Annotated in this window: 46 protein-coding genes and 4 pseudogenes (1 of these 50 running past the window's edge); 24 read left to right on the top strand and 26 right to left on the bottom strand. The window is 64.2% G+C overall.

The features are described 5' to 3' along the window. Positions 1 to 1,231, top strand: a 1,231-nt coding sequence (locus tag RL72_RS08775; RefSeq protein WP_045250459.1) for a rhamnulokinase, incomplete at its 5' end; no start/stop codon positions are given. 389 nt (positions 1,232 to 1,620) lie between these two features. Here RL72_RS08775 and RL72_RS19805 read toward each other — a convergent pair. The 11 genes from RL72_RS19805 to RL72_RS08820 form a co-directional block, all read right to left on the bottom strand. After that, complete coding sequence (locus RL72_RS19805) at positions 1,621 to 2,127, bottom strand: hypothetical protein (RefSeq protein ID WP_156156747.1); 507 nt, start codon at positions 2,125 to 2,127, stop codon at positions 1,621 to 1,623. 108 nt (positions 2,128 to 2,235) lie between these two features. After that, on the bottom strand, positions 2,236 to 2,658 hold the full coding sequence (locus RL72_RS08780; RefSeq protein ID WP_156156748.1) for a glycoside hydrolase family protein: 423 nt from the start codon (positions 2,656 to 2,658) through the stop codon (positions 2,236 to 2,238). Positions 2,659 to 2,799: 141 nt separating this feature from the next. Further along, a complete protein-coding gene (locus RL72_RS08785) occupies positions 2,800 to 5,067 on the bottom strand; it encodes an alpha-L-rhamnosidase (RefSeq protein ID WP_045250461.1) in 2,268 nt (755 codons plus the stop codon). A gap of 40 nt (positions 5,068 to 5,107) precedes the next feature. Next, positions 5,108 to 6,139: a hydroxyacid dehydrogenase gene (locus RL72_RS08790; RefSeq protein ID WP_052674280.1), complete on the bottom strand. Its 1,032-nt coding sequence runs from the start codon at positions 6,137 to 6,139 to the stop codon at positions 5,108 to 5,110. A 51-nt stretch (positions 6,140 to 6,190) separates the two neighbouring features. Next, positions 6,191 to 7,069 carry an AraC family transcriptional regulator gene (locus RL72_RS20630; RefSeq protein WP_082072276.1) on the bottom strand — a complete coding sequence of 293 codons (879 nt, stop codon included), beginning with the start codon at positions 7,067 to 7,069 and terminating at the stop codon, positions 6,191 to 6,193. A gap of 160 nt (positions 7,070 to 7,229) precedes the next feature. Further along, the gene (locus RL72_RS08795) at positions 7,230 to 9,113 is read right to left on the bottom strand and encodes a DUF2264 domain-containing protein (protein WP_082072277.1); all 1,884 of its coding nucleotides are present in this window, start codon (positions 9,111 to 9,113) and stop codon (positions 7,230 to 7,232) included. Then, a complete protein-coding gene (locus RL72_RS08800; protein WP_052674282.1) occupies positions 9,110 to 10,339 on the bottom strand; it encodes a glycoside hydrolase family 99-like domain-containing protein in 1,230 nt (409 codons plus the stop codon). Before RL72_RS08800 ends, RL72_RS08795 begins: the two co-directional genes overlap by 4 nt. Next, positions 10,339 to 11,121, bottom strand: a complete 783-nt coding sequence (locus tag RL72_RS08805) for a carbohydrate ABC transporter permease (RefSeq protein ID WP_052674283.1) — start codon at positions 11,119 to 11,121, stop codon at positions 10,339 to 10,341. The genes RL72_RS08800 and RL72_RS08805 overlap by 1 nt, the downstream gene beginning before the upstream one ends. A 56-nt stretch (positions 11,122 to 11,177) precedes the next feature. After that, the gene (locus RL72_RS08810; protein ID WP_211256039.1) at positions 11,178 to 11,987 is read right to left on the bottom strand and encodes a carbohydrate ABC transporter permease; all 810 of its coding nucleotides are present in this window, start codon (positions 11,985 to 11,987) and stop codon (positions 11,178 to 11,180) included. A gap of 155 nt (positions 11,988 to 12,142) precedes the next feature. Then, a complete protein-coding gene (locus RL72_RS08815) occupies positions 12,143 to 13,405 on the bottom strand; it encodes an ABC transporter substrate-binding protein (RefSeq protein WP_045250463.1) in 1,263 nt (420 codons plus the stop codon). A gap of 144 nt (positions 13,406 to 13,549) precedes the next feature. Then, on the bottom strand, positions 13,550 to 14,560 hold the full coding sequence (locus RL72_RS08820; RefSeq protein ID WP_052674284.1) for a LacI family DNA-binding transcriptional regulator: 1,011 nt from the start codon (positions 14,558 to 14,560) through the stop codon (positions 13,550 to 13,552). A gap of 620 nt (positions 14,561 to 15,180) precedes the next feature. On the opposite strand from RL72_RS08820, the gene RL72_RS08830 reads away from it, so the two are divergent. After that, positions 15,181 to 15,954 (top strand): sulfite exporter TauE/SafE family protein, encoded by a 774-nt coding sequence (locus RL72_RS08830; RefSeq protein ID WP_156156749.1) that lies wholly within the window; start codon positions 15,181 to 15,183, stop codon positions 15,952 to 15,954. Between the two features lie 534 nt (positions 15,955 to 16,488). Here RL72_RS08830 and RL72_RS08835 read toward each other — a convergent pair. The 3 genes from RL72_RS08835 to RL72_RS08840 all read right to left on the bottom strand — a co-directional run bounded on the left by RL72_RS08835 (position 16,489) and on the right by RL72_RS08840 (position 19,031). Beyond that, entirely contained in the window at positions 16,489 to 17,343 is an 855-nt protein-coding gene (locus RL72_RS08835; protein WP_045250466.1) for a PhzF family phenazine biosynthesis protein, read from the bottom strand. 279 nt (positions 17,344 to 17,622) lie between these two features. After that, a complete protein-coding gene (locus tag RL72_RS19485) occupies positions 17,623 to 18,288 on the bottom strand; it encodes an HAD family hydrolase (protein ID WP_082072279.1) in 666 nt (221 codons plus the stop codon). Then, on the bottom strand, positions 18,285 to 19,031 hold the full coding sequence (locus tag RL72_RS08840) for a GntR family transcriptional regulator (RefSeq protein WP_045250467.1): 747 nt from the start codon (positions 19,029 to 19,031) through the stop codon (positions 18,285 to 18,287). Before RL72_RS08840 ends, RL72_RS19485 begins: the two co-directional genes overlap by 4 nt. Before the next feature lie 141 nt (positions 19,032 to 19,172). On the opposite strand from RL72_RS08840, the gene RL72_RS08845 reads away from it, so the two are divergent. The 7 genes and pseudogenes from RL72_RS08845 to RL72_RS20555 all read left to right on the top strand — a co-directional run bounded on the left by RL72_RS08845 (position 19,173) and on the right by RL72_RS20555 (position 28,474). Then, positions 19,173 to 20,606 (top strand): APC family permease, encoded by a 1,434-nt coding sequence (locus RL72_RS08845; protein ID WP_211256040.1) that lies wholly within the window; start codon positions 19,173 to 19,175, stop codon positions 20,604 to 20,606. A 30-nt stretch (positions 20,607 to 20,636) separates the two neighbouring features. Then, complete coding sequence (locus RL72_RS08850) at positions 20,637 to 21,794, top strand: NAD(P)/FAD-dependent oxidoreductase (RefSeq protein ID WP_052674287.1); 1,158 nt, start codon at positions 20,637 to 20,639, stop codon at positions 21,792 to 21,794. Positions 21,795 to 21,857: 63 nt separating this feature from the next. Continuing rightward, positions 21,858 to 23,273: an FGGY family carbohydrate kinase gene (locus RL72_RS08855; RefSeq protein ID WP_045250469.1), complete on the top strand. Its 1,416-nt coding sequence runs from the start codon at positions 21,858 to 21,860 to the stop codon at positions 23,271 to 23,273. Positions 23,274 to 23,295: 22 nt separating this feature from the next. Further along, positions 23,296 to 23,673, top strand: coding sequence for a RidA family protein (locus RL72_RS08860; protein WP_045250470.1), 378 nt, complete (start codon positions 23,296 to 23,298; stop codon positions 23,671 to 23,673). Positions 23,674 to 23,839: 166 nt separating this feature from the next. Next, a pseudogene (locus tag RL72_RS08865) lies at positions 23,840 to 25,900 on the top strand (amino acid permease); the annotation flags it as partial. A 122-nt stretch (positions 25,901 to 26,022) separates the two neighbouring features. Beyond that, positions 26,023 to 26,904, top strand: coding sequence for a DMT family transporter (locus tag RL72_RS08870; protein ID WP_082072280.1), 882 nt, complete (start codon positions 26,023 to 26,025; stop codon positions 26,902 to 26,904). Positions 26,905 to 27,196: 292 nt separating this feature from the next. Then, complete coding sequence (locus RL72_RS20555) at positions 27,197 to 28,474, top strand: extracellular catalytic domain type 1 short-chain-length polyhydroxyalkanoate depolymerase (RefSeq protein ID WP_082072281.1); 1,278 nt, start codon at positions 27,197 to 27,199, stop codon at positions 28,472 to 28,474. Between the two features lie 64 nt (positions 28,475 to 28,538). Here the strand turns inward: RL72_RS20555 and RL72_RS19495 are convergent. Further along, a pseudogene (locus RL72_RS19495) lies at positions 28,539 to 29,351 on the bottom strand (aminotransferase class III-fold pyridoxal phosphate-dependent enzyme). 283 nt (positions 29,352 to 29,634) lie between these two features. Here RL72_RS19495 and RL72_RS08890 point away from each other — a divergent pair. Then, the gene (locus tag RL72_RS08890; protein WP_052674288.1) at positions 29,635 to 30,168 is read left to right on the top strand and encodes an ABC transporter permease; all 534 of its coding nucleotides are present in this window, start codon (positions 29,635 to 29,637) and stop codon (positions 30,166 to 30,168) included. After that, positions 30,138 to 30,296, top strand: a complete 159-nt coding sequence (locus RL72_RS19810; RefSeq protein WP_156156750.1) for a hypothetical protein — start codon at positions 30,138 to 30,140, stop codon at positions 30,294 to 30,296. The genes RL72_RS08890 and RL72_RS19810 overlap by 31 nt, the downstream gene beginning before the upstream one ends. 34 nt (positions 30,297 to 30,330) lie before the next feature. Here RL72_RS19810 and RL72_RS08895 read toward each other — a convergent pair whose 3' ends face one another. Continuing rightward, positions 30,331 to 31,125 (bottom strand): SDR family NAD(P)-dependent oxidoreductase, encoded by a 795-nt coding sequence (locus RL72_RS08895; RefSeq protein WP_211256042.1) that lies wholly within the window; start codon positions 31,123 to 31,125, stop codon positions 30,331 to 30,333. Positions 31,126 to 31,535: 410 nt separating this feature from the next. Here RL72_RS08895 and RL72_RS08900 point away from each other — a divergent pair, with 410 nt between their 5' ends. Next, positions 31,536 to 32,396, top strand: a complete 861-nt coding sequence (locus RL72_RS08900) for a helix-turn-helix transcriptional regulator (RefSeq protein ID WP_045250475.1) — start codon at positions 31,536 to 31,538, stop codon at positions 32,394 to 32,396. Positions 32,397 to 32,932: 536 nt separating this feature from the next. Here RL72_RS08900 and RL72_RS08905 read toward each other — a convergent pair. The 3 genes from RL72_RS08905 to RL72_RS08910 form a co-directional block, all read right to left on the bottom strand. After that, positions 32,933 to 33,406 (bottom strand): helix-turn-helix domain-containing protein, encoded by a 474-nt coding sequence (locus RL72_RS08905; RefSeq protein ID WP_045250476.1) that lies wholly within the window; start codon positions 33,404 to 33,406, stop codon positions 32,933 to 32,935. Continuing rightward, the gene (locus tag RL72_RS19815) at positions 33,358 to 33,894 is read right to left on the bottom strand and encodes a hypothetical protein (RefSeq protein ID WP_156156751.1); all 537 of its coding nucleotides are present in this window, start codon (positions 33,892 to 33,894) and stop codon (positions 33,358 to 33,360) included. The genes RL72_RS08905 and RL72_RS19815 overlap by 49 nt, the downstream gene beginning before the upstream one ends. Positions 33,895 to 33,983: 89 nt before the next feature. Beyond that, a complete protein-coding gene (locus RL72_RS08910) occupies positions 33,984 to 34,613 on the bottom strand; it encodes a LysE family translocator (protein WP_045250477.1) in 630 nt (209 codons plus the stop codon). Between the two features lie 105 nt (positions 34,614 to 34,718). On the opposite strand from RL72_RS08910, the pseudogene RL72_RS20610 reads away from it, so the two are divergent. The 9 genes and pseudogenes from RL72_RS20610 to istB all read left to right on the top strand — a co-directional run. After that, positions 34,719 to 34,847: pseudogene (locus RL72_RS20610) on the top strand (AsnC family transcriptional regulator); the annotation flags it as partial. 6 nt (positions 34,848 to 34,853) lie between these two features. Beyond that, positions 34,854 to 35,171 (top strand): Lrp/AsnC family transcriptional regulator, encoded by a 318-nt coding sequence (locus RL72_RS08915; RefSeq protein ID WP_346218189.1) that lies wholly within the window; start codon positions 34,854 to 34,856, stop codon positions 35,169 to 35,171. A gap of 167 nt (positions 35,172 to 35,338) precedes the next feature. Beyond that, positions 35,339 to 36,043 carry a hypothetical protein gene (locus tag RL72_RS08920; RefSeq protein ID WP_045250479.1) on the top strand — a complete coding sequence of 235 codons (705 nt, stop codon included), beginning with the start codon at positions 35,339 to 35,341 and terminating at the stop codon, positions 36,041 to 36,043. A 566-nt stretch (positions 36,044 to 36,609) separates the two neighbouring features. Then, complete coding sequence (locus RL72_RS08925; protein ID WP_156156752.1) at positions 36,610 to 38,982, top strand: DUF7933 domain-containing protein; 2,373 nt, start codon at positions 36,610 to 36,612, stop codon at positions 38,980 to 38,982. A gap of 70 nt (positions 38,983 to 39,052) precedes the next feature. Beyond that, positions 39,053 to 40,570: a SpaH/EbpB family LPXTG-anchored major pilin gene (locus tag RL72_RS08930; RefSeq protein ID WP_045250480.1), complete on the top strand. Its 1,518-nt coding sequence runs from the start codon at positions 39,053 to 39,055 to the stop codon at positions 40,568 to 40,570. A 187-nt stretch (positions 40,571 to 40,757) separates the two neighbouring features. Continuing rightward, complete coding sequence (locus RL72_RS08935; RefSeq protein WP_045250481.1) at positions 40,758 to 41,630, top strand: class C sortase; 873 nt, start codon at positions 40,758 to 40,760, stop codon at positions 41,628 to 41,630. Between the two features lie 44 nt (positions 41,631 to 41,674). Next, positions 41,675 to 42,334 carry a sortase family protein gene (locus RL72_RS19820; protein WP_156156753.1) on the top strand — a complete coding sequence of 220 codons (660 nt, stop codon included), beginning with the start codon at positions 41,675 to 41,677 and terminating at the stop codon, positions 42,332 to 42,334. Between the two features lie 48 nt (positions 42,335 to 42,382). Continuing rightward, positions 42,383 to 44,035: an IS21 family transposase gene (gene istA / locus RL72_RS08940; protein WP_045250482.1), complete on the top strand. Its 1,653-nt coding sequence runs from the start codon at positions 42,383 to 42,385 to the stop codon at positions 44,033 to 44,035. After that, positions 44,032 to 44,840, top strand: a pseudogene (gene istB / locus RL72_RS08945) (IS21-like element helper ATPase IstB). Before istA ends, istB begins: the two are co-directional and overlap by 4 nt. A 190-nt stretch (positions 44,841 to 45,030) precedes the next feature. Here istB and RL72_RS08950 read toward each other — a convergent pair. Genes RL72_RS08950 through RL72_RS08970 form a run of 5 tightly spaced genes read right to left on the bottom strand, consistent with a single transcriptional unit; the run spans position 45,031 to position 50,477 of the window. Then, positions 45,031 to 46,419 (bottom strand): MFS transporter, encoded by a 1,389-nt coding sequence (locus RL72_RS08950; protein WP_045250483.1) that lies wholly within the window; start codon positions 46,417 to 46,419, stop codon positions 45,031 to 45,033. Between the two features lie 4 nt (positions 46,420 to 46,423). Continuing rightward, positions 46,424 to 47,674: an esterase/lipase family protein gene (locus RL72_RS08955; protein ID WP_052674290.1), complete on the bottom strand. Its 1,251-nt coding sequence runs from the start codon at positions 47,672 to 47,674 to the stop codon at positions 46,424 to 46,426. Positions 47,675 to 47,677: 3 nt separating this feature from the next. Continuing rightward, positions 47,678 to 48,526, bottom strand: a complete 849-nt coding sequence (locus RL72_RS08960) for an alpha/beta fold hydrolase (RefSeq protein WP_045250484.1) — start codon at positions 48,524 to 48,526, stop codon at positions 47,678 to 47,680. 35 nt (positions 48,527 to 48,561) lie between these two features. Next, the gene (locus tag RL72_RS08965) at positions 48,562 to 49,374 is read right to left on the bottom strand and encodes an alpha/beta hydrolase (protein ID WP_052674291.1); all 813 of its coding nucleotides are present in this window, start codon (positions 49,372 to 49,374) and stop codon (positions 48,562 to 48,564) included. Continuing rightward, positions 49,371 to 50,477, bottom strand: coding sequence for an alcohol dehydrogenase catalytic domain-containing protein (locus tag RL72_RS08970; RefSeq protein WP_045250485.1), 1,107 nt, complete (start codon positions 50,475 to 50,477; stop codon positions 49,371 to 49,373). The genes RL72_RS08965 and RL72_RS08970 overlap by 4 nt, the downstream gene beginning before the upstream one ends. 122 nt (positions 50,478 to 50,599) lie before the next feature. On the opposite strand from RL72_RS08970, the gene RL72_RS08975 reads away from it, so the two are divergent. Continuing rightward, positions 50,600 to 52,261: a helix-turn-helix domain-containing protein gene (locus RL72_RS08975; RefSeq protein ID WP_045250486.1), complete on the top strand. Its 1,662-nt coding sequence runs from the start codon at positions 50,600 to 50,602 to the stop codon at positions 52,259 to 52,261. A gap of 724 nt (positions 52,262 to 52,985) precedes the next feature. On the opposite strand, the gene RL72_RS08980 is transcribed toward RL72_RS08975, so the two are convergent. Further along, positions 52,986 to 53,861, bottom strand: coding sequence for a sugar phosphate isomerase/epimerase family protein (locus tag RL72_RS08980; RefSeq protein ID WP_211256043.1), 876 nt, complete (start codon positions 53,859 to 53,861; stop codon positions 52,986 to 52,988). Next, positions 53,862 to 54,476, bottom strand: a complete 615-nt coding sequence (locus RL72_RS08985; RefSeq protein ID WP_045250487.1) for a TetR/AcrR family transcriptional regulator — start codon at positions 54,474 to 54,476, stop codon at positions 53,862 to 53,864. Positions 54,477 to 54,622: 146 nt separating this feature from the next. Between RL72_RS08985 and RL72_RS08990 the strand changes: the two genes are divergently transcribed. Together RL72_RS08990 and RL72_RS08995 are read left to right on the top strand one after the other, a co-directional pair. Then, a complete protein-coding gene (locus RL72_RS08990; RefSeq protein ID WP_045250488.1) occupies positions 54,623 to 55,960 on the top strand; it encodes an MFS transporter in 1,338 nt (445 codons plus the stop codon). Then, positions 55,957 to 57,671, top strand: partial view of an alpha-L-rhamnosidase gene (locus RL72_RS08995; RefSeq protein ID WP_045250489.1) — the 5' portion only. It continues 958 nt past the right edge of the window; the window shows 1,715 of its 2,673 coding nt (coding positions 1–1,715); its start codon is at positions 55,957 to 55,959; its stop codon lies off the right edge, out of view. Before RL72_RS08990 ends, RL72_RS08995 begins: the two co-directional genes overlap by 4 nt.

The following is a 57,671-nucleotide window of genomic DNA, read 5'->3' on the forward strand; positions in this document are numbered from 1 at the left end:
CGCCGAGGCCGTGCGCCGGGAACCCGCGATCGAGAGCATCGGCATCGACACGTGGGCCGTCGACTACGGCCTCCTCCGCGACGATGCGCTCCTCGCCGAGCCGTTCCACTACCGGGACGCGCGCACGGCCCGCGGCGTGGAGGCCGTGCATGCGCGGATCCCGTTCGGCGACCTGTACGCCCGCAACGGCCTGCAGTTCCTGGCTTTCACCTCGCTGTATCAGCTCGCCGCCGACGAGCGGGCCGCCGACGCCGACACCCTGCTGCTCGTGCCCGACCTGCTCGCGCATCGCCTCACCGGGGCGCGCGTCGCCGAGCGCACCAACGCCTCGACGACCGGGCTCCTCGGCGTGCGCGACCGGGAGTGGGATCAGGAGCTCGCCGAGCGGATCGGGATACGTCCCGCCCTGATGCCTCCGCTCATCGACCCCGGCGCGCGGATCGGACGGCTGCTCCCCGACGTCGCCGCACGGATCGGCGCGGATCTGACCGTCGTCGCCGTCGGCTCGCACGACACGGCCTCCGCAGTCGCCGCCGCCCCTCTCGCTTCCCGGTCCACGGCGTACATCTCCTGCGGCACCTGGGGTCTGGTCGGTCTCGAGCTCACCGAGCCGGTGCTCACGGAGGCCGCCCGCACAGCCGGGTTCACCCACGAGCTCGGCGTCGACGGGCGGATCCGATTCCTGCACAACGTGACGGGGCTGTGGCTGCTCAGCGAGACCGTGCGCGCCTGGGAGGGCGAGGACGGCACGCCGATCGACCTCTCGGAACTGCTCGACGCCGCCGCCACCGTCCCCCCGGACGTGCCGCTGTTCGACGCCAACGACCCGTCGCTGAGCAGCCCCGGCGACATGCCCGCGCGCATCGCGGCGGCCCTCCGGGCGACCGGGACCGAGCCGCCGTCCGCACGGGCGCCGTTCGTGCGCATGATCGTGGAGTCGATCGCGCAGGCGTTCGCGGATGCCGTGTCGACGGCGTCCGCACTCACCGGCATCGCGGTCGAGACGATCGACCTCATCGGCGGCGGATCCCTCAACCGGCTGCTCTGCCAGGCGACGGCCGACCGCACGGGCCTTCCGGTGCTGGCCGGCCCCGTCGAGGCCACCGCACTCGGGAACCTGCTCGTGCAGGCGCGAGCCGCGGGGGTGTTCGGCGACGATGCGACCCTCGAAGAGCTGCGGAGGCTCGTGCGCCGCACGCACCCGCCGACGCGCTGGGCGCCGCGCGGCTGACCGGGCGGCGGGCTCCGCGGCGCGCACGAGGTCACGCTCCGGCCGTCACCCGCACCACGGGATCAGGTCGCGATGCGCGCGATCCGTGCTTCGAGGCCGTGCCAGTCGGGCGCCGGTGCGTGCGCGGCGGGCGGCGCGGGCAGAAGCCGCACAGGAGTGTTCCGGTACGTCCCCGCGACGATCGGCGCGGGCGGGAGCAACGGGCGACCCGGAGCCTCGATGTTCGCCGGGGTCTCCGCCAGCGCGTCCGTGCGAGCCTCGCCGGAGCGGGCTCGGGTTCTTCCCGCAGCACCGGGATCCGGACTATGAGCCCTCCTCCGAGACCGGGGTCCTCGCCAGGCCGGCATCTACTACGCCCAGTCCGTGCGACACGCCTTAAGCAGGCGACTTCAGTCTTGAGTCGCCCCTTCGGGTACTCGGAGTGGCAGGTCGAGCCATGCCACTCCCACATCCCGTCGGCCATGGCTGATTGAGACTTTGCTCGATCCGTCGTAGTACACCGCGAGTCGCTCTCCGATACGGAGCACACTAGGAAGGCCAACAACCAAAGGAGACCACTCTGCGACTGTCGTATCGACCACGATCGCTTTGTTCGCGGGGGTGAAGGAAGAAAGGTCCGGCGCCCAGTAGACCCAGATGGCATCGGTGTACTCGCGCGAGTAGCCATGTGGTGCTGACATTTCGGGCGCTAGTTCGGCGATGTGATTGGTGAAGAGAAACCAGGTGCCCGTGGATTCCTCAAAGTATAGGGATGAGTTTTCGATCTGCTCCGTGAGCGGTAGCAAGGGATGTGGGTCGACGGTCCATGCATCGGAAAGGTCGTCTGTGCGAGCGGTCCCGAGTGTTCGCCACACGCGGCCGTCTACGGCGGTCGTGGCAGCGCTGAAGAGCATCACGTACCCCTCTTCAGTTTGAACCACCGCGCCCGGGCTGGCTGTGTCGTCGTACCATGTGCCGTCCGCCGCTAGGAAGGGCGTTATGTCGGGCCGCTTCCGCCAGGGGCCTCAAGCGGAAGCTCCCTCGGCTTTCATCGTCATGTACGGGAACGCAGGTGTACGGAAGCCATCGTCTAGTACGTTCGGTGTCCCCAAATAGAACATGTGCCAGTTCCGGCCGTCGAAGTAGGTGGTTCCGTAGCTTGCCGAGCCGCTGTCCTGGGCCCCGAGGTGGCCCAGATCCAGAACCGGGCCGTGCTTCGTCCAATGGACCCCGTCCGGGCTTGTTGCCAGGGCGGCGAGCCAGCCGTGGTCGCCCGCCGCGTCGTAGTGCATGAGGTATTGGTCTCCATCGGTGAAGACCCACACGTCTCGCGCTCCGAATCGGTCGCCATGCTTGCCGTCACCATGACGGAGAACCACCCCACCGTCGCGTGCTTGCATTCGTGCTGTCGGCGCGGGGGCGCGGCAGGTTTCGCTTGTCATCGACATAGGGCGCTCCTTGAAGTGTTCTTGGGTTGGTGTTCGCGGTCGGGGCGGCGACAGGATTCGAGCGGACAATATGGTCGACGGGATCACAGTCGTCAGACAGAGACGACGGGGACGGTTCACGGTTCTCCATAGGTACGAGAGTCAGCCCGGTTCAGCGAGGGACGACAAGCTTTGAGTGAACCGGTGCGTTCCGCCAGTGACATGGTGGGTCGTGCCGTTTGGAAGGACGATCTTTGCCAGGCCCCCGTCGGGGATCGTCGTGACCAGCGCAAAGCTGCCATCGTCTAGCGTCCATGAGACATCGATGTCGCCGGCTCGCGAAGTGTAGTGAGCGCTCGCCCAGGTGATTCCTGGTCCCGGCCTCGGCTGGATGAGAATGCGGCCGTAGCCTGGTTCCAACGGGCGGATCCCGCCGACGACCTGAAAGATCCAGTCTGCGACTGCACCGAGCGCGTAGTGGTTGAAACTGGTCATCTCACCTGGGTTGATCGTTCCGTCGGGAAGCATGGAGTCCCAGCGTTCCCAGACCGTGGTTGCGCCCATCGTGACCGGGTAGAGCCAGGACGGGCACTCGCGTTCAAGCAGCAGCCGATACGCCTCGTCAATATGCCCGGTCTCCGACAACGCCCATGTCACGAAAGGTGTGCCCGCGAACCCTGTTGTTACCCGGTACCGGCTCACTCGAACGAGTTCAGCTAGTCGTTCACCGGCTTGCGCGCGATCAGTCTCATCGAGCAGGCCGAAGTGAATCGCCAAGGCGTAGACGGTGGTGCAGTCGGATTGAATCCTCCCGTCCCTCAAATAGTGCTCTTGGAACGCGCGCCGCGTCGTCTGAGCGAGGTCCGTCCACTGAGAGGCGTCGTCCTCAAGTCCCAGGATTGTTGCCGCCTCTGCCGCGAAGGAGGCGGATCGATAGAGGCACGCCGTGGCCACGACATGGGGATCGGCCTTCGCCGCGGCCGCGTTCTCTGGGGGCGCATCCGGGTCGAGCCAATCCCCGAACTGAAACCCACGCTCCCACAGCCCATCGGGAGACAACATCCGCCGAACAGACTCCAAATGCAACACCATCGCCGGATAGTGCGCAGCTAGACGCTCCCGGTCTCCATATGCGCGCCACAGTGCCTCCGGCACCCAGACGGCCGCGTCGCCCCAGATGGCGGTCGGTCCGATCTCCGGAAACGAGAAGTCTCCGTCATAGTGCGCGTACTTGAGGGCATCAGGAACGACGACTGGCACGAACCTCCCTTCGGTGTGCTCAGCCTCCATCCGGAGGTCGCGCAGCCAGTCGTCGAGGAAATCAGCGACGTCATAGAAGAAGGCCGCGGAGGGCGCGAACGCTGCGATGTCGCCCGTCCACCCCAGCCGCTCGTCTCGTTGGGGGCAGTCGGTCGGCACGCTCAGGAAATTTCCCCGCTGCCCCCACACGACGTTCTCGACCAGGCGATTGATGAGCAGGTCCGAGCACTCAAAAGATCCCGTGCGGTGAAGCTCGGAATGCACCACCACTGCCTCGAGCTGGTCGGGGTCGAGCTCGCCCGGCCACCCCTGTATCTCGGCGTAACGGAAACCGTGGAAGGTGAACGTTGGCTCGAAGACATCGTCCTCACCCGACAGCACGAACACGTCGGTAGCCTGTGCAGCCCGCAGCGGTCGTGTTCCGAGCTCATCATTCTCGAGGACTTCAGCGTGGCGGATGATGACTCTCGTTCCCCGTGGACCGCGCACGCGCATGCGGACCCACCCGACGAGGTTCTGGCCAAAGTCCACGAGTACGTCGTCAGAAGGCGTCCAATTGACTCTCACCGGACGGATGCTCTCGTGCCGAACAACAGAAGGGCTGATCTGGGCGAAGAGTCGGGCGCGATCGACGTCGAGTATCTCAACCGGTAACTCCGTGCCGGCGCCGCGGAGCCGTGCGTCAATCGTCTGACCGTGGTATAGCGAGTTCCGCACTGTTTCAGATTCCCGCGCAGACCAGTCCTCCGAGGTTAGGACCGTCTGCAGGGATCCATCAGCGTATGTAATGCGGAGCGCCGCGCAGACCCCAATCCGGTCGCCGTAGTTGATGTTCGCCCCCTCGAACCCGAGGTTCCCCCGATACCAGCCGTTGCCGAGGTGCAGTTCGAACCGCATCGGACCAACGCCCTCCCGCACCAGGTCCGTGACATCCCAGGTCTGGTATGGGAGCCGCCACTCGTATGAGCTCCAGCCCGGATCCAGGACCGATGACGAGATCGGCTTCCCGTCGATCGTCGCCTCGTAGATTCCGAGAGCTGTGGCGATGAGCTCAGCGGCCTGGATCTCGTCCCGCGGGCGGTCCGGCATCACTTCACGAAAGAAGCGGATTGCGCAATCGCGCGGAGCGGGTGCGGTCAGGAAATCCGCGTCATCGAGAGGATTAGTCATCTGTGCATGTCCTTAGAGGTGAGGTCGTCTGATGGCTGGGTCAAGCACTTACCTCGTATTGCTGCCGCGTCAGTTCTCGCTCCAGCGGCTGGTCAGAACTGAGCCGCTCCAGTTCATCCAACGCCGCCGAGGCCATCCGCTGGGTCTCGGTTCCCAATGCCCCCGCGATGTGCGGGGTGATGAAGACGTTCGTCAGTCCGTAGAGGGGTGACGTGGGCGGCAGCGGTTCCGGCTCTGTGACGTCGAGAATGGCAGAGAGCCGCCCCGAAACGAGCTCGCCTTCCAGCGCCTCTTCATCGATCAGCGCTCCACGAGCCGTGTTGATGATGGTCACCCCGTCTGAGAGCAAGGCGAGTTCCCGCGGCCCGATCATGTGTCGCGTTGACGGGAGCAGGGGGGCATGCAGAGTGAGGATGTCGGCGCGTGCGAGCATCTCCTCCATCGAGACCAAATGCGCGCCCGCCTCCGCTACCTCCCGCCGGTCGGCGAACGGATCCATGACCAGACAGGTGGTCTCGTGCAGCGTCTGACTGACGAGGTGGAGCACCCGGCGTCCGATTCGAGAGAAGCCGACGATACCGATGGTCCGTCGCGCATTCCCCATGCAACCCGGACCAACGGCGCTGCGCGGATCCTTCGCGGCTTCGGCGCGGAGTTCCGCGGCAAGAAATGGGGCCTTCTTGCCCGCCATGATGATCGATGCGAGCGTGAACTCCGCGACCGGGTCGGCGTTAAGGTCCGCGCTGGTAGACACGGTGATTCCGCGCTCCCAGAAATCACTGGTCACTAAGCCCCGTACGCTACCGGCGCTGTGGAGAAGACCGCGGAGCCGCGGCATCTTGTCGAGCGCGTCGCTACTCAGGGGCATTGCACCCCATCCGGTGATCAGGAACTCAATATCCGCGAGCTGTCCCGCCAGCGCAGGATCGCTCAGCGAGTTCACCTGCACTGGCGCGGTGAGATTCGCCGCTTCACCGAGGCGTCGGCGGAGCTCTGGTGTGAACTGGGCTCGCCAGTGCTCCTCTCCCATGATCACGGCGACGCGAGGGCGCTTCGTCGACTCATCCGGCATTTTCGACCTCTCTGTCTGACTTATGGACGCCGCGGGGGCGGCAGCGGACTCTTATCGATGGGCTGAGGCGCCTGACCGTGCGCGCCCTCGATAGGCTGAGGGGCTCAACCCGAACGACGCCTTGAACTGACGTGCGAAGTGCGCCGGATCGTCCCATCCGACTTGAGTGCCGATCTCCGAAATCGGTAAGCGGGTCTGGACGAGGAGTCGGGCAGCCGCTTGCTGTCGCAGCTGACGCATATAGGCGATTGGCGGGGTTCCGAGTTCCTTCTGGAAAAGTCGGACGAGGTGCGTGCGTTCAACGTTCACAGTCGCCGCGAGCTCCGCGAGGGTCCATGGAAACTGCGGCGACGTCTCGAGCAACGTCGCGGCTTCCGCGACTGCAGGATGTAGATGTCCAGCGGAACGTCGTGAGCACGGACCGGTCGGCGCCCAGGTCTCGGCCAGGACATCGATCAGCATGAGGAGATGGGCCAGCGCGGTTAGTCGTGCACCGCGGAATGTATCCCCGAGTGCATCGAGTTGGCTGACGGCTACCGCGAGTCGCTCTTCGTCGAGATCAACTCGCTGAGGGCTGGGGAATGGCCCGCGAGCTAGAGCGGTGATGAGCGGCGTATCGTCGACGATGAGGCTTAGCTCGCGTTCGAACACCTCTGGGCCGATGAAACAGTCGTAAACGGCAACCGATTTGCACTCGGAGTACCTATGCCACTGATTCGGTGGAATCAACAAGGCACTCCCCGCCCGAACAACGGCCTCTCCCCCGGCCGTGTGGTGCCTTCCTTCACCCGCTGTCACGATTGCAATCTCGTAGAAGTCGTGGTCATGCGCGGCGACATCTCGAGGAAGGTCATGGTGATCGGCCCGCACTGCGATGGTCTCTTGCCCTAAGAGAAATGCACGACTGTACCTCTGTTGCGCAGCTTGCATCAATTCTCATCTCACATCTGTCGAGCGAGAATGATCAGAGTGCGCGATCGGATTGTTGTTGTCTCCACGACGCGTCCACAAGACCAGCCCATTGAATGAGGCAACCAGGCTCCAACGCTTCCCGCGCCCGATGGAAGATCCGGACTCTCCCGGCGACACATCATGCGACGACATCGACAACGCCGTCCGCCCACACGATCTCCACGCGCCCCTTGTCTTCTACGACGTGCGGCATCACGGAAGGCTCCTCACCGAGCGCCACCGCCGCGACATACCATCTCCCCTCCTCAGGGTGCTCGTACCGGGTCCAGGGCACTCGGACGCCAGAACCGAACGCCGAGTCCTCGTCGTGGTCAGACACGCCATCGGTGGCACCCGAGGAAAGCCCAACTACTTCGCTGACAAGGTTCGCTCGCGCAGTTGGCGTGGAGGAATGCGGGAGCGGGTATCCGGATAGAACGACCGCCGCGCCTTCCAGCGGTGTCTCCAGCCTCGCTGCTCGCACCTCAACGGCCCCGTGCACGACCGACACCGTCCGAATCATTGACCCCTCGTCAAAAGAGCCATCCGGCGCCTCGAACCGCACATGATTGACGCTCTCTGCTCGATTCCCCTCAACGGAAATCCGATCGATGAGAGAGCGATGCGACCAGCGGCCGTCAGCGTCGACGAGCGCAACTTGATTGTCGACCGCTGAGTCCCCTGATCCGATCGCGGACCGTAGCGGCGCTGTGACCGTGGAGTATGCGTAACGCGAATACTGAGCGCGCTCAGGCCCTGCAAGGGCAGTCGAGTGATCAACGCCGTGATTGACCACACGGACGATACCGTCATCAGCCGTTCCTGAGACGAGCCAGCCGATCGTCGGGTGAGCGGTGAGTTGATCCGCTACCTCGATTGGTGCCGGCACGTCCGGCTCCGTCCACAAGGGATGATCTTCCGGGAGTACAAGGCCAGCAAGCCCCAGGCTTGACCAGTACGTCGATCCCATGCTGAGGTAGTCCTCCCGGATGGGCACGAACTCCCCATGCCAGCCCAGCCGAAGTAGGCCGTCGGCGCCATAAGCGCCTCGCTGCACGAAGTAGTCGATCGTGTTCATCGCGGCGTGACGCACCTGACCGAGTGGTCTTGGGGAGGCATCAAAGACGGCACCGGTCCACAAGGCCCCGACCGATGCGAACCGGTACGCGAGGGAACGCCCCTGGTAGAGCGGGGCACCGTCCGCCCCATGGAGATCAGTGGCGGCCGCAACATACGGGCGGAGCCGTTCGATGTACTCCGCCTGACGCTCAGCGATACCGGGTTGACCTTCGGACATGCGGCAGTACCACAGCGCGTACTGCTGCATCACCCACCCGGAGTACCAGTCGATGTTACTGAATCGCCCCTCGCCCACTCCGTCGCTGTACCAGCCGTCGCCGGCGTAGCATGAGTCGAGATAGTCGAGGTGTTGGTCGATCTGACTTTGGTCGTAGGGGCCACCGACAGAGCGCAGGAACGCCTGCGTCACATTGTGGAACCACTGCCAGTTGCTTTCTGGGTACCATGCCCGCGACGATCCTGCCAGCCACTCCACGGTCTGCTCCTGCACCAGCGGCGACAACCGATCCCAGATCTGGGTACGAGACTCGTGCAGGGCGATGGCGATCGCCGCGGCTTCAACACAATTCTGATGTTCGCGGTCAAGCGGCAACCAGTGCTCACTTGCAGCCGGATTGACACCAGCGGCAAGACCCTCCGCGTACCATTCGGCGTGGTTCGAGCGATCGGAATCGCCTCCCGCCGCCAAGAAGCCAACGGCCAAGAACGAGCGCGCGAAGCCCTCAAGGCCACTGGCCCTGAGGCCAGCCTTGCTCACAGGGCCAGGGAGATCGAACCTTGCATGTCCTGGTGTGGCCCACGGGCGCAACGCGAGCAGGGACTGGTCAGCCAACTGTGCGAGGTCCTGGCGAGTCCGCACGCGAAGTGGCGTCCTGCGCCCGCCTTCCTGTCTAGATGCGGCTCCGAGGAGCGGCGAAGATTGGGACGAAGTATCACTCATCATCGGACCTCTCGAACGGGACTATCAATCGTGGAGGGCGGAATCGTCTCGTCCGCCAGGTTCGCGACATCCAACGGGCGCGGCTCTCCGAATACTTCACGGATTGCTTCGAGGTACGCCAGGCCGTGGTCGCGGTCGGGGAGCAACGAGGATCCCTCGGTCCACTCATTCCATGCGTTGATCGTCACGATGGGGTTGCGCGGCGCGTGCTCGCGCAGGAACTCCTGTGCGCGCCGCAGTCCCTCGGCAAACTCCTGAGGCGTCTGATCCCATACCGGAGTTCGCGGATAGTCGCCATGCGCAAACGGTGCGCTCTGGGCCACCCGGGGAGATGAGTCCCAGCCCACTGTCACGTTCGGATAGAACGGCACCTCAAGAGAGGCTGCGAGCCTCTCATAGTCCGCGAATGCGGCCTCCCGGAGAGCTTGTGCCGACGCCTGTGGAAACGGGAAGTCCGCCATGTCAGCATGGTGAATCCACACGTACGAAGAAGCGGAGTCTGCGGTGAGTGCACGCACAATATCCGCGTCATCATCTACGGTGACGGCCTCAGGAAGAACTCCGAAGCCCCAGACAAGCAGATCCAGATGCAGTCCCGGGAACCCCGCGGCGATAACCTGCTGTCGGAACCATTCCAGAGCATCGCTCGCTTGCTGAAGTCCCCCCATTCCGCTGACGAAAGTACCCACCTCATAGAGCGAGAACCAGGGGCAGCCGTCGATCGTGAGGTAGTTGGGCGACGAGAAATACTCAGTGATGATGTGGTGGACCATCGCTTCGAAGGCCTCACGCCCGATCGCGCCGTTCTTTAATCTATCGGGCGAACGATCTGGGGCGGGGAAGATGTCCAGAAGCTGGTGATTCGCCCACATCAGTGCGAAGCGCACGTCCCCGCGGTTGCGCGCCTGCATGATCCCTTCGTCAAGTGCGCGCTGAAGGTAGGGGCCATCGTCGTACCAGTAGTAGTCGATCAAGAAGCCGTCGACACCATAGGTTGACGCGAGTGCGATCTGCATCTCCGCGACACCGGGCGAGGCCTCATCGAAGTAGCCGAGGGCGGGGACGCGGGGTTGACGGTGGCCGGGAAACCGTGGCTTCGCGTTTCGCACCAGGTGCCATTCATCCCAATCCGGTGTGAACCACTCTGAGTTCCGCTCATCGCGATGCCAGTTGGGGAAGTAATACGCGAGAACGAGTGGGCGAGCGGAATCGTTCTCGGCCGGGCTCATCACTTTCCAGCCCCCGCGAGCAGGCCTGAGAGGATCCGCTTCTGGGCAAAGAGATAGACGATCATCATGGGGAGACTGACGAGAAGGATCTGCATGAAAATGAGGTTCCAGTTGAGTTGATACTCGTTCGCTGCCGCGAATTTGTATAGGCCGAGCGGCAGAGTGGCGAACGCGGGGTTTGGGAGGAGGAAGAAGACGGTGAAGAACTCGTTCCATACCGCCAGCATGTTGGTGATGCCCACCGTGAGGAGAACGGGACGCATTGACGGAAGGATGATCGAAATGAAGATGCGCAGCGAAGATGCGCCGTCGATTCGGGCCGCTTCCTCGACCTCATAGGGAATGCCTCGGACGAAGCCAGTCATCAAGAAGACGATTCCGCCGAGTCCCACTCCCACCTGAAACAGGATCAGTCCGGGCACCGTGTTGTAGAGGCCGATGGATTGAAGGAGCTTCACGCTCGCGATCATGGCTGGAGGGAGCATGACCCCCGCCAGAAGGAGGTAATAGATCATTTGCGTGCCAACGCGTCGTCCCCTGGCGATAACCCAAGCGGCGAGAGCACCGGTGAGTAGCGCAAGCGCAACTGTTGGTACGGCTATCAGCACGCTGTTGAAGAAGGACCGGACCGTTTCGCCCTCGGTAAGGACGGTCCCGAGGTTCGCCCAGAAGGCGTTCTCGGTCGGCCAATTGAGGTTCACCGTGTGGGCCTGTGAGGCCGGCTTCATCGTCGTGAGGATCATGACGTACAGCGGTAGGCCGACAAGGGCTAGCACGAACACCCAAGAAGTGGAGAGTCGGATGATGTCATTGCGCTGGGATCGTCGACTTTGGAGACTCAACCTTCCATCTCCCTTCTACGCATTCCGATGATCAGGGGGACAGCGATAAGGAGGACGATTACGAACAGCACGAGAGTCATCGACGAGGCTTGCCCAAATGCACCGTTACCGAACTGAAGGAACACCAGCATGTTGAGCACCTGGGTGGACCCGGCTGGACCACCTGCCGTCGTGGCGAGTACATAGTCCGCCGTGCCGAGCCCTGCAATGAGAGTGAGTGAGACATTGATGGTCGCCGCAGGGGCCATGAGCGGCCATCGGACGCGCCAAAACGTCTGCCAGAAGTTGGCTCCGTCGATCCTGGCTGCGTCCTTCAACTCTTCGGGAACGGTCGACAGTCCGGCGATGTAGAACAACGCACACATACCGAATGTCTTCCATGCCTGGATGGCCGCGATTATCACGATTGCCCAGGTGGTGCTTCCAAGCCATGGGGTGGTCCACTCCGTTCCGGTGACCGCGCTAAGCAGCTGATTGAGCACTCCGTCGCTGGAGAGAAGCCCCTGGAAGATATATCCCGCGGCGAGGGGCGACATTAGTACCGGCACGAAGATCAGCGCACGCAGAGGCGCGTTCGACGGCACCGACTTCTCTAAGGCCAATGCCGCGACGAGCCCCAAGAGGTTGGTGAAGATTACGACGCAGACGGCGTAAACCAAGGTCACGCGGAGCGCGCGCCACAGTGTTCCGTCGGCGATGAGTCTCTCGAAGTTGGCGAAGCCATTGAACGTGATGGTCGGCGAGTAGACGCTCCAGTTCGTGAACGCCAACCCGAGGTTCATCAGCGCCGGAATGAGGAAGAACACGACGAAAAGCCCCACAGGAACCGCGAGAAATAGCCACTGCTCTCGTTGCGAGATGCCGGAGAGCTGCCGGCGCCGATGCCGTCTGTTCGACCCCGATCGGGCGCGGACCGGGGCCCCAGAGGTCTGCTCTGAGGCCCCAACCGAGTACGAAGTGCTCACCAGCCTTTGATCCCTGCAAGGCTCGCGTTCTCTGCGTAGTTCCGCTGTACCTGTGCTCCCACCTGGGCAGGTGTGAGGGAACCGTCCAGCGCCTGGCTGAGCAGCGTCGGAACGTCGCCCAGTGAAACGAGTGTCTGCGAGTCGAGACTCGGAACCGCGCCGTCGAGCAGCTTGGCAGCCTCCGCGGTGATCGGGTTGACCTTGGCGGGGTCAGCGACATCGGACACGATGGAGGGCTCGGCTTGCGCGGTCAGGTAAGTCTTGTACCCCTCGCCGACGGTCATGTATTGAACGAGGTCGCGGGCAGCGCTTTCCTGCGCCTTGTTTCCCGTGAGCGGGAGCTGCATGGCGGTGGCATTGCCGGACTGCTTGAGCACTGCGCCCGAAGTGGACGGGAAGGGAATGAACCCGTATTTCGTCATGTCTCCGGTGAGCATGTCCACGATCCACGAGCCCTGCGGCATCATCGCGATCTTGCCCGCTTCGAACTGCTTGACAGCGTCCGCGTAGGTCAAGGTAAGGAAGTCCGAGTTGGTGTATCCGTCCTTGGCGAGCTCAAGCGTCCGCGTTACGGCGTCAACGTATGGGGCATCCTCGAAGCTGGCCTTCTTCTTGTTGACCTCGCCGATGAAACCGTCAGCGAGTGGATCGACCAGGTTGCCGAAAAGGGGCATCTGCAGGGTCCAGGGGTCACCGCCGCTGAATCCGATCGGCGTCACCCCTGCGCTCTTCAGCGTCTTCGCGGCTGACAGCAGTTCGTCGTAGGTTCGGGGGATCTGAACGTTGTTCTGCTGGAATACTGTCTTGTTGTACAGCACCCCGAACATGGTGGGGAACCCGAACGTCGCCGAGTACACCTTCCCATCGAGTTCGCCGGTCTTCCCCAGGCCGTACTTCTGTTGCTTTACGAAGTCCATGTCCGACAGGTCCGCCAGGGTGGTGGGTGCCTGCAGTTTCCGGAGGAAGGCGGCGTTGGGCTGGCCCATGAGTACGTCGGGGCGCTCCCCCGTCGTCCACTTCGCGAGCAGGGTGGGCTCGAAGGGAGCGGGGATGACGACGTAATCGACCTTGGTACCCGATTCCTTCTCGTACGTCTTCAGGGCAGCAGAAACTGAGTCCGTGGGCGTGAATCCCCAGACCGTGAGTTTTGTGGCCTTCTCCGTCGTGGGCGCTTGAGTCGAGCACCCCGCTGCGGTGACACCGATCGCCAGAGCGATCGCGGCGGCCGTTGCCGCACGAACAAGACGGGCGGGTGACATGTGTTCTCCTTCGAATCACGATGCGGTGAAATGTTTAACCAAACGTTAGCGGGCATCGTTCTTCTGCGCAAGCAGGTGTTGCCTGCCGCGGGAGCAGTCGATCCATCGTGGTACGTCGGGGCGCTGACTCGCCTTGGATTGGTATCAGTTGACTTGACCGGGTGCGGTCGTCGAGTCACGCACGATCAGTTGAGACGGTAGCTCCGCGTGCTCGGGATGAGGGATCTCGCGACGAATCGCCCTGAGGAGCATCTCCACCGCAGTTCTGCCCATCTCCTCTGCCGGCGCCCGCACGGTCGTCAACGCCACGTAGGACAAGGCTGCTGCGGGAATATCATCGAAACCCATGACCGACATGTCGTTCGGCACGTCCACACCGCGCCGCAGCAGACTGTGCAGTACCGTAAGCGCGAGATAATCGTTCGCCCCGACCACCGCTGTCGGGCGCGGCGCCAGGGACAGCAACGAGTCAACGAGCGTCGCATGATCAGCAGCGCGTCGCCCGGCGGCTTTCAGATGAACGACCGCGTTCTCCCCACCGAGGTTGCGACCGAAGACGTCGAGGAGCGCATGCCAACGCGCATCGGTGATCCGCTCGCCACCCGGCGCGCTTAAGAATGCGACCTGTGAGTGTCCGAGCGAGCGCAAATGCTCCGCCGCAAGGATCCCCGCTTCCGTCGAGTCCACGTTCACGCTACTGATCGCTTTGCCCGCTGTGGCCCCGAGGAGCACGACCGAGGCCCCCACCGCGGAAAGAGCCGAAAGATCCACATCCGTACGACCAGAGAAGTCGCCGATCACCCCGGCCACGCGCATCTCAGCCAATCGACGCAGGTAATCGTGCTCGCGCTGGACGTCCCCTTTCGTGTCGCACAGCACGACCAAGTAGCCGAACGGCTGGAGCGCGTCCTCGATGACGCTCGCAAGCTCGCTAAAGAACGGGTTCGACATGTCCGGAACCACGAACCCAACGGTTGAATGACGCCCACCGCGCAAGGTCCTCACGAGGCGATTGGGAACGAAGTTAAGGTCGTCGATGGCCTGCTGGATCCGCTCCGCCGTCGCCGGGGTGAGCGCCTTAGTCCCGTTGATGAAGTGCGACACTGACGCGGTGGACACGCTCGCCGCCGCCGCAACATCGCGTATGGTCGCCATCCTGCTCACAATCGCCTCTCTCGGGCAGTGACCTGGCGTTGCCTGCACCGTTGCCTTTGCGCGGACGCCTCGACAAGTCCCGATTCGGCCCCCGCCACGTGCGGCACATCCATCCACCATATCGCGTCGCCAGAAGTCGAGAGAAGAAATGCAGAGAGGAGCACTGCGAGCAGGATTCGGTCACGTCGACAACGGTGGCGTCACCGCCGATCGAAGAGGCCGAAACTGGTGGGTTGGGCTTTCACGAAGCGATCACCGCACGAACTTGTCCAGGCCAACCTCTCCTCCGTCCGGGCACACAATCCCTGCCTTGGATATGCGTGCCCTGCCTTGGAGATACATGCGGCCTCGACACAGGCCCGCCCAGCCCCGAGCAACTCCTGGCCGGGTACCCCCTGCCAGAACATGCGCGCGAGCGGGGCCTCGTCCGGCCCGAGCGACGAACCGACCCTTGCTCCACGTAGTAGTCACATCCGCACGATGTCTGCGCTCGCTGCGGATATCGCAGGAGATGACAGTTCAGACTGCGGCCAATACGAAAGCCCCGCACCTCCCCAGGTGCTCGCCTTCGCGCCCGCGGATCCTGCCTTCCCGCTCGCGGTGTGCGGCAGAGTAGTAGCGTGATCGCCTTCCTCTTCGCCCCCGAGCAAGGGGTCATCCTGGCCGTGCTCGTGGGAGTGATGTTCGCGAGCGCGGTGCTCCAAACCACGACAGGGTTCGGCTTTGCCGTGCTGAGCGCGCCCGTGCTCACCGCTCTCACCAACGGGCCCGCCGCGGTGTCGACAGTTCTGGTCACCGGGACCGTGGCGGATCTGCTCATCCTTCTGCTCCGCCGGTCTCGCCCGGCGCCCGACTGGCGGGAGGTCGGCCTGGTCGGGCTGAGCTCCATCCCCGGGATCGCTCTCGGCACCCTGCTGCTCGTCGTCGCGCCGAAACCAGTTCTGATGGTCGTCATTGCAGGCGCCGTCATCGTCGCAGTCGGACTGCGCGTACAGACCCGGCGACAACGGAACTACCCGCCCCGCGTGATCAGCCACCACTGGGGACTCCTCGCCGGACTCCTCTCCGGAACCCTCGGCGCCGCGACGACGCTGGCAGGCCCACCAACCGTCTTCTACCTTGCCCACCGCGGCCACACACCGGCGACCACCCGGGACACCCTGGTCACGCTCAACCTCGTCCGGCTCCCGCTCAGCGTCGCTGCGCTCCTCACCGCCGGAGCGTTCACAGCCCTCCCCGGCCTCGCCTGGCTCGTCGCCGCCGTCCTCGCCGGCTACTCGGTGGGTGGGTGGCTGTTCGGGAAGATCGATGCCGCCCGCTACGAACGCCTCACCCTTGCCGGCCTAATCCTCTCTGCCACCACCGCCCTCATCGCCGCAATCACCACCCGCTGAACCGCGCGCCCGCACGTTCAGCGACACCGTCGACACATAGCTCCACACGCTCAAGGACCGCCTTTCGACGAGAGGCTTCACCGGGACCACGATCGCCGACCGGCTCGGGATGATCACCACCGTCATCGGCGGGATCGTCCTCGCCCTCAACGGGTTCGCGATCATCGTGCTCCTCGGCTACAGCCTCCGAGGGCGTAGGTACTTTTCACGTGTCTGTCCAGGGAACGCGTCCGAGAAGTCGGCCTCACTCAAGCGATGGGCATGGGCTCTGCCTGCGCGGCCACTCTGTTCAGCTTCGAGGCCGTCCTCATTGGGTGCCTCGGTAGGCCCCATCGGTGCCGGAGTCGCTGTCTCGCAGGATCGGCGATCAGTCGCGCGCTCGTTGGATCGCTGCTGCTGTCATAATCTTCGAGCTCCTCGCCTGGGACGCCGCCCGCGGCGCGACGCGGATCCGGCGGTGTTGCGGCGCTACGAATAGAGAGCGCCAGAGCCCGACCGCGAGCCAGAGCCGGGCCGGTCTCGCGGTCGATGCAGTCAGAGCTCCACGTTGCCGGAGATCGCGACCGATGTCCGACCGCCCACCCAAATACGACCGTCGTCCTCACTGATATGGACGCGTCCCTCCCGCCCCATCGTCGTTCCCTGTCGGGCGATGTAAGGGGTGGCAGCACGACCGGTGGCGAGCATCCATTCCGCGGCCGCCGCGTTGAGGCTGCCCGTGACTGGGTCTTCTCGGAGAGTGCGCTCCCCGTCAGAAAAGAAGGCCCGCAACTCGAACACAGGCCTGTCAGGGCCAGTGGCTCTGCGAACCGGGCCGATCACTCCGATGTCCCACTGACCGGGGTACGCGGCAGCGCTGGGGGTGAGATTAAGAACAGCCTCGTCGTCCCCGAGAAGAATGCCGACCCATCCTGCCCCGTTGTCGAGCCATTCGGCATCTACAACATCGTTTCGGTCGATGCCGAGGACCGCTGCGACCTTTGCGAGATAGTCCGGGGCAACGGCCCCGGCTCGAGTGCGAGCGGGAGCTGAGAACGAGAGCAAGCCGTCCGAGGCGATGCGGATTGGAACGAGACCGGCACGGCATTCCTGAACGATCCGGTCAGTCTTGGTCGGCGTGCCTCCCGCGTCGAGCCATGCGCGCGCGGTGCCGAGCGTGGGGTGGCCGGCGAAAGCGAGTTCGGCCTCGAGGCTGAAGATGCGGACTCGGTAGTCCGCGTCAGGTGTCGTCGGCGGCAGTACGAACGTGCACTCGGACAGATTGGTCCAGACGGAGAAGCGCCTCAGGTCCTCGTCCTCGATCCCCTCAGCGTCGAGGACGACTGCGACAGGGTTGCCTCGGTATGCGGTTTCGCTGAAGACATCGACCTGGCGGAAGGGGCGGCGCATGCTCCGACGGTATCCGCCGTGAGGCCCGTTCGCCGAACCGCCGTCGCTTGCCGTCATCGAGTGCCGTCTCCTCGAGAGAATCAGCCAGGAGAGCGCGGCAGGGAGCGACTCGAAGCGACTCCGCGGCCGGGGATCCGTTCGGCGACATGGTGACCTGCAGCAGCGCATCTTCCACAGTGGCCGGTCCTCGTCTGCAGTTGGCTCTGGCGAGACGCAGAGCCTTCTGGGCGCGTCGTGCAAGACCCCCTCGGATGTGACCAATGTCGAGTCCGCAGCCGATCAGGCATCCCCTCTCAGGTCCGTGCGCCACCGGCGGATGCCGTAGGGGATTCCGCTGCGTTGAAAGCGGCGTACGGTGCGGGCGGATGGTTCGATCAGGATTGTGTTGCGACTCAGTCTGGCGAGCGGGAGATCGCTCGACGAGTCTGTATACAGAGCGTCGATGGCACCGTGGGAGAGTGGAGGCGGCAGCCGGGCCGCCTTGTGGTGCCCGATGTTGTGAAAGGAGAACCGAGGCCCGTGTTGGCGGAATTCGAAGCGGGAGGCGTGAAGAGTCGCGCCCTGGATCCCGAGTTCTTCGAGGTAACAGATCGCAAGGAACTCCTCGGTTGCGGTGGTGATCAAACATGCGCCGTTCGTAGCAGTTCGTCGGGCCCGGCCAACGATAAGTGGGTCAGTGTTGCCGTGTCTGTGAGCGAGCTTTCGCGCGACGCGCCGGGCAAGAGATCGATAGCCGGTGAGTGAAAGGCCTTGCAGGGCAATATGCACGATCGCGCGGTGAACCCGCGGCCGATGCGGGCCGCCGCTGCTCACGCATGCGCTAGCCAGGGCGAGGATTCCCACCGGAACGACGAGCCAAGGCCTTCTGCGCAGGCGATCGAAGACGACGGACGCCATTGTGTCCGATCGGCTCAGTACCCCGTCCAGGTCGAAGACGTCCGTCATTCGTCGTCGACTGACCGCTCGATAGTGAGGGAGACGCGATCGGCACGATAGACGTCCACCGCGTACTCAAGGCATTCGCCGGTGTCGATGAAGGTCTGGCGGGTCAACTGCAGACCTCCCGTCGCCTGACGGGCACCGAGATACCCACTGTTCTCCGCGTCGAGTACGACCACCTGCAGTTCGGCGGATGTTCGCGCGAGCCTTAGCCCGAAGCGGTCTCGTATTTCATCCCAGAGGGAGCCATCGAGGTCGCTGTCGAGCAGTCCGGGCACGAGATCAGCACGATAGTACGTCGTCTCGACCGCGAGCGGTTCACCGTCGGACTTGCGCAGACGCCGAAGCGCGTAGACGATGTGGCCTGGCTGCACATTGAGCCCCGACGCTACTTCATCGTCGGCGGGGCGTACTTCTGCCCAGAAGAGCTCCGCGCCCGGCTGGCGCCCCGCCCTGACTACCTCTTGCGAGAAGGAGCCGAGGCGTAACCGCACCCGCGGCTCAGAAACGTAGGTCCCTCGGGTCGCATCCCTGTGTACTCGCCCTTCGCGCTCGAGCACCCCCAGCGCGCGGCGGACCGTCATCCGACTCACACCCCATTCGACGCACAGTTCCCGCTCCGGCGCCAACGGTTCATTGACACCGAGCTCTCCCGAGTCAATGCGCTCACGCAGCGCGTCCGCAATGCGGAGATACGCGGGCTCGGCCACCTTCCGCGGCGCGGCATCCCGCCCCTTTTCAACAGTCACCCTTGACACGGTACCTCCCCACCCCTATCGTATCTTGGTATAGACCATGTTGGTCTATACCAAGAGCATTCGTCCAATGAAGGTCAGGCCATGGCAACTCCCGAAGCAGTAAGTTCGACCCCACCCCAGACTGACGCTCCCTTGAAACGCGAGCTCGGGCTCTATGCGTCCTTTGCTGTTGCGTTCGGCTTCGTGTCGATTGCGACGGGCATCTTCACCACCTACGGTGCGGTACTAAATAGCAGCGGTCCACGCGGGATCTGGGCGTGGCCCATCGCCGTCATCGGGCAGACGATGGTCGCCCTCATTTTCGGGGCGCTCGCTGCTCGCATCCCGATCAGTGGCTACGCTTACCAATGGGTGTCCCGTCTCGCGAATCCCCTCCTCGGGTGGCTCACCGGCTGGATTTCTTTCGCGTTTCTTGTGGTCGTGGTGGTCGCCGTCGACTACACGATCGCTGCGACGATTCTTCCCGAACTGTTCGGGTATGCCCCCACGCCGGCGAATTGCTGGGTCATCACGGCGGTTGTCATGCTGCTGCAGGCGGTCCTTGTCGCCCTCAGTACAAATGTCACCAACCGTGTCAACGAGGTTGCTGTCACCGTTCAGATCGTTGGCATGGTCGGCATCACCGTCCTTCTTTTCGTTGTGGGTGCCGTCATCGGTCGTCTTGACTTCACTCACCTGTTCGAGACCGCACCTGTCGCTGAGGTGTCCTACTGGGACTTCGGCGGCCTCAGCAACGCCGGCCCGTTCCCGTTGGCGTTCCTTCTGGGGGCGTTCACCATCGTGGGATTCGAGTCCGCCGCGAACCTCGCTGAAGAGACCAAGAACCCCGAGCGAGTCATCCCCCGCGCCATGGTCCAGGCCGTCGTCGCCCTCGGAGTGTTGGGAATGCTGTTCCTCGTTGCGGTGACCGCGCTCGCGGACAACACCGTGGAACTTGCGAAGTCGGCGACGCCTGTCGCAACCGTCATCACGTCGGTGCTCGGCCCCGTTGTGGGGAAGATCCTGCTCGTGCTGATCGTCGTGTCGATCTTCTCCTGCGGGCTCGTCATCACGCTCAGTGGTACTCGTCTGGTGTGGGCAATGTCCCGTGACGAGCGTTTCCCGGCATGGCAGCTTCTCCGCAAGGTCAGCCGCAATCGCCATACCCCCGTTGCTGCCACCATCGGCTATTTTGTGGTCACGCAGGCGATCCTTGCGATCTTCAGCGGCACCAGCGACGCGCTATTCGTCCTGTTCTCGGCCGCGACGTTGCTTCCCGCCATCATCTACGCGGGCACTGTTCTTCTCTACATTGTCAAGCGCAAGTCGTTGCCCGCCAGCAAAGGCTTCACGCTCGGACGCTGGGAGATCCCGGTCCTGGTGCTGGCCAGCATCTGGCTGATCTACGAGCTCCTGATCTTCCGCGATGCGTCGTTCGAACAGCCGCGACTATACGTCGGCATCATGCTGGTTGTCGGAATCGGCTATCTCGTCTACCTCGTCGCCACGCGCGGACGTAAGGGCCTTTCGATGCCCGACATGCAGGACGTCGACCGAGCGTTCGACGACAACACTATTTCTAAGTAGCACGGCACCACTATCGAAAGAGGACCCATCATGAGTTCGCATTCCCCGTCCCACACCATCGCCATCATCGGCGGGGGCATCGTCGGGTCGGCCCTGCTGTACACGCTGGCCCATCGTGGCGTCGATGCGATCCTGTTCGAGGCGGAACCTGAGCTCGGGCTCGGCGCAAGCGGCACGAACTCCGGCGTGCTACACACCGGGTTCGATTCTGCCCCCGGACAGCTCGAGACGGACCTGATCCTGCGCGCCGCTCGCATACGCCCTGCAGTCCTCCACGCGCTCGACGTACCCGTCATCCACGCCGGCGCGGAACTCGTCCCCCACACGAAAGAGGACAATGACACCATCCGCCATCTCGCCGCCAATGCCGCCGCCAACGGTGTCGAGGTCGCCATCAGAGAATCCGACGGGGCACTGCTGGTGGCAGGAGAATCCGTCAGCGACCCGGTCGCGTTCACCTTGGCGCTGGCCGAGTCCGCGCAAGCGGCCGGTGCCGCCGTCGAGGTGAATGCGCTGGTGACCGGGATCACCTCTCACACCGACGGTCTCACGCTCCAGTTGGCCGATGGCCGGACCTTCGCCGTCTCCGCCGCGATCAACGCCGCGGGACTCTACGCCGACGAGATCGCACGCCTGGTCGGCGATGACTCCTTCGAGATCTACCCTCGCAAGGGAGAGTTCTTCGTCTTCGAACTCCCCGACAGGCAGACCCTCGACAGGATCATCCTCCCGGTCCCCACCAAACGCACCAAAGGCGTGCTCGTCTTCCCAACCCTCGACGGCAAAGTCGTCGCCGGACCCACAGCCGTCGATCTTGAGGACAAGAAGGACTGGGGTGTGCGCCCCGAAGCGCAGGACGAGATCCTCAGCAAAGCCGTTCAACAGTTCCCGACGCTGGAGGGCCTCACCCCCATCGCGAGTTACGCCGGGCTGCGCCCAGCAGGCCGCGGCAGCAACTACATTATCGAGCGCTCCGCCGCCAATGACCGTCTCATCCACGTCGCTGCGATCCGTTCCACTGGCCTCACCGCGTCCCTCGGCATCGCCGATTACGTCGCCGCCGAGCTCCTTCCGGATCTCGGCATCGCTGTCGACCCGCTGCGCCCGACCACCAAGGTCAGCATGGCACCTAGCAACGGGCCGTGGTGGCAGCGAACCGCACGCCATCACGCAGCCGATAACTCATGACTCCCGGTGCGGGCGCACCGTTCGATCGCGCCCGCACCCAACTGGACCCGAAGGGCGCACACCATGACCACCGTTCTAGCGATCGATCAAGGAACATCCGGCACGAAAGCTGTCGTCGTTGGTCCAGACGGCGACGTTCTCGCCCTCAGCGAAGTCTCCGTACGGCCTACCTACCTCCCTGGCGGCGGAGTCGAACACGACCCGCACGCCATACTCGACTCCGTCCTGCGGGCCGGACGCGTCGCTGTCAACATCGCCAAAGCCGACATCGACATCGTCACGCTCGCTAACCAAGGCGAAACGGTCCTCGCCTGGGACCCGGACACCGGCCGCCCCCTCTCCGACATGATCGTCTGGCAGGACCGCCGCGCAGAGTCCATCTGCACCGACCTCCACGAGCACGCCAGCGATATCGCGCAACGCACCGGCCTCGTTCTCGACCCCTATTTCTCCGCCCCGAAACAGGCCTGGCTGCGACGCAATATCACCACCGACGGTGTCGTGACCACCTCAGACTCCTGGCTTCTGCACCAACTCACCGGCGAGTTCGTCACTGATGCTTCCACCGCAAGTCGATCCCTCGTCCTCGACATCGACACCGCTGACTGGGACCGCGACCTCCTTGCACTCTTCAACCTCCAAGAGGAACGACTCCCGGAGATCCTCGCCTGCGACGAGATCGCCGGCAGCACCAGCGCCTTCGGCGGCACCTCCGCCGTTGGCGGACTCGTCGTCGACCAACAGGCGGCACTCGTCGCACAACGCTGCCTCTACCCCGGAGAAGCCAAATGTACCTTCGGTACCGGCGCGTTCCTCCTCGCTAACACCGGACGCACCGCAGTGCGGTCCACCGCAGCCCTCTCTTCCTCCATTGCCTGGCAGCAAGGAGGCCGGACAACCTACTGCCTTGACGGGCAGGTCTACACCGCTGCCTCCGCCGTCCAATGGCTCGAGAAACTCACCTTCATCGACACCGCAGCAGACCTCGACCGCGTCGCCGCAGAAGACTCACACGGAGTCCTCTGTGTCCCCGCGCTCGCCGGCATGGCTGCACCCTGGTGGCGCCCCGACGCAACCGCAACGTTCACCGGAATGACACTGTCAACCGGCAGCGAACACCTCGTACGCGCCGTACTCGAAGGCATCGCAGCCCAAGTCGCAGAACTCGCGGCAGCCATGTCCGTCGACCTCGACCAACCACTGCAACGCCTCCGCGTCGATGGCGGGCTCACCCAGAGCAGGGTCCTCATGCAAGCCGTCGCCGACTTGATGCGCATCCCGGTTGACGTCTACCCCTCCCAACACGCCACGCCCCTCGGCGCCGCCGCACTCGCCCGATGCGCAGCAAACCCCGAACTCTCACTGGACGACGCAATCATCAATTGGTCCCCCTCCACGACATACGAACCCCAATGGTCAAACGACCGCGCAACCGAGTTCTCCACCCGATGGCGCGCCGTCGCCGACTCCCTCTCCTGACCCACGCTGAAAGGAAACTCCCATGAGCAAACGCCAGAACATCTCCTCCGGCTCCCCGCGCGAACCCATCCTCGGCTACTCACGAGCCGTGAGAGTAGGGAACCTCGTCTTCGTCGCAGGAACCACGTCCGGCGGCATCGGGGACACCGCCGCCAAGCAGACCCGCGAGATCTTCACCCGCATCGAGAACGCCCTCACCCAAGCCGGCGCCACACTCCAAGACATCGTCCGCACCCGCGTCTTCCTCACTGACATGGCCGACTTCGACGCCGTCGGCACCGTACACGGCGAGCTCTTCCGAGACATCCTCCCCGTCACCTCCACCATCGGCACAACCGCCCTCGCCGCCCCCGACATCCTCGTCGAAATCGAAGTCGACGCCGTACTCGGAACAAACTAAGCGCAGTCGCGACCAAACACCACGAAGTTGCCGTCAACGCGGGTCGGCTTCCGGACGGTGGTGGAGCCCATCGCCCCCCGCTCCTTCCACCCGCCACCGTCAGGGATGCGACCAAGCTTCCTTACCTTAAACGCACCAGCGCCTCGTCGGCGACGGTTCACTCGCTGACAACAGGGTCGTGGTCACGGCGTTCGGATGTGTTGTGATCGCGGTGATGATGTGGGTGTCCCTGCGCGGCGTCCAGATCGGTGAGCGGATGCAGCAGGTGCTGCTCGCGATCCAGTACCTTGCGATGGCCGCTTTCGTCATTGGATGCCTCGTCGGCTATTTCACCGGCAATGCTCCGAAGCCCCCGGCGCCCGCTCTTGACTGGTTCAACCCGCTCCTCGCTGACGGCCACGGAATGGTGCAGGCGGTCTTGCTGGCCCTGTTCATCTATTGGGGATGGGACACATGCCTCGCCCTGACCGAGGAGACCCGAGACCCGCGCCGTACGCCCGGTCGGGCAGCGACGCTCTCAACGGTGATCCTTCTCATCACCTACGTAGCCGTGACGGTCGTCACGATGATGTACGCCGGCATCGGTGACACCGGCACGGGGCTGGCCAATGCCGACCATGCGGACGATGTCTTCTCCGGTCTCGCTGGCATGGCGCTCGGCCCGATGGGATGGTTCCTCGTCGTCGCCGTCGCGGTCTCGGCGCTCTCCTCGTCACAGACGACGATCCTCCCCACGGCCCGCGGCACGTTCGCGATGGGCATATACAAGGCCCTCCCCAAACGCTTCGCGGCGCTGCACCCCGTGACCCAGACGCCGACGTTTTCCACCCTGCTCATCGGTGTCGTGGCGATCCTCTATTACGCAGGGATGAACCTCGTCTCCACCAGCGTCCTCTCCGACTCCGTCGTCATCGGTGCAGGCATCGCCGGGATCACCACCGCACGGCTGCTGCGACAAGCGGGCCAGAACGTGGTGATACTCGAGGCACGAGACCGTATCGGCGGGCGCATGTGGACCGACCGCGATGCCGGATTCCCCGTCGATCGCGGGGCCTCATGGATCCATGGCCTGATCGGCAATCCACTGACCCCCCTGGTGGAATCGCTCAACATCCGCACTCTGGAGTTCACGGTAGGTGCCTACCAAGCCGGTGGGCGCCCGATCAGCAACTTCGATGCGAATAACGAGCCGCTCGATACACGACGTACCGATGCGTGGCTTGAGGACGCGAGCATGGCCGACGAGCTCCTCGCTGACGCGATCGCTGCATCGGCTCCCGGTACCAACTATGCGCATGCAGTTGAACGTGCTGTCGCCGCTTTCGACGCGGACGCGGCCCGAAAACGACAAGTCCATGAATTTCTCCACCACCGCACCGAAGAGCAATGCGGCGCAGAGAGCTCGGAGGTCGATGCGCACGGTTTGGACGAAGACATCATTGAAGGTGACGAAGTCGTCTTCCCCGATGGTTACGACACCCTCCCCCGCATGCTCGCCGAGGGCCTCGACATCCGTCTTGGCCGGGTCGCCAAGACGATCGAGCGGACGACAGCCGGCGTGCGTGTGCGAACGGAGTCCGAGTCGTTCGATGCAGCGCACGTCGTAGTGACTGTGCCGCTCGGCGTCCTAAAAGCCGGTGACATCGACTTTGATCCGCCCCTGCCTGAAACGATCACGGCCGCGATCGAACGCATCGGCATGGGAGTCTTCAACAAGATCTTCCTCCGCTTCCCCGAACGATTCTGGGCCGACGGCGTCTACGCCATTCGCCAACTCGGTTCTCCGAGCCACCCATGGCATTCCTGGTACGACGTGTCCGAGATCAGCGGCGAACCGATGCTGCTCACCTTCGCGGGAGGAGCGTGGGGACGCGAGATCGAGAGCATGGACGACGAGGACATCGTCGACTCGGTGGTCACCTCGCTTCGACGCATGTACGGCGACGCGGTACCGTCGCCAGTGGCGCATTGGATCACTCGCTGGGGCGCCGACGAGTTTAGCCGCGGCTCCTACTCCTACATCGCGGTCGGCGCTTCCCATGACGACCACGATGCGATTGCCGAGCCCGTAGCCGACGTACTGCACTTCGCCGGAGAGGCCACGTACGGTGCCGAACCGGCGACGGTTCACGGAGCGCTCCTCTCAGGGCATCGGGCCGCTGAACGAATTCTCGGTCGGACGGTTCCGCTGAAGACACTACCTGGGACTCAGCACGCGCCCCGTTGACACGACCCTCAGGCGGGCGGAGCCGGCCATGTATGGCGCGTTTTGCGTATGTTCATCAGAATGGTTGCCGCCCGCAATCTCGGTGTTCCATCGTGTGGTGACGACGCTAGTAGTTTCGTGCGGTGCCTCTGACGCAACGTCCCGCTATCGCGCTTGCCGCCGCGGTGGCGCTGTGGTCCGCGGGCTACCCTGCCACGTCGTGGGCGCTGCACGCCAGCGGATCCGTCGCCGTGATCACAACGATGAGGTTCGGCATCGCGGCGGCCGTTCTCGTCGTTCTGACCTACCGGCGCCCGGGGTTTCGCGAGGCGTGGTGTCGGTTCGACATGGTCATCTTGGCCGCGTCAGGAATCACTCTCTATTACGCGCTATCAAGCGTTGGCCTGCTCTATACGACCCCCGGGACCGCAGCGCTCCTTGGAGCACTACTCCCAGTCCTCATCGCTTTCGGCGGCTGGGGCCTCCTGGGAGAACGACCCTCTCTGCCCACGCTCGCGGGGCTGACGGTCGCCGTGGCCGGCGTTGCACTGATCGCCGCAGCCCAATGGCGGTTCGATCTCGGGGTGGTTCTGAATGCCGCAGCCGTCACCGCCTACGCCTCATACGCACTCCTGCTCCGAAAGTCCCGCGGGGACCGGAGAGACCCCCTGGTGGTCGCGGCGGTAACGGCCAGCTGGGGCGCGCTCCTCATGCTCCCCTGGGTCGCGTGGGAGATCGCTTCGGGGCGAGCCGGCCTTCCTCCGACACCTACTGATGCGCTCCCCGTCCTCCTGCTCGCCTGCGGGATCACGATTCCGACCCTTCTGCTGTACACATATGCGGCGGCGAAGCTCCCTGCTGCCGCATCCGCCCTCGCCACCGCAGCAATTCCCGCCCTTGGCTACCTCTTTGCCGTAGCACTCGGCGAACCGTGGGAGCCACTCAAAGCCCTCGGGGGTGCCATCGCCTTGCTCGGAGTTGTCGTAGGAAGTACCGGTAGCCCCAAGGACGTGTCACTCCGTTGAGGCAGATGCGCGCTGGATCGGCGCGCTGGGCCAAAGCGTCCTCCAGCGGGCACGGCCACAACGGAGGTCGCATCAGCGCTTTGAGACCATTCCACACTCGCTCCCAACCGACACTCTCCCGTGTGCAATATTGCACACCGCCCGGTGCGATATTTCGGATCGATCCGTGCCGGACGGAGGCGAATACTGAGGTCACCATTGCGGGAAGGCTCCCATCCTCGGAAGAGGGCCCGGACTCCCTGCGCACACGGACGTCGACGACGACGTCCAGACGGAACAAGGAGGTTCCCGAATGACGATAGCGATGAACAACCATCAACAGGCCCGGAGGCGCCGCCGGGCGGCGCCACTGGCCTTGCTCACGGCGGTCGCCTCAGCGATCACACTTTCCATAGTCATCGCCGGAACTCCCGCTCGTGCCGCGACAGGCACCTGGGCAACTGAAACGATCGCAGGAATGTCCGTGCGGATCTACACACCAGCAACCGCGGGCACGCTCGGGGTCGGGCGCGCCCTGATGATCAATCTGCACGGTTGTCTCCAGAAGGCCCAGAACCTGCAGGACAACGGAAACTGGGCCGCAACGGCCGATCGCACCGGAATGATCATCGCGCTCCCGGACGCACCGAGCGGCGGTGTGATTGCAGGATGCTGGGACTATTACGACAACAGCCACAGCTCGACGGCCCCTACCCGTCACGACGACAATCTCCTTGACCTCGCCACCACCCTGATCGGGCGGACGACTCTCGGGATTGACCGCAACCAGGTCTACATCTCGGGTCTGTCATCGGGCGGCGGCGAGACGATGGTCATGGGTTGCCTTTTCCCCAGGATTTTCGCGGGCATCGGCATCAACGCCGGCCCGACAGTCGGGACCAGCTCATCACAGATCGGGAGCGTCGCGACGACCGCTGCAGCGGCGGCATCTACCTGCACGAACTTCGCCGGGTCTGACAGCGCGTCCTTCCAGACACAGCTGACGTCGGTCATCTACGGCAGCAACGACGCGACTGTCGCCCCGGGATACGACACACTGAACGGCGAGGTCATGGCCAACATCTATGGTGCTTCCGCCAAGACGACGTTCTCGCTCTCCGGACTGCCGGGCACCAATACCCAAGGCAGCGGCACCTTGTACAGCGACTCGAACGGAGGCCGAGTCTCGGTCATCCAGAACACCGGACTGGGGCACAATTGGCCTGCAGGCTCCGGTAGCGGCGGCTCTTACATTTCAGCCAACAGCATCGATTACCCGTCTTACCTCGCCTCGTTCTTCTTTGCGAACAATCGTCGGGTTGACCGCAGCGGGACGCCAACGCCAACCCCCATCACAAGACCGACGCCAACTCCCACGGCGACACCAACTCCAACGCCGACTTCAACGGACTGCATCACTGCCACGAACCTGGAACACAAGAATGCCGGCCGCGCAACGAGCTACGGTATCAATCCCTACAATCCCTACTACTCCGCAGGTTTGCTCGGGTATATGGGCCAGGGCGACGGAACCGTGTCAAGCCTTAAGCGAAAGACCAATGGCTGGACCGTGGCTTCTTCCTGCAGTTAGGCCAGCTCACGGTGGGGTGGTGCCGGCGCGTCCCCCGCCAGCATCACCCCACCGTCGGCCACCGTTAATTTGCTTCCTCCGAGCCGACATTGGCCCTGAGCACAAGCTCGTTCAGAGCTCGACCCAGCGCGTCGACAAACCCATCGGCTTCCGCGATCGTCAGAACGAGAGGCGGCTTCACCTTCTTAACGTTCTGCCTTTCCGAGGTCGCTTGCATGATCACGCCGAGCTCCAATAGGCGCTCACACACCCACGCGGTCTCCCGGTCTGCGGGCTCGAGGGTCCCCCGGTTACGGACCAGCTCGACGCCGAGATAGAGCCCTCGCCCGTGGACGGCCCCGATCAGAGGATGCTGCTGTGCGAGGTCGGCCAGTCGTCGACGCAAATGCTCCCCGACGACCGCCGCGTTCTCCATCAGTCCCTCATCGCGGATCACGTCGAGCACGGTGCTGCCGGCGATAGCGCTTGCCGGGGCGCCGCCTGCCGAGGAGAAGAACATGCCCTCGTCGCGCAGCGCGTCCACGATCTCGCGCCGGGTGATCACCGCACCAACGGGGTAAGCGTTGCCGGCCGCCTCCGCCACCGCGATGATATCGGGGACAACGCCACCATCTCAGCCCCCCCAGAACGCGGCCCCCAATCGCCCATAACCGACCTGCACCTCGTCGGCGATCGCCAGGCCACCGTGACGACGAACTGCATCGTACGCGCCGGCGAGGTATCCATCCGGGGGGATGACCCCGCCCGCGTTACCCAGAACGGGCTCACAGATGAAGGCCGCAGGTGCCCGGCCCTCGCCGTCGAGTCGCGAGGTAAGGATCGCGAGCCAAAGCGTCACCGCCCTCACTCCCGCCGACATCGAGACTTTGGATGCCATCAAGGGCGTTCGCAGCGTCGATGCCACCTGCACTATCACTCCCGGCTACATCCGGGCGATGGCAAGCGGTTGGTCACCTCCGTCGGAAGCCTCATCCCCGGCAGACCGCCGTCCTTGACACGGGCCGCAAGCCCGTCCCGACTCTGCGACCCAAGAGGTCGCGCTGCCCCTTGCCTACGTCAAGCCTCTCGGCTTCAACGGCGGCGAGGACGCGATCGACAAGACCGTCTCCATCGGCATCACCGATGCCAACCGCACCCAGCACACGCTCGAAGCCACAGTCGTGGCTGTCACAGCAGACGCGCTCGCCAGCCCCACAGGATCCAACATCTTCGTCAACGACGCCCTCAGCGACGCACTGTTCGACACTCAGTCCACCGGCCTGACCGCCGAGCATGCTGACCGATACGCCTCCGCCACGGCCTGGTTCGATCCGAAAGCCACTGACGACGAGATCCAGACCCTGAAGGACCGCCTAGCCGACAAGGGGTACACCGGGACCACGATCGCCGATCACCTCGGGACGATCACCACGGTCATCGACGGGATCGTGCTCGTTCTCAAAGCCTTCGCGGTCATCGCTTTGCTCGCCGCGACCTTCAGCATCGTGAACACCCTCTACATGTCCGTGCAGGAACGCACCCGCGAGATCGGCCTCCTGAAGGCGATGGGCATGGGATCCGGTTCAGCGTCGAGGCCGCGTTCCTCGGCTTCCTCGGCATTGCCGTCGGCGCGGGGCTCGCGATCCTCGCCGGCGTCGATATCAGCGGCGCACTCTCCGCGGGATTGCTCGCCGACCCACCTGGGCTCACCCTGATCGCGTTCGACCCCGCCTCGATCGCCACGATCATCGTGCTCGTCATGCTCATTGCGTTCGTCGCCGGCACCCAGCCCGCGGCCAGGGCCGCGCGCAAAGACCCGATCGATGCTCTCCGCTACGAGTGAGCAATGCCAGTGGGCCGGGCGCGAGCGTCTCGGCTCACCGGCGTTGGTTGGGCCGGGCACCCTTGGCATGGTGGGCCGCCTTGACCGCCTCGGGGATGGTCCGGTTGTCGATGACAACTTGCTTCGTCGCCTCGTCGCCTCCGACGACGTGGTCCTCGCCGTTCATCAGTGCCTCGAACCCCTGACGCGCCACCTCGGTCTTGTCGTTCTTCCAGGAGTTGTCGCCGTACTTGGTGTCGCCCATCCCCGCGTTGGCGTGGAAGTCGCTGTTCGTCGCGCCGGGGAGCAGAGCGGTGACCGAGACGCCGGTGCCGCGAAGCTCTTCACGAATGCTCTCGGCGAAGGAGTAGCCAAACGCCTTCGATGGGCCGTAGACCGTCTCGAAGGGGGTGGGTGTGGTGGCGCTGACGGACGACACGATGAGGATCTTGCCGTCGCCGTTGCGCACCATGTGCTGAACGACCCGCTTGGCCATGTGCACCGTGCCCGTGATGTTGACGGCGATGATCGCGAACTCATCCTCGAGGGTGTTGTCAACGAATGCGCCGCCCCTCCCGATGCCGACGTTCAGCGCGGCTGCGGCGACAGGTCGCCCCTGGCTCAGCGTGAACTCCCAGAAGCCCTCGACGCCCTCGAAGGTGGCGGCATCGCCTTGGTACGCGTATGCCTCGACGCCGAGCTTCGTCAATCTGTCGGCGGATGCGAACACCCGCTCGCTCCGGCCGGAGATAGCGACGTCGTAGCCGTGCTCGGCGAACTGCGCCGCCAGTTCGAACCCGATGCCGGACGACCCTCCGGTAACCAGGGAGAGGGGACGCGTGCTGGTCATAAGAACTCCTTCAATCTGCGTCGTGCGGACGCGTGCGGTGGATGACGACGAGCCGGATTGGAAGCGCTCGAAGATCTAGGAGCGGTCGGCGCCGCGGTGGTCCAAGAGAACGGCGCGCTCTCCGCCGACCTCAGCGAGGTCTTGCAGCGCCTTCGAATCTTGAGCAGTCGCGACAACCGTGTTGCCACGACGCAGAGCTTCCCGCGCGACCTCGCGGCCGAAACTGCAAGACGCTCGCGTGATGAGCCAGGTTTGTCATGATGCCCATCACCATGTAAGGCAGCCGATGTTCCGGCTGTGCCATCTATCTGACGCGGATGCGAGGACACAAGGAAGGGAGAGAGCACCGTAGGACAGCAAGACCCACCCTCACGCGTGCTCCGCTGCCGAAGCCGGCGGACAATAGGGCTATGCCGAAGAACGAAGCGTTGAGCGAGTTCCTCACCAGCAAGCGCGCCGCGGTGAGCCCCACCGTAGCCGGGATCCCCGAGACTGGCCACCGACGCGTTCCCGGTCTTCGCCGCGAAGAGGTCGCTTTCCTGGCTGGCGTCAGCGTCGATTGGTACGTCCGGCTGGAGCAGGGGCGCCAGGTCACGCCGTCAGAGTCTGTCCTCGCCGCTATTGCCCGCATCCTGCGCCTGGACGATGCGGAACGCGACTATCTGTTCAACCTCGCACGCCCGACTCCAGGATTGAACAACCATTCGACTAAGCGGTCGCTGGTTCGCCCCGGGATTACCCGAATGATCCAGACTTTCGTCAACCAGCCCGCTTTCGTCCTCGGGCCTCGCATGGAAGTGCTCACAGGCAACGAGCTCGCCTGGGCCCTGCTCGCGGACTTCCCCACCATGGCTCCGGGCCACCGCAACCTTCTCCGTTGGATCATGACGGACCCGTCGACGCGCACCCTCTATGTCGATTGGGCGATCATCGCCGCAGAACTCGTCGGAGTCCTCCAGCTCGAAGCGAGCGCGAACCCGGATGACGAGGAGATCGCCGCGCTCGTGGGCTCGCTGTCGACGTCCACTCCGGAATTCCGCCGCTGGTGGGCAACTCCCAATCCGCAAGGACGCACCGCCGGCACCAAGCGTTTCGACCACCCCATCGGCGGCCCGCTGACCATCGACTGGGAGGCATTCACGATCCCCGACGACACCCAGCAGACACTCTTCGTCTACACCGCTGCAGACGCCAACTCCGCGGCCGCGCTTTCCCTTCTCGGAAGTTGGCGCGCGTCCCAGATGACCAGCGCACGGGGGATGCCCGTGTGAGCCTGCTCACATTCTTGACCTTGAATCTCGCCTGCAACGAGACCCGCTCTTCTCGCGATCCCAGCCGGAACCCGCTGCTCAACAGCGCTGTCGCAGGGGCCGCGTCTGGACTGGCGGGTCATCGTCGCGCCGTGCAAGAACACTGTCGTACTCATCGGGCATCAACGTCGGGGACCTATGCTGCGACGACTCGAAGAGCAGGTCACCCTCGCAACCTCGCCAGCAGGTCTCATATTGGGCTCGAGATCGAGAGAACATCGTGCATCACCCTCGCTGGCTCCTGACGCGCATGCCGGAGTCGGCTATCAGGGCAGCACCACAGCTCAACGAACTCCTCACAAATGCTTTCATCCCACTGCTGGGCCCTCGTCACTTACACAAGCCTCACACCGGCCGCTCCAGGATTTCGATACGCGGTACACGGGAACAGGGGTCCTGCAATGAGCGATGTTCCGCCTCTTCTTCGCCGCGCTTCGAGACCTCGATCAGGGTCGCGCTTCCGAATCGCCCTTCGACGCCTATGCCCCATCGGAGTCTCATCCCGATGACCCGGGACGCCCGTTCCCTGCAGACGCTGCCCTCAGCGCAGCGGCTCGGTATGCGGTTGGGGTCGGCAATTGCACCGCCTGAAAAGCTCTACGCATTCGCAGCGCGTCCCCGAAACCCGAAATCTGTGCGATCTGCTCAATCGATGTCGGCCGGTGATTCGAGTCCGCGAGCAGGCGCCGCGCTTCCGTCAGGCGACGATCTCGTATCGCGTCCTTCACCCGCAGGCCCTTGCCCGCGAAGATCTGCTGGAGCCGTCGGGGCGACGTGCCAAGGAGGTTCGCGAGCTTACCGGAGGTGAAGTCGGGATCCATGTAGCGGGTGGACACGAGTGACATCGCCTCGGTGTATGTATCCCCATGGACCGTCCGCTGCAAGCGCTGCGCTCCCGCAGCGCCGAGCGTCGCTCCGATGATCATCTCGCCGAGCAGCTGCTCTGCGAAGTAGGTGTTGAGCGGATCCATGGGGGCGCTTCGCAGGATCGCGGCAGCGAATTCAGGATCGGCTCGGCAAGAGTCCCTTCCGCTCCGAAGGCGAGAGGCCACGTCGCCTTGTGCACGTCATACTCGCGGAGCAGTTCTACCGGGCATTCGACGAAGATGACACGGGCCCCAGGCGAGAACGTGCCAGAGTAGTCGTCTCCGGGGAGCAAGGCCAGTCCCGCTCCTGGGCCAAACGACGCATCGCCGGTACCCAAATGCAACGTGACCTGACCCGCCTCGAGTAGCCCCATGAACACGGTGACCTTCTGCGCGTCGTGATGGAGTCTGAACCGCCCGCCTCCGACCGTTGCGGAGACCACGTTGACCCGTCCCGTGAAAAACGCCTCCCCGTCGATATGGATGTTGTGCGAGTCGGGCGTCCAGACGTGGAAGAGGCCAAGATCGTCTTCCCAAGCGGTGCCCATACCGTGTTCCAACCGACCAGGAAGCATCGTGCCGTCGATGATCATCCGATCGCCGACGACAGTCCAATGAAACTGCCGATGCGTAGGGACTCGGATCGAACGCATCGACATCCGCCCCTCCCTTCCGTTGCGTGTCATCCGAGCCGAAAAGCGATGAAGATCTGCTCGCCGAGGAGGAACGTACCGATCGCGGCAACGAGAATCCCGGAGACTCGACCGACGATCCGCGCCAACTCGGGTCGCGTCGCCAGCACACGACGGGCTCCTGCGCCGACAACAAGGTACACCGCCGCGCACGTCAGAATGTGGATCGTTCCCAAGACAAGCATCTGAGCGGCCACAGGCCACGGCGATGTCGACGTCACAAACTGCGGAAGCAGGGTCACAAGAAGGAGCAGAACCTTCGGATTCAAACCGCTGATCCCCATTCCACGCACGAACTGTCCAATGACCGAAGCAGCGGCCTGATCTGCCGCATGCGGAGTCGACGGCTGTCGAGCCATGCTCACGCCGAGCCAGATCAGGTAGAGCGCGCCGCCCACTGTGAGCGCGGTGAGCACGACCGGCATCCCGGCAACCAGCGCCCCGACCCCGCCCGCCACCAGCATCACAACGACCGTGTGCCCAGCGATCAACCCGCCCACCGAAGGGAGGATGCTCCTCTGCCTCAGCCCGGCCGCGATCGTGTACGCCCAGTCGGCGCCGGGGGTCATGATCAGCAACAGCGCGACGCCCCAAAATCCCATCAAGGTCGCGGGGGACATAGGGTAACTCCAGATAGCCTCATGGGAGAAGAAACTATGCGGTATCTAGTGAGAGGTGCTCCTCAATCTCCCCCAAATTCCGAATCATTATGTAGATTCTTCTACATGGATCGGGTTGATAGGGAGATTCTTCTCCATCTTCAGGAAGATGGGCGCTCGTCGTTGACCGACCTAGCGAAGACGCTTCGGATCAGCCTGTCCTCCTGTCACCGGCGCGTCCGCACGCTCGAGACTTCGGGCGTGATCTCCGGCTATCGCGCTCAAGTCGACTCCTCCGTGATCGGATTCGCCTTCAACGCGCTCGTCTTCATCACGATGCGCAGCACAGCTCGCGCAGCGGTGGAAGCCTTCGAGAGCACCGTGATCACGATCCCTCAAGTGGTCCAGACCCAGCGCCTCTTCGGCGAGCCCGACTATCTGCTCCGCGTCGTGGCGGCTGATCTCACCGGGTTCCAGGAGCTGTACGACCAGCAGCTCTCGCAGCTTCCGGGCGTACAGAAGCTGACCTCCACCCTGGTCATGAAGTCCATCGCCCCGATCCAGGGCCTCCCGCTCTGAGAGCGGCTGCTCAACAGCTCTAGCGCCGGCACGGATCTCTCCCTCCAATCAATACCCGCAGTGTGGGAGTCAGTTTCCGAAGCTTTCGTCGATGGCGAACGCTGACGCTTCAGCCACGCCCGAGCATCGTCTTGTCGCACGAGCGACTACGACGCTTGGAGGAAGAAATGCCCGAAGAGACCACCGCCGATCTCCCGCGACGCGACGGCCTGAGCCGCCGCCGTGTGGTCAAAGGGGCGGCATGGTCGCTGCCCGTGATCGCCGCGACAGTCGCCGTCCCCGCCCACGCCGCGTCCGGGAAGGCGAACATCGCTGTCACCAGTTCCTGCTTCGCGGGAACCACCGCGCTCGGCACCCAGCTCGGGCCCACCTGGGTGATGAAAGAGACGAACGGCGTAAACGCGGGGACCGTCGCGCTCACGGAGAAGCTGACCTTCACCTTCACGTCCGTGCTGACTGGGCCTCTCGGGTTCATCGCCATCTCGGGAGCTATCCCCGGGATCGTGACCTGGATCACTGTCCAGTCCGCTGGCGCAATCACAGCGCTCCCGTGGTATCAGACCAACGGATCCCAGCTGACGGTCCCACCGATCAACCTCGATCCCGCCAACATCACCTCGGCGCTCGTGCCCGTCCAGAACCCGGACGGGACGTACTCGGTCCACTACACCCTGACCCGCAACGTCACCTGGAACAACGTCGCCCCCCTGAGCGAAGCCCGCTACAGCTACCCGCTGAACCTCACGCCACCGCCCCTGCCCGGACTCAATGTCACCCAGAACTGGACGCTGACATCAGGGCTGGCCGATGCGAACGCCGCGGACAACACCGGCGTGATCAACACCGCCCTTCTCGCCGCCTGCGCGGCGTGAGTTATCGACCTGTGGACTCGGTCCCCTCCTAGACCGCTGGTGCGGACGATCTCGATGTATTCCCCAGACATCTTTCCCACATATTTCGTCCGCACCAGCCTTTCCCTTTTCGCCGATCCAGCCCGCAGCCAGGCACGACCGACGTTACAAAATCCGGCGTGTGCCAGACGAGACGACGCGTTGATGTGCCGCAGGGCTGAGCCTGCGGGCCATGTGCGAGCCAGAGCTTCCGTACCCTAAACAGGCTTTCGCACTCCATCAGGCAATCTGCCATAGGCGTCATCGCCCCACCTCGCAAGACCGGTCCCTTCTTGTGACTCCGAAGCCGACGAAGTTTCGAAAGACCGGCTGTGGATGCGGCAACACCTGTTCCTAACGGACTTCCGAAACTCCCTGCCCATTCAGTTTCTGTGCCGTCTTGCAAAACCGACCCGAAACCCTCAATGAAAACCCGTCAAGTAGGCCGGGCGAAGAAGCGGTGCCGAGGCGACCGTAGCCCGTTTTCCTCATATGCGCGCCGCGGCGTGCTCACTCTTTGCGTAGCCGCCTTGCTGGTGCTGTCTTCCATGACCATCCAACGCGCGCAAGACGCGAACGCGACTGTCGCGGGTACGCCGGGAACAACGCAGCCTGGTACGCCCGTATACACGGAAGACTTCTCGAACCACACTGCCGCATCGGGCGCCATCAATGTCATCGGGTACACCGGTGGGGCCGCAGCCGGCAACATGTCCTACACCGCAGATTGGCAGTACACGCCAGCGGCAGGCCAATGCAACGGCTGGATTCTCCGTTCAACCACGCCAACTCCGATGACCGACCTCGGATGCTACAACAATCAGTCGACGGCATGGGCGTCGCTTCAGGACATGGCGATACAGCTCGGCCTCGCGCAGGGTCAGACGTCTTCCCAAGCAGTTGCAAACCAGGCATTGTCTGAGTCGACCAACGCTCCCTCGGGCGCCATCGCGGCGGGAACGGAGCTTAAGACAGCTAGCGCAGGTGGTATACCTGCAGTGCCCGGCCATTATTACGCCATCTCCGGCTATTTCGCGGCTGCAAACTGCCCCGCTCAAGGTGGAAATTCCATTCCTCGCGAGACGCTCAGCATCATCATCAATGGAGCGATCACGCCACTTTCGAGCGGTCTAACGCCCTGTACAGACCTTACGAACTGGGGCGTACAGGTGAAGAAGCTGCAGTCCGCCGCGATCCAGATCCCCAGCGGATCGAACGCCTCGTTGGGCCTGTCGATCTACAACGCGACGGCGACAGGCAGCGGCAACGATGTGGCATTCGACCTTCCGCAGATCGTCGACGTGACTCCACAGTTGGACAAGGCGTTCAGCCCAGCCCTGATCGCTCCTGGCCAGACCTCCACGGTGACGCTGACAGTCACGAACACCAGTGACCTGATGGCGAAAACGGACTGGAGCATCACCGATGCGCTTCCGGCAGGTCTTGTGATTGCCCCGAACCCGGCAGCGGGTGGCACCTGCGCACAGGCGGCGGGTAACGCGTTCGTCCGGACAGCCGTGGCAGGCAGCAACGTCTTCTCCGCCACGGGCGGAGACCTGGCCCTCAATCAGGCCTCGTGCACTCTTACGTTCGATGTGACTGCCGCCGCCGAGGGCACCTATATCAACGGGCCCGGCAACATCACCTCGAACCTGAACCCGCCCGCTAACGCCACACTCACGGTGCGCGCACCGCGCATCACCTTGAACAAGGCGCTTGCCACGCCGCGCGTAGCGGCCACCGACCAGTTCACGATGGCGATCCGCACGGGTGGAGCGTCCGGGACCGTCGTGAATAGCACTGCGAACTCGACCACCACGGGGGCCGGATCTACAGTCACCGCGGGAACAGGGACAACCGGTACGTACGTGGCAACAACTGGTACCGCATACAGCCTTACCGAGGCCTCTTCCGGGACCACGGTGTTGGGTAACTACTCCGCCACCATTAGCTGCACTGACATTGCTGGGCTACAGACCGGGTTGCCTAATGGTGCTGTCTACAACCCCGCCGCACCCCCAACGATCACCCCGATCGCCGGCGTTAACATCGCCTGCACCATCACCAACAGTGCCCTGCCGATCCTCTCCTATAGCAAGGACGTCGATAAGGGCGCGGGGACGCTCGTGAATCCCGGGGACACCCTTACTTACACGCTCTCCATCGTGAATTCAGGGTCGGTTCCGTCAGCGACGATCGCCGCGTTCGATGACCTCACCAACGTTGTCTCCATGGCGTCCCTGAACACGAGCTCGATCACCATCACCCCCGCCGGTACCGGAGCCGCGACGTATGACGCGACGACGAAGAAGCTGACCTGGACGGGAATCGTCCCAGCAAACACGACGATCCGCGTCTCCTACACCGTCACCGTCAACGCTGGAGCCTTCGGTCAACTCCGGAACGCGTTCATGGGCAAAACCGTCACCAACCCGATCGGCGCCAGTCTGCAATGGCGGAAGATCGATGCCACCGTCGCGAAGAATGGACTCACCGCGGCTACGTGGACTCTGACCCCCGTGAACGGGGCAGGACAGCCCACGGGGACTGCTATCACCATCACGGACTGTGTCTCGACTCCCTGCACGGTGGCGGACACCGACCCGGCCGGTGGACAGTTCCTCGTGAAGGGGCTCGTTCCTGGGACCTACCAGCTTGTTGAAACCAAAGCTCCCAGCGGCTACGTGTTGAACCCCACGCCAATCAACGTCACCGTATCCGCGGCAACGCAGACCACGGTGCTCGCCGACGTCGTGAACCAACAGGCACCCCCCATCGTCTTGCCCCTGACCGGCGGCTTAGGGACAGATGCCATCGCCTACGGCGCGACCGCGCTGCTGGGACTCGCCGCCGCACTGATCATCTGGCAGCTCCGCCGCCGACCACGCCTGGAGGAGGGGCAACGACACGTGGCCCCCTGACCCGCCGACCCACGTCTCCGATATCACCCGAAAACTCTCACTACAACCCACGAACAGACAAGGAACACTCATGAACACCTCTCATCGACTCCGACTGCGGCGGTTCGCTGCCGCAGCGGGTGCCGTTGCGCTCGCCCTCGTGGGCGTCGCCGCAATCGCCGCGCCTGCACAAGCTGACACGACCGGTGGCAACGTACCGTCCGGTCCGTACACTCTGACCATCACCAAGCTGCAGAACCCGATCGCCGGCGGCACGGCCGCCAACGGCACTCAGCAGAACGTCAGCAGCCTGACCCCCATCCCCGGAGTCGTCTACAGCATCGCCCCCGTGAACGGTGTCGACCTGACCACGCAGGCCGGCTGGACCACCGCGTCCGGGCTCACCGTGAACAGCTCCGGGCAGGTCGTCAATGGCGCCACCACCTACACGACGGGAACCGCCACTACGCTCCCGGCCACCAACAGCAGCGGCGTCACCAACTACACCACCTCGACGCCCGCCGTCTACGAGGTCACCGAGGTCAGCGCCCCCGCCGGCACCGAGATCGCCCCGCCGTTCCTCGTCACCCTGCCGCTGCCGCAGAGCAACAACTGGCTGACGAACGTGTACGTGTACCCGAAGAACACCCAGCAGAACGCGCCCACCAAGGCCATCGATGACACCGGCGCGTACGGAGTCGGATCCACGGTGAACTGGTCGATCACGTCGACCGTGCCCAACCAGGCCGCCGGCAACACCTTCACCACCTACTCGATCTCGGACACGCTCGACTCCAGGCTGACGCCACCGGCCGCGTCCGCGGTCACCGTGACCATGAAGTCCCCGACAGGGACGGCGATCACGATTCCCGCTGCGGACTACACGGTCACCGTGAGCGGTCAGACCGTGACGGTGAACTTCACCGCCGCAGGCCTCACCTTCCTTACGGCGAACCCCTCCGCGGTCATCACTGTAGGAATCCCGACCGTCGTGAACTCGGTTGGAACGGGCACCATCCAGAACACCGCCAACCAGACCATCCAGGGTCAGACCGGCGGTTCGATCACCACGCCGACCAACACCGTCCAGACCACGTGGGGCAACCTGCTCCTGCACAAGGTAGACCCGAACGGCAACGCCCTTACCGGTGCACAGTTCCAGGTGTTCGTCTCGAAGACCGACGCACAGAACCTGACCAACCCGGTATCCGTGAACGGTTCGACGACCTTCACCTCTGACCCTTCAGGCAACGTGGCGATCAACGGCCTGAAGTCGCAGACCAACGGCGCCGGCGCGAACCTGACCTACTACATCGTCGAGACGAAGGCGCCGATCGGGTACACGATTGCTCCCGCCTTCCAGCAGAGCGCCGGCGGATACTCCGTCGCTGTCGCCCCGGGCAGCAGCGGCAACGCAGCGATCACCGTGACCGACCCCCAGGCGCCGCCGATCTCGCTTCCGCTTACCGGTTCCACCGGCACCGCGATCTTCCTTGGCGGAGGCATCACCCTTGCTGCCGCCGCGATCGCCGTGGCAGTCCTGCTGGTGCGTCGGCGTCGGGCGGAGAGCGAAGGACTTGCCGCCGCTACGGAGAACACCAACTCGTAAACGCCCACTCGGTAGCTCTCCGGATGCCGAGTGCCTCCGACCCCGGGTGATGGGAGGCTGGGAGTGAATCCCAGCCTCCCATCACCCGGTCCCTCCAGAAACGAACACGATGCCCGATACTCTTCCATCGCGGTCGAGGCGCGCCAAGCCTCGAGCGCGATGGCGTCTCTCCGGCCTCGCACTCGCCGTGGCCCTCATCAGCCTCCTCGGCGTTGGGGTGGCCCTCTACCCGTCTACCGCCTCATGGTTCAGCGCCATACAAGAAGCCGAGCAAGTCGCCCGATACGGCAACGACGTCAAAGCGATCGGACCGGCCGCTCGCCAAGAAGCACTCGAACTGGCCGACGCCTATAACCGAGCACTTCAGAGCGGTGCGGAAGTGAAAGCCAATCAACGCATCCCCGTCGACACGGGAGCGCAGATCCCCACCGGTTTCGATTACAACCAGCTCCTCGCTGCCAATCCTTATGGCCTTATGGGGAGAATCCTCATCCCCTCGATCAACGTAGACCTCCCCATCAACCACGGCACCAGCGACGCCACACTACTCAACTCGATCGGACACCTCGAGGGAACCTCCCTGCCGATCGGCGGACTCGGCACGCACGCCGTCCTTGCTGGCCATCGCGGTCTCGCATCGGCCACCCTGTTCAACGACCTCGACAAGGTCGCCCTCGGGGAAAAGATCATCCTCGATGTGTTCGGGGAGACCCTCACCTACAAGATCGTCGACATCAAAATCGTCGACCCTGAACAGACAAAAGCCTTGGATCCCGTGCCAGGTAAAGACCTGGTAACCCTGGTCACCTGCACCCCCATCGGCATCAACAGCCAGCGCATCCTCGTTACGGGCGAGAGGGTTGTGCCCACATCAGTCACCGATCAAACCGCCGCAAAAGCCCCACCGGGCAGCCCCAGCTTCCCGGGCTGGGCAATTGGGATGGGGGCGGCGCTCCTTGCGGCGGGAACGTACGTGTGGTGGTTCGGACGCCCCGTGAAGCGCCGCCATCGCTCTCCCCGGGGCGACGTTCATCCGGCGACATCGGCAGCGTCGTTATGACATCTACGCGCCATAGCCGCCGTCCTCGTCAGAATCGGACCGGTGTGATTAGGGTCGTCACCGCCATCTTCCTGGCCGGTGTAGCAGCCGCGGCCGGCACCTGGACAATCACCACGTATCTCGCAGAACAGCAGTATCCAAAAGACATGCGTGGCAATCCCGTGGTACGCTCGCCGCTCCCATCCTCGGTAGATAATGAGCTTGACGCAGTTTCCGCACTGCAAGGGATGACCCTCACCGTCCCCTCCAGAGGTCTGACTGTGCCCATTGGCGCAATCAATGCGGTCGATGGTGTCATCAATCCGCCAGGGTTTGCCTCGGCCTACTTCGTGCGCAACTACGGCGCCAATCTCACGCACGCGCACGATGGGACAGTGTTCGTCGTCATGCACTCGTGCCGAGGGGGCGCCATCTGTCCAGGCAACTACTTGATCGATGACGAGGCGGGCACGACATCACTTGAGAAAGGTGCAGATGTCTTTGTCGGAGGTCTTCACTACCGAGTTGTCGCTTCGAAGACGCTCCACAAGCCAGACGTCCGAGCGGCTTCGGACATCTGGGAAAACACACCTGGGCGGCTCGTATTGATGACCTGCATGCAGGTCACCGCGGGTACCGATGGCTCTGTCAGTCTGGGGTGGCCCAGGCGTGTCGCTCTGATCTGGCCCAACTCGGCGGTGCACGGGGTGTCGTTGTCGGTCTGATTTGGCCCAGGGCTGAGGGTGGCCTCGTTCGTCGAGCGGGGAGGGCCTGTGAGGTCGAGGGTGGAAGAGTTCGCCGAGATTCGCCGTGCTGCGCGGGTTGAGGGGTTGTCGATCAACGCGCTGGCGAAGCGGTTCCGGGTGCACCGGCGCACGATCCGGCAGGCCCTCGCGTCTGCGGAGCCGCCGCCGCGAAAGACGCCGACCCGTGCCGCCCCGAAGCTGGACGCGGTGCGCGAGCTGATCGATGGGATGCTGCGGCAGGACATCGACGCGCCACGGAAGCAGCGGCAGACCGCGACGCGGATCTGGCACCGGCTCCTGGACGAGCATGACGCTGACGTCGGTTACCCCACGGTTCGGGATTACGTGCGGTGGCGGCGCCCGGAGATCCTCGGCATCACCGCCATGTCGAAGGCGATGGTTCCGCAGGCGCACGCGCCGGGCGCGGAGGCCGAGGTTGATTTCGGGGAACTGTGGGTGATCCTCGCCGGGGTGAGGACGAAGTGCTTCATGTTCGCGTTCCGGCTCTCCCACTCCGGGCGCGCCGTGCACCGCGTCTATCCGACGCAGGCGTTGGAAGCGTTCCTGGAAGGCCACATCGACGCGTTCGAAGAGTTTGGTGGTGTCCCGACCTTGCAGATCAAATACGACAACCTCTCACCGGCTGTGACGCAGGTCCTCGCCGGGCGGGCGCGGGTGGAGACCACCCGGTGGGCGCTGTTCCGCTCGCATTACGGGTTCGACGCGTTCTACTGTGAACCCGGCATCAACGGGGCGCACGAGAAGGGTGGCATCGAAGGCGAAGTCGGCCGGTTCCGCCGCACCTGGCTCTCGCCCATGCCCGTCGTCGACTCGCTCGCAGAGCTGAACGAGCGGATCCGCAACTGGGATCAGCGGGACGAGAACCGGCGAATCGGGCGAAAGATCACGACCGTCGCGCACGATTTCCAGACCGACCGAGAACATCTCGCGGCGTTGCCGCGGGACCGGTTCGATCCGGGCCTTGAGCTCTACCCGCGGGTGGACCGCTCCGCCCTGGTCACGGTCCGGCAGGCGAAGTACTCCGTCCCGGTCCGATTTATCGGCCGCAAACTCCGCGTCTCCCTGCGCGCCTCCGAGCTCGTCGTCTTCGACGGTCGACAGGTTGTCGCCCGTCATGAGCGGGTCATCGAACGATACGGGCAGGCCGTGCTCCTGGACCACTACCTCGAGGTCCTCCAACACAAGCCCGGTGCGCTCGGCGGGTCCACGGCGCTCGCCTACGCCCGCGCCTCTGGGGCATTCACCGGCCTGCATGATGCGTTCTGGGCCGAGTCCCGGAAAGTCAACGGCGACGCCGCCGGCACGAGGGAGCTCATCGACGTGCTCCTGCTGCACCGGACGCTGCCTGACTATGCGGTTCTCGCCGGCATCCACGCCGCACTCACGGTCGGGGCGGTCACCGCCGACGTCGTCGCCGTCGAAGCACGACTGGCGGCCGGGGCCGAGAACACCGACATCGCTGTCGTCGAGGTGGAGACGTTGCCGAAGGTGGTGTCACTCACCCAGCGTCGGCTCACCGACCCGGCCGCGGTCATTGCCGGCCTCCCGCCAGACACCCGGCCCGCCCCGTCGGTCGCGGGCTACGACGCCCTGCTGACCCGACGAGCTGCGAAACACGCTGCCACCGCACCCATAAGTGAAGGAGTCTCCGGCGCATGAGCCCGACCATCACAAACGTCACGAGTACCCTCCGCCACCGGCGCGGGCTGACGGAGGAAGCCGCGGCGGCTGCGGTCGATTCTGCCTGCCGGCGCCTGCGTTGCCGACCATCCGGGCGGTGATGGAGGAGGCCACGCAGACCGCGAAACGGGAGCAACTGTCCTACCTCGGCTACCTCGCCGAGCTGCTCCTCGCCGAGGTCGACGACCGGGACCGCCGCTCCATCACCCGCCGCGTGCAGAACGCCGCCTTCCCGCGGCAGAAGTGGCTGGCCGATTTCGACTACGACGCGAACCCGAACATCAACCCCGCCACCATCCACACCCTCGCCCAGGGCGACTGGATAAGGCGTGGAGAGCCCCTCTGCCTGGTCGGCGACTCCGGCACCGGCAAGTCCCACCTGCTCATCGGGCTCGGCACCGCCGCGGCGGAGAAGGGCTACCGGGTCAGATACACGCTCGCGACCCGGCTCGTCAACGAGCTAGTCGAAGCCGCCGACGAGATGCAACTGAACCGCACGATCGCCCGCTACGGGCGCGTCGACCTGCTGCTCATCGATGAGCTCGGGTACATGGAACTCGACCGGCGCGGTGCCGAGTTGCTCTTCCAGGTCCTCACCGAGAGGGAGGAGAAAGCCTCCGTCGCGATCGCGACCAACGAAGCCTTCAGCGGATGGACGAAAACCTTCACCGACCCGCGTCTGTGTGCCGCGATCGTCGACCGGCTCACCTTCCACGGCACCATCATCGAAACCGGCACCGACTCCTACCGCCTCAACCACACCCGACACGACATCGCTGGATAAGGATCCCGCTCGAGGGGCGGAACGGCGAAGCTGCGACCGGGGCCGGTGATCACGGCCGCGCACTCGTGGCGGAGATGACCGAGCACGTCGGCCGCCGGGAACGGACTGCCCGTCCCTGCTCGGGTCCGTAGCAACGGCAAGACCACCACGCCGCGTAGGGGGCGTGGTGGTCTTGCCGTTGCTGTGCTTGTCAGGCGCTGGCCGGTGCCTTCTCGGCGGCGAGTTTCTCCTCATCGAGGCGGTCGAGGTCGTGCAGCGACGACCCCTTCGTCTCCCGCATTGAGATGACCGCGATGAGGGTGATCCCCGCGGCGATCGCGAGGTAGACGGCGACCGGAATGTACGAGCCGGTGTTCGCCAGGAGCGCCGTCGCGATGATCGGCGCGAGCGAGCCGGCGACGATCGAGGTCACCTGGTAGCCCAGCGACACCCCCGAGTACCGCATGCGCGTGGGGAACATCTCGGACATGATCGCCGGCTGCGGCGCGTACATGAACGCGTGGATGAACAGGCCCAGACTGATCGCCGCGACGATGATCGCAGGGTGGCGGGTGTCGAACATCGGGAAGGCGATGAATCCCCAGGCGGCTGCGCCGATCGTACCGATCAGGTAGACCGGCTTGCGACCGATCCTGTCGGTGAGCGCACCGATGAGTGGGATGACGATCATGTGCACGATGTGCGCGATGACGAGCAGCCCGAGGATCTCGGCCGTGTCGACCTGGAGCGCGACGGCGAGGTAGGTGATCGAGAACGTCACGACGAGGTAGTACATGATGTTCTCCGCGAACCGGAGCCCCATCGCCGTGAGCACGCCGCGCGGGTAGCGCTTGATCACCTCCAGCACACCGAAGCGCACCGCCTTGGACTGCTCGACCTCCTTCTGCATCTCGAGGAAGATCGGCGCGTCGGTCACCCGGGTGCGCACGTAGTAGCCGATCGCGACGATCACGACCGACAGCCAGAAGCCGACGCGCCAGCCCCAGGCGAGGAACTGGTCCTCGGTGAGCGTGCGACTGAGAACGAGCAGCACGACCGTCGCGACGAGGTTCCCGATCGGTACGGCAGCCTGCGGCCACGACGCCCAGAAGCCGCGCGTCTTGTCCGGCGAGTGTTCCGCGACAAGCAGCACCGCGCCGCCCCACTCACCGCCGACAGCGAAGCCCTGCACGAAACGCAGCGTCACGAGAAGTACGGGCGCCAGATAGCCGACCATGTCGAATGTCGGCAGGCATCCCATCAGGAACGTCGCAACTCCGACGAGGATGATCGCGAGTTGCAGCAGCTTCTTGCGTCCGTACTTGTCGCCGAAGTGGCCGAAGACGATGCCGCCCAGCGGGCGGGCGATGAACCCGACCGCGTACGTGACGAACGCCGCGATGATCGGCGCGTACGGGTCGTCCGATGGCGGGAACATGATCTTGTTGAACACCAGCGTGGCGGCGGTGGCGTAGAGGAAGAATTCGTACCATTCGACGACGGTGCCCGCCATCGATGCCGTGACGACACGGCGCAGGCTCGACTGCCGCTCAGCGGCATGATTCTGGTCCGGGGTGTTGCGGAACGTGGTCTTGTTCATTGATCTATCCGAGCCAGGTCGTGACCTGGGATACGGCGGCGGTGTCCCAGGTGAGGCGGATGTGGTTGAGGTTCAGCGTTGCGGTGCCGGCGAGGTTGGCGATGGCGCCAGTGTCCTGGCAGCTGGCGAGAAGGATCGTGCCGTCGCTCGGACCGTCTGCTTCGTTGTTCCAGTTCGGGATGTTGGCGTTGTTTCCGCACAGAAGGTAAGTGGAGATGCCGGCAGGAACGGCGGAGGCTCGCATAGGAGAGATCAGGGACCCCTGCGAGATGGCATAGTCGATGCCGTAGCTCTGTCCGTAGAACCCGGTGCCGCCGTTGTAGGTGGTGTAGCCGTCGGGGTTGGATGGGTTGAGCGGGTAGGTGGAGTCCCACCGCTTGAGCATCTGCCGGATGCCGGGGAAGAAGTCGCCGGCTGAGGTGACGTAGGCCGTGAGTTCTGGGTGCGAATAGAGGACTCCGTAGCAGTTCTGCCAGATCGCTGCGGTTCCGCCGATTACGGACCCGCCGCACTCTGGGTAGGTGGAGATCGCCGGCCAGGTTCCGTGTCGGAAGGTGTAGTCCCAGCCGTTGTTCGGGCCGCCCATGAGGATGAGCTTGCGGATGTCGCCCGCGTAGGCGGTGCCCCAGCTTTGCTTCACGCTTGACGCGTACATGCGGCTGGAGAGCGTGCCCATGCTCCAGGCAATGACGTCGACCTTCGGAGCTCCGGTCGCTGCCTTGATGATGCTGATCGCGTCGCCGATCTGTTCCGCGTGGTTGTAGTTGTTGCCGACCACGTGCGGGAACGTGATCCCGAACACGCGATACCCAGCAGACGAGAGCGACTGCATCAATCCCGTGGTGGGGCAGGAAGTCGCCCCGCAGCCGACGGGGCTGGTGTTCGGAGCGGCCCACGCATAGTCCGCGGTCTCGTACGCACCCGGTACGAGGAGGACCGGAACGGTCTTCGGGTTCGTCGACCAACCCGGAGCGTAGGAGACCAGGAAGCGGCCCGCGTCCGGGCGAGCAGAGCCGAAGAACGTCTTCCGTTCGCCAGTCTGGTCGATCCGACCGTCGGACGGATACTGCGCGGCAATGAACCCGGCGTTCGAGTCGTGCCATCGCTCGACCTTCGCCCACCCGGAGCTGGAAGAGGTGAAGGTGGCTTCGAGTGCGACGGGCCCGGTCGCATTGGCGACGTTCGCAGCTGTGAGTGACGCGGTGACGAAGGCGAGCGCCGCGGCGACGGCGGCCAGGCGGGAGCGTGTTCTCATGGCTCAGACCGCTTCCTTGACCGCTTGCTCGTCAGTGCCGAGCGAAGCTTCGGGCACCTTGCCTTCGATGACATCGACGAGCGCGACGTTCCATTCTTCGCGGTTCTCGATGAACGCCACATGCCCGCTGTTCTCGAAGTAGGTGAGGGTTGCGTTCGGAAGTAGCCGTCGCGCTTCCTCGGACCACTGCGGGTCCCAGATGAGGTCGTGGCGTCCGGTGAAGATGGCCACGGGGACGCGGAGGGTGGGCAACTGTTCCCGCATGTCGGTATCGACCAGTGCCTGGAAGCTCGTGAGTCCGACGAAGGCGGGGACTTTCCAGCCGGTCTGGACGAAGAGCTCTTCAGTGGCCTTCAGATCGGTGCGATGGAAGTTGTTGGCGTAGAGGCCGGCGATGGTCTCGGTGCGCGCGACTCGCACGGCTTCGATGAGTCCGCTCACGTCATCGGCGGGGGTTCCGAACGGTGCGTTCGGTGCCTGCCAGAAGCGGGGGCCGCTGCCGGTGATGACGAGGCGTCCGATGCGCTCGGGGTGTTCGTGCGCGTACTTCAGACCGATGTGTCCCCCCATGGACCAACCCACGAGGGTGACGTCGTGAAGATCGAGGCCGAGGATGAGGGTGTGCAGGTCGCGCACGAAGAGGTCGTAGTCGTACACCCCCCACGGTTTGTCTGAAGCGCCGTGGCCTCGGAGGTCGACTGTGATGCAGCGGTAGTGCGAGGCCAGATCGAGCACTTGGTAGTCCCAGCAGTCGCCGCTGCCGGCCCAGCCGTGAACGAATACGATGGGGCGACCGGTCCCTCGGTCCTGATATGCGAGCTGGATTCCGGGGTCGACTTCGATGGTGGGCATGTTCACTCCTTTGTGGTGGGTTGGGTGGGGTCAGGTCAGGAGAGAAGGTGGACGATCTCGCGAGCGATGACGTCAGGGTCTTCAAGGTGGAGGAGGTGACCTCCCGCCGGTACTTCTATGTACCGGCGCTGGGGTAGAGCATTGGCGATGGCCCGCCCGTTCTCGACGGGGAGAACCCGGTCGTTGGTGCCATGGATGATGAGGACGGGTACTGAGATCAGCTCGGTGGGCACACCGACCGCGAGGAAGCGTTCGCACGCCTGATACTGTGCCTGCCAGACCCGTCGGTCCGTCGGGTTATCGAGGCGCGCGGCAAGGAGCGCTTCGTAGGCTTCGGGGTGTGCGTCCGGCCATCCCTCGCGGAATGAGAGTGGCATTGTCTTCCGCGCATACTGCGCCGGTGTTTCGTCCTCGGTCTCGAGCCAGGCCGCCCGAGTTGTCTCGGGTACCGGGGTTGCTCGGCTTCCCCCGGCACTGGTGCCGATCAGTACCAGTCGTTCGACGAGGTCGGGTCGGCTGAGCGCGAGGGTCTGAGCGATGTAGCCGCCCATGGAGTAGCCAATCACCGGCACCGGTCCGCCCAAGCGTTCGATCGCCAGCGCCGCATCCTCCGCGAGCATCTCTATGGGCGTGGCGGGCGTGTTTCCCCGGGTCGATCGGCCGGTGCCGCGGTTGTCCAACGCGCACACGCTGACATCCGGGGCCAGCGCAGCGCGGAGCGGAGCTGCCGCCCACGATGCGTAGCCGAGGCCGTTCAGCAGCAACACCGGGCGCCTGCCCTCGACGATCTCCAGATGCAGGTCAGCGCCGTCGGTGGTGCGGACCCATTCGTCCGTGAGCGCACTCATTCGGGGAACTCGATCAGCTGACGGATCGCCCGACCCTCGGCGAGCTCATCCATGGCCGCGTTCACGTCCTCAAGGCCGATCCGCGCGGTGATGAGTTCGTGCAGCGGCAGCCGGCCCTCACGCCAGAGGCGTTCGAACTTCGGGATATCTCTCGACGGGACCGCCGATCCGAGATAGCTGCCGACGATCTCACGGGCCCCAGCGACGAGGCCGAGGGGCGAGATCTGGGCACGAACACCCTTCGACGGGAGTCCGACCGAGACTGTCCGGCCGCCGACTGCGGTGATCGAAACCGCGGTCTCGAAAGCCTTCCCCGACCCTGCCGCCTCGATGACACCCTCTGCTTCGACCGCGCCGACGGCTTCTGCCGGGTCGAAGACTGCGTCGGCACCCAGCTCGAGCGCCTTCGCACGCTTCGCCTGCAGCGGATCAACTCCGATCACCCGGATCCCGGGAAGGCTTCGCGCCACGAGCAGCGCGGCCATCCCGACGCCACCGAGACCAACGATCGCGATGGTCTGCCCGGGCCGCGGCCGGACGGCGTTGAGCACGGCACCACCTCCGGTCAACACCGCGCATCCAAGCAATGCGGCAATGTCGCTTGGCACGTCGTCGCCGACCGGCACCACCGATCGGTGATCGACGACGGCATACGTGGCGAACGCAGACACACCGAGATGGTGTGCAACGCGTTCACCGTCATGCGAGATCCGCTTCGCGCCCGACAGCAGCTCGCCCGCGTTGTTCGCTGCGGAACCCTGCTCGCACGGCAGCCGCCCGTCGGTCGCGCATGCGGAACATTCGCCGCATCGGGGAAGGAAGGCCATCACCACTCTGCGCCCAATGAGGCGGAAGTCGGTGCCCTCGCCCACATCGATCACGGTGCCCGCGGCCTCGTGTCCGAGAAGCATCGGAAGCGGCCGCAGCCGGTTGCCGTCCACGACGGAAAGGTCGGAATGGCAGAGGCCTGCCGCCTCGATTCGCACCAACAGTTCACCGGGGCCAGGATCGTCGAGCTCGAGCTCTTCGATCTGAATCGGCCGCGATTCCCGATAGGGCGCGGTGCTCGATGAAGTGGTGAGCACTGCTCCTCGTATCCGCATTGCTTTTCGCCTCCTTGCGTCCACACGAGTCTGGCGAACACACCCCTCAATGTTGATGTGCGCTCAAACCACAATCTTCCGGTGCTTATGTGACAAGACTCCACTTCGACGAGAATGTCGGCATGGGAACTACCGTGCGAGACCTGGCCGTCACCCTCACCGAGATCGCTCGCGACATTGCGACGCTGGGTTCACCGGACCTGCTGTTGGCGTCGATCGTGCGACGCGTCCGCCAACAAGTCGGGACCGATATCGCGTACATCAGCCTGAACGACGCCGACCTCGGCGAGACATACATCCGCACCACAGACGGCGTACGCACCGACGCGTACGCGGCGATCCGAATGCCGCTCGGCACGGGGGTGCTTGGCCTTGCGGCGGGCGGTGTGATCGCAGAGACGCCGGACTACCTGCCTGACGAAGGGAAGACGCATCTGCCAGACATCGATCGGGTGGTCCAGGTCGAGGGCGTTCGCGCAATCCTCGGCGCCCCACTGAGGGTGTCGGGCAAAGTCCTCGGCGCGCTCATGACCGCAAACCGCAGACCGGGGACCTTCACGGTCGATCAGCGCGAGAGCCTCGAGCGCCTGGCAAGCCTGGCTGCCGCGGCCGTTGAGCTGGTGGCAGCCAAGCATTCAGAACGGGAGGCGCACGAGCTCGCCCAGCGTGCGGCAACCGAACGCGACCAGCTCGTGCAGGCCGAGAATGCTCGCGAGCAGCTTGACCTCCTGCTGTCGAGTGAGCTCGTAGAGCAACGTGGCCTCGAGGACCTCCTGCAAGCGGCGACGACGATCATCAGCGGAGGCGTCGAGGTCCGCGACGGACATGGCTACATCCTGGCAGCCGCCACCCCAACCACCGATGACCCGCACACCCCGCAGGCAAGCGCGAGCGCACCTCTGATTGGACCCGCACGACCCGGGACCGTGGTGATTCACGTTCAAGCCAGCCAGCTCGAAGCCCAGAAGCTCGCCGATCTACTCGCCCGATACGCGAGCATCGCCCTCGTCCACGACCGGTCGCTCGACGATGTGCGCCACTTCCACGAGAACGAGCTCGTCGGGGCCCTTCTCGCCTCGAACGACCCCGAGCGCCCAGCCTCCTCGTCCGCGATGATCCACCGCGCGCTCGGCTCCACCGGCGCGATGTGCATCGCCGTACTCCTCCCCGCGCAAGCCGACGAGCCCGGCCGCCGCCGCCTCGTCAGGCACGTTCGATCGCTGGCAAGGCGAAGCCATACGATCGTCGCAGCCCACCTCGGCCGCATCGTCGTCGTCTCCCGAGATACCGAGGACGAACTGCGCGAACGCCTCACACCACTGATCGCAGACGCCTCCTGCTTCGGGGGTGTCGCCGTCGCAGCAACCCTTGCTCTCGCACCCGCCGCATACGACCAAGCCGCCGGCATCGCTGCATCGATGCGCGCCCTCGGCCGACCGGGCTCGCTCGCAGGAACCGCAGAAGCCGGCATCGCCGGCTTGATGCTTCGGACCGGCGACCCCGAAACAGCGAAGCGCTTCGTCGCCGCACACCTCAGCCCCCTGAACGACAGCCCGCGCGGCGACGCACTGCTGCAGACCGCGCTGGCCTACCTGGATGCACACGGCGCTATCAACGAAGCCGCCAGAACCCTGCACCTACACCCGAACACCATCCGGCAACGACTGGAACGGATCGACTCCGAACTCGGCCCCTCATGGCGAGAGGGAGCACACCGCCTCGACGTCCACGTCGCGCTCCGGCTCTGGCAACTCTCACGCGACATCCCCACCAACACGACCTGACAGATCCCTCCGCATCTGTCCGTATCCCGTGCTCGTTCATCGACGCATGGCCCACGACCTGACACCGAGCAGCGCCAAGCACCTCCCACTACCGCCATAGCGCGAGTTTCAACTCCGCAGCATGCCAATCTCTCGGTCCGAGCACCCTAATGGTGTCGAGGATCCGGCGCCATCTCCTGCGTCAACTGACCGACCACGACCACTCCGAGCAGTCATGGGACTCAGCCCCCCGCCAGCTCTGCCTTGAGCCACATCGGAGCGACGCACCAGGGCCAGATGAACTTGACATAGCCATACCGAATCGGTCGACAACATCATCATCACTGCTCAACTCGTCCTCCCATAAGCCAGACCCTGCAGCCAGGCCGACACGTTGCAATGCCGTCACAGGCGGCCGAGGGCCACGCACATTTTGATGGATCCTCGTCACTGAATCGAGCGATTCACGATGCCGCGAGACGGCGTCACCTCCGTAGCCCGCGTTCTTGGCTCCGTGACCGGCGGCTAGCGTTCCTCTGGCCCACACCAATGACTGCCACAGACACCGTCCTCGAGGGGACCGCTGAGAAACTCTCCCACACCGACTCTTCGCTCCGTCAAGGCGAGCCACGATGTCTGAGACCTTGCGGGCCTAGGTCACTTCACGGGAAGCACCGAACGGGCCGCAGTAATTGGCCGCTCGTGCGTTGAGCGATTAGCCAAGGGCAGTGTCGGTCCCTGTGGCTCACGGGAGCAACGTGTTCAGAACTTCGGAGCTCAGTTCCGCACTCCGAAGTGGCGACCGGTCAATCCAGTTGCGATGCGTTTCGAGAATGATGGCCTCCACGCCGATCCCAATGGCCCCCGCGATGAGCCCATTGACATCGAGGTTGCCGCATCCGAGTTCGACGCTGTCAGTTCTGTCGATGGGTGTGAGCGATGGGCCGCGCCGCCGAGAACCACGATCTGTGATGTGAAGCAGCTTCATCCGCGCGTCGATCCGCTCCATGAGAACAAGCGGGTTGGCACCAGCAGCTGCGGCCCAGTAGCAATCGAACTCGATGCCGAGCTTGTCGGGGTCAGTGTGTGCGAGGAGAAAATCGAAGGCGGTAGTCCCTGACTTAGTGCGTCGGAACTCAACTGAGTGATTGTGGTACAGCAGACCCAATCTGCGCTCTTGAAGCGATCTGCCCGCAACGTTCAGCCTCTCCGAGAGGCTCAGCAGTGCATCTTCATCGGTGTAGTCGAATCGGTACATTCCGGTGACGACGACTGTTCGCGTACCGAAAGAGGCAGCAACAGCGGCCACGCCATCCGGGTCTTTCTCGATAGTCCCCAAATCCTCATGCAGCGCCACCACGCTCAGTCCTGCTGTCCGAACGTGCGATGCCCAATCCACCTTGCCCGCTCTGCCGATAGGCATGCCGGCGAGGCGTGTGAGCGCGCGCACAAGCGGTGACGTTGGACGCGTCATGAATCCGTTGAGTTCGATGCCCTCGAAGCCCATGGTCTTCAGCTTCGCGAGGACCTCGTGGGCGCTTCGAGAGGACGAGACGATCGAGCCGATCTGGATCTGTTGGATGGCGCGCAATGGTCGGGAAACGGGCATGAGATCACTCATTCACGCCTCGTTCGTGGAGATCATGCGCACGAACCGCTCCAGTAGGGGGAGAACAGGTCGATCAGGATCGAGCAGCGATTGGATGCGAAGGCCGTCGATCATCGCGAGAACCATGGTGACCTTCTCCTCGGCAGTGACTGTCTCTCCGTCATTCAACATCGCTAGTTGCCCGCCGTTGAGGTATTGGCGCATGCGCTGCTTCCGCGCCATGAAGAACTCGTGTGCGGGGTGCGAAGGGTTGGTGGCGGCGATGGTGATGGCGAGCCAGTTGCGTTGATGATTCGGATGGCTGAACTCGTCTTCTAACACGCTGGCGAGCACGCGCTCGGCGGGGACTCGGGAGGTCATGATCTGGTGCGCGACTGCTTCGTCATCTGCATCGCGCTGAGCGAGCGCCGCTAGCAGGAGCTCTTCCTTGCTCGCGAAATGCCGCAGGAGTGCGGCATGTGTGACCCCTGCCCGAACAGCGATGTCACGCAGGGATGCGCGGTCGTATCCGTGTTCCGCGAACCCAGCGAGGGCGGCGCGGACGATCTCGGCACGTCGCGCGGACGTACCGGCGTAAGGCCCTCGCCTTCTCGCGCCTTGTTCGGCTGGTGCCAACTTCTCGGCCATCGCGAACCTCCTTCCGCGTCCGGTTTTTCGCTCTTGCCAAGAGTAACCACATCGGTTACCGTTCGTGAATAGTAACCACGACGGTTACGTTTGGTGGCGTGATGCTCGCGTCTCGCCGAACCCCATCACCCGATAAAGGAGTCTCGGTGAAAAACAACGATCCCTCCCCCGGATCTACTGATGTGTCACCCGCGGCCGCCCACTTCGTCAACGACACGAAGGCGTCTGCCCAAGCCGGTTCTGAACCGCCGCTGGGGCGGGTGAGTGGTGGGTACATCTTCTGGCTCATGCTCGCCAGCTTCGGCGCGTCGATTGCCATGATGGTGCCTCTGTCGTATGGGATCGCGTTGCGGATCAGTGAACTCGCTCCCGGGCATGAGGAGGTTCTCGGGTTCATCACCGGGACGGCGCAGGCTGTCTTCCTTGTGATCAGTCCCCTCGTTGGTATGTGGAGCGATAGGACGAGGTCGCGTTGGGGACGGCGCACGCCGTTCATCTTTCTCGGTACCGCGATCGGCCTTGCCGGGCTGGTACTGATGGGGCTGGCGCCGAATCTGCTCGTCGTGGGGGCCGGCTGGGTGCTGGGGATGTCCGGTTGGTCTATCTCGGGCGCTGCGATTCAGAACATCCAGGCAGACAAGCTGCCGGAGCAGCAGCGAGGCAAGGTCTCTGCCCTGACGGGGCTGATGACGCAGATTGCGCCAGTTCTGGGGATCGGTGTCGCGTACGCAGTGTCGTCCAACACCATGCTGGTGTTTGTCGTTCCGGGGGCTATCGGTGCCGTGCTTCTGGCCTTGTTCCCTGTGCTCAAGCCTGAAGGCAGTTCACGCGATCTCGGGCAGGGCTCGAAGGTCACAGCTCGGTCAGTGTTCGGCAGCTATGGCTTCAACATCCGCAAGTACCCTGATTTTGCGTGGAACTGGCTCGGCCGGTTCGTGTTTTTCATCGGCCTGTATTTCAACACCACTTTCGGGACGTTCTTCTACGCGCAGCGGCTGGCCCTTCCGGTCAAGGAGGTCGCCGGAGTCGTCGCGACGATCGGCATGCTCGGTGTGGTGGCCGCAGCCGGCGGGGCGCTCCTTGGAGGGTTCCTTTCCGACAAGCTGCAGCGCAGGCGGCTGTTCGTCGTCATCGCAGCATTCCTGTTCGTTGCTGGGGCAATCGCCGAGGCGACCGCGTGGTCACTGCCGCAGCTCATCCTGGGCGCCGTGTTCATGCAGTTGGCGATCGCGGTTTTCGCGACCGTCGACCAGGCGATTATCTTCGCGATCATCCCTGAACGGAGCGAGACGGGCAGGTACATGGCGATTGTGGCATTCGCGCAGAAGATCCCTAGCGCCGTTGCACCGCTGCTCGCTTCGGTGGTGATCACCATCGGCGCCCTCGGCGACACGAAGAACTACACGCTGCTTTACCTCCTCGGCGCGTCTCTCGCGCTCATCGGCGGACTCATCATTCTCCTGAAAGTGAAAGGCGTCCGATGACTCAGGAACTACTCGAGCAGGCCCAAGCGACTCCTTACGCCCTCCGCGCGGACGACCACGCGGACGAACTGACTGTGACATCCGCGGCACCGCACCTGGCGTGGAAGCCCGCGGCATCCTGCACGTCGACGTCTTTCGAGGTGGAGGCGAGAGTGGTCGGGGACGGCCTTGTGCGCAGGAGTCGCATCGAGGGACTGCACGCGCCCTGGCCGTGGGCCCCGCTGCGAAGCCGCGACCGCGTGCAATGGCGTGTGCGTGGCCTCACCCCGCAGACGTTCTGGTCCGAATGGGCCGCCTTCGAAGTGGGCCTGCGCGACTCGGACTGGACTGCTTCATGGATCTCCCCGAACGAGGATGGGCAGGACCGAACCGCCCCTCGCCCCGCATACCTGCTTTCAGGGTCGTTCGTCCCCGAAGGGGACGTCCGTTCGGCGCGGTTGTACTCAACTGCCTTGGGTGTTTACACCGTCACGATCAACACGGAACGCGTCGGTGCGATCGAGCTTGCTCCCGGCTCCACCTCGTACGACCGAACCCTCTACGCGCAAGCCGCGGATCCGACGAGGACGATCGTGCCAGGCCGCAACACGATCGACGTCGAACTGTCCGACGGGTGGTATCGAGGGCGGGTCGGGGCGTTTCGGACTCCTGCCGAGTGGGGCACTGCCACAGCATTCCGCGGCGAGCTCCACCTTGACCTCGTCGACGGTCGCACCCAAGTCGTACGCACTGACGCGTCATGGACCAGCACCCTCACCACCATCCGGCGGGCAAGTCTCATGGACGGACAGAGCACCGATCTGACCGCGCCACGTCATCACCTCACCCGCGCGGCGGTGACTCACGTCGACGCCCCGCCGATCACGTGGTCCCCCGCTCCGCCCGTCCGCGTCGTTCAGTCCCGCCCAGCCATCACTACCACCCGGCCAAAACCCGGCGTATGGGTGTTGGACTTCGGGCAGAACGCCTCGGGCTGGGTGAAGCTCACAGATCTCGGGCCCGCCGGCACCCGCACGACCATCGACTTCGGGGAACACCTGGCGAGCGATGGGGACCTGACTACCGCGCATCTGGATTCGGAGCGCCCCGGCCAGCCGCCGAAGCAGTTCGTCCAGCGTGACGAGGTCGTCTCCGATGGGACCACGGCGGTGTTCGAGCCTCGGCACACGATCCACGGCTTCCGCTATGCCAGAGTTACGCGCTCGAGCGCAGCATTCGACCCCGCGTCAGCCACCATGCAGGTGGTGCACACCGATCTGAACCGCACCGGCAGCTTTGCAAGCAGCAACACCGACCTCAACCGGTTGCACCAGATCGCGGACTGGAGCTTTCGAAGCAACGCGGTCGATGTCCCCACCGACTGTCCCACTCGGGAGCGTCTCGCCTGGACGGGCGATTATCAGGTGTTCGCCCCCACCGCCACACGCCTCTACGACGTACTCGGATTCACCCGCAAATGGTTGCAGTCAGTGCGCGACGATCAACTCGAGGATGGCCGTATCGCGAACTTCTCGCCCGATGGACGCCGGATCAAGCATCATCTGGATGACCAGTTCGCCATGATGACCGGCTCCTCTGGTTGGGGCGACGCGATCGTCGCCGTGCCGTGGGAGCTCTACCAGAGCTACGGCGACGTGCGAGTGCTCGCTGAGAACTGGGATGCCGCCACTCGCTGGATCTCTTGGGTGACCGACAAGGCGGCAACCACCCG

It is taken from the genome of Microbacterium azadirachtae (genome assembly GCF_000956545.1).
Taxonomy (GTDB): Bacteria; Actinomycetota; Actinomycetes; order Actinomycetales; family Microbacteriaceae; genus Microbacterium; species Microbacterium azadirachtae.

What these genes read in the sequence shown, in the direction of transcription:
- RL72_RS08780 (WP_156156748.1), bottom strand. Translation starts at nt 2,658, where the DNA reads ATGTCGATGACAAGCGAAACCTGCCGCGCCCCCGCGCCGACAGCACGA.
- RL72_RS08785 (WP_045250461.1), bottom strand. Translation starts at nt 5,067, where the DNA reads ATGACTAATCCTCTCGATGACGCGGATTTCCTGACCGCACCCGCTCCG.
- RL72_RS08790 (WP_052674280.1), bottom strand. Translation starts at nt 6,139, where the DNA reads ATGCCGGATGAGTCGACGAAGCGCCCTCGCGTCGCCGTGATCATGGGA.
- RL72_RS20630 (WP_082072276.1), bottom strand. Translation starts at nt 7,069, where the DNA reads ATGCAAGCTGCGCAACAGAGGTACAGTCGTGCATTTCTCTTAGGGCAA.
- RL72_RS08795 (WP_082072277.1), bottom strand. Translation starts at nt 9,113, where the DNA reads ATGATGAGTGATACTTCGTCCCAATCTTCGCCGCTCCTCGGAGCCGCA.
- RL72_RS08800 (WP_052674282.1), bottom strand. Translation starts at nt 10,339, where the DNA reads ATGAGCCCGGCCGAGAACGATTCCGCTCGCCCACTCGTTCTCGCGTAT.
- RL72_RS08815 (WP_045250463.1), bottom strand. Translation starts at nt 13,405, where the DNA reads ATGTCACCCGCCCGTCTTGTTCGTGCGGCAACGGCCGCCGCGATCGCT.
- RL72_RS08820 (WP_052674284.1), bottom strand. Translation starts at nt 14,560, where the DNA reads ATGGCGACCATACGCGATGTTGCGGCGGCGGCGAGCGTGTCCACCGCG.
- RL72_RS08835 (WP_045250466.1), bottom strand. Translation starts at nt 17,343, where the DNA reads ATGCGCCGCCCCTTCCGCCAGGTCGATGTCTTCAGCGAAACCGCATAC.
- RL72_RS19485 (WP_082072279.1), bottom strand. Translation starts at nt 18,288, where the DNA reads ATGACGGACGTCTTCGACCTGGACGGGGTACTGAGCCGATCGGACACA.
- RL72_RS08850 (WP_052674287.1), top strand. Translation starts at nt 20,637, where the DNA reads ATGAGTTCGCATTCCCCGTCCCACACCATCGCCATCATCGGCGGGGGC.
- RL72_RS08855 (WP_045250469.1), top strand. Translation starts at nt 21,858, where the DNA reads ATGACCACCGTTCTAGCGATCGATCAAGGAACATCCGGCACGAAAGCT.
- RL72_RS08860 (WP_045250470.1), top strand. Translation starts at nt 23,296, where the DNA reads ATGAGCAAACGCCAGAACATCTCCTCCGGCTCCCCGCGCGAACCCATC.
- RL72_RS20555 (WP_082072281.1), top strand. Translation starts at nt 27,197, where the DNA reads ATGACGATAGCGATGAACAACCATCAACAGGCCCGGAGGCGCCGCCGG.
- RL72_RS08895 (WP_211256042.1), bottom strand. Translation starts at nt 31,125, where the DNA reads ATGACCAGCACGCGTCCCCTCTCCCTGGTTACCGGAGGGTCGTCCGGC.
- RL72_RS08900 (WP_045250475.1), top strand. Translation starts at nt 31,536, where the DNA reads ATGCCGAAGAACGAAGCGTTGAGCGAGTTCCTCACCAGCAAGCGCGCC.
- RL72_RS08905 (WP_045250476.1), bottom strand. Translation starts at nt 33,406, where the DNA reads ATGGATCCGCTCAACACCTACTTCGCAGAGCAGCTGCTCGGCGAGATG.
- RL72_RS19815 (WP_156156751.1), bottom strand. Translation starts at nt 33,894, where the DNA reads ATGATCATCGACGGCACGATGCTTCCTGGTCGGTTGGAACACGGTATG.
- RL72_RS08910 (WP_045250477.1), bottom strand. Translation starts at nt 34,613, where the DNA reads ATGTCCCCCGCGACCTTGATGGGATTTTGGGGCGTCGCGCTGTTGCTG.
- RL72_RS08920 (WP_045250479.1), top strand. Translation starts at nt 35,339, where the DNA reads ATGCCCGAAGAGACCACCGCCGATCTCCCGCGACGCGACGGCCTGAGC.
- RL72_RS08925 (WP_156156752.1), top strand. Translation starts at nt 36,610, where the DNA reads ATGACCATCCAACGCGCGCAAGACGCGAACGCGACTGTCGCGGGTACG.
- RL72_RS08930 (WP_045250480.1), top strand. Translation starts at nt 39,053, where the DNA reads ATGAACACCTCTCATCGACTCCGACTGCGGCGGTTCGCTGCCGCAGCG.
- RL72_RS08950 (WP_045250483.1), bottom strand. Translation starts at nt 46,419, where the DNA reads ATGAACAAGACCACGTTCCGCAACACCCCGGACCAGAATCATGCCGCT.
- RL72_RS08955 (WP_052674290.1), bottom strand. Translation starts at nt 47,674, where the DNA reads ATGAGAACACGCTCCCGCCTGGCCGCCGTCGCCGCGGCGCTCGCCTTC.
- RL72_RS08960 (WP_045250484.1), bottom strand. Translation starts at nt 48,526, where the DNA reads ATGCCCACCATCGAAGTCGACCCCGGAATCCAGCTCGCATATCAGGAC.
- RL72_RS08965 (WP_052674291.1), bottom strand. Translation starts at nt 49,374, where the DNA reads ATGAGTGCGCTCACGGACGAATGGGTCCGCACCACCGACGGCGCTGAC.
- RL72_RS08970 (WP_045250485.1), bottom strand. Translation starts at nt 50,477, where the DNA reads ATGCGGATACGAGGAGCAGTGCTCACCACTTCATCGAGCACCGCGCCC.
- RL72_RS08975 (WP_045250486.1), top strand. Translation starts at nt 50,600, where the DNA reads ATGGGAACTACCGTGCGAGACCTGGCCGTCACCCTCACCGAGATCGCT.
- RL72_RS08980 (WP_211256043.1), bottom strand. Translation starts at nt 53,861, where the DNA reads ATGAGTGATCTCATGCCCGTTTCCCGACCATTGCGCGCCATCCAACAG.
- RL72_RS08985 (WP_045250487.1), bottom strand. Translation starts at nt 54,476, where the DNA reads ATGGCCGAGAAGTTGGCACCAGCCGAACAAGGCGCGAGAAGGCGAGGG.